General features: G+C 35.4%; 43 protein-coding genes (2 of these 43 running past the window's edge). 22 read left to right on the top strand and 21 right to left on the bottom strand.

Features of this window, described 5'->3' with window-relative positions; all coding sequences use genetic code 11:
- The 4 genes from ACFPH8_RS10455 to ACFPH8_RS10440 form a co-directional block, all read left to right on the top strand.
- On the top strand, positions 1 to 8358 hold the 3' portion of the coding sequence (locus ACFPH8_RS10455; RefSeq protein ID WP_376860740.1) for an HYR-like domain-containing protein. 1080 nt of this gene lie to the left of the window's left edge; only the last 8358 of its 9438 coding nucleotides appear in the window; the start codon falls outside the window, past its left edge; it ends in the stop codon at positions 8356 to 8358.
- A gap of 1217 nt (positions 8359 to 9575) precedes the next feature.
- Entirely contained in the window at positions 9576 to 10379 is an 804-nt protein-coding gene (locus tag ACFPH8_RS10450; RefSeq protein WP_376860738.1) for a hypothetical protein, read from the top strand.
- Positions 10380 to 10662: 283 nt separating this feature from the next.
- On the top strand, positions 10663 to 15447 hold the full coding sequence (locus ACFPH8_RS10445; protein ID WP_376860736.1) for a M14 family zinc carboxypeptidase: 4785 nt from the start codon (positions 10663 to 10665) through the stop codon (positions 15445 to 15447).
- 193 nt (positions 15448 to 15640) lie between these two features.
- A complete protein-coding gene (locus tag ACFPH8_RS10440; RefSeq protein ID WP_376860734.1) occupies positions 15641 to 20770 on the top strand; it encodes a DUF8202 domain-containing protein in 5130 nt (1709 codons plus the stop codon).
- Between the two features lie 88 nt (positions 20771 to 20858).
- On the opposite strand, the gene hisS is transcribed toward ACFPH8_RS10440, so the two are convergent.
- The 6 genes from hisS to rpsF form a co-directional block, all read right to left on the bottom strand.
- Positions 20859 to 22229 (bottom strand): histidine--tRNA ligase, encoded by a 1371-nt coding sequence (hisS, locus tag ACFPH8_RS10435; protein WP_376860732.1) that lies wholly within the window; start codon positions 22227 to 22229, stop codon positions 20859 to 20861.
- A gap of 216 nt (positions 22230 to 22445) precedes the next feature.
- Positions 22446 to 22913 carry a DUF6495 family protein gene (locus ACFPH8_RS10430; protein WP_376860730.1) on the bottom strand — a complete coding sequence of 156 codons (468 nt, stop codon included), beginning with the start codon at positions 22911 to 22913 and terminating at the stop codon, positions 22446 to 22448.
- Positions 22914 to 22936: 23 nt separating this feature from the next.
- Positions 22937 to 23878 (bottom strand): glycerophosphodiester phosphodiesterase family protein, encoded by a 942-nt coding sequence (locus ACFPH8_RS10425; RefSeq protein WP_376860728.1) that lies wholly within the window; start codon positions 23876 to 23878, stop codon positions 22937 to 22939.
- Between the two features lie 59 nt (positions 23879 to 23937).
- Positions 23938 to 24399: a 50S ribosomal protein L9 gene (gene rplI / locus ACFPH8_RS10420; protein WP_248400358.1), complete on the bottom strand. Its 462-nt coding sequence runs from the start codon at positions 24397 to 24399 to the stop codon at positions 23938 to 23940.
- A 13-nt stretch (positions 24400 to 24412) separates the two neighbouring features.
- Positions 24413 to 24712 (bottom strand): 30S ribosomal protein S18, encoded by a 300-nt coding sequence (rpsR, locus tag ACFPH8_RS10415; RefSeq protein WP_197072705.1) that lies wholly within the window; start codon positions 24710 to 24712, stop codon positions 24413 to 24415.
- Positions 24712 to 25050: a 30S ribosomal protein S6 gene (rpsF, locus tag ACFPH8_RS10410; protein ID WP_248400359.1), complete on the bottom strand. Its 339-nt coding sequence runs from the start codon at positions 25048 to 25050 to the stop codon at positions 24712 to 24714. The genes rpsR and rpsF overlap by 1 nt, the downstream gene beginning before the upstream one ends.
- A 211-nt stretch (positions 25051 to 25261) precedes the next feature.
- Here rpsF and ACFPH8_RS10405 point away from each other — a divergent pair, with 211 nt between their 5' ends.
- Entirely contained in the window at positions 25262 to 25957 is a 696-nt protein-coding gene (locus ACFPH8_RS10405; RefSeq protein WP_048331193.1) for a LytR/AlgR family response regulator transcription factor, read from the top strand.
- Positions 25958 to 26007: 50 nt separating this feature from the next.
- Here ACFPH8_RS10405 and priA read toward each other — a convergent pair whose 3' ends face one another.
- Genes priA through nadC form a run of 3 tightly spaced genes read right to left on the bottom strand, consistent with a single transcriptional unit; the run spans position 26008 to position 30290 of the window.
- Positions 26008 to 28464, bottom strand: coding sequence for a replication restart helicase PriA (gene priA, locus ACFPH8_RS10400; protein WP_376860725.1), 2457 nt, complete (start codon positions 28462 to 28464; stop codon positions 26008 to 26010).
- Between the two features lies 1 nt (position 28465).
- Complete coding sequence (locus ACFPH8_RS10395; RefSeq protein ID WP_376860723.1) at positions 28466 to 29395, bottom strand: YihY/virulence factor BrkB family protein; 930 nt, start codon at positions 29393 to 29395, stop codon at positions 28466 to 28468.
- Between the two features lie 37 nt (positions 29396 to 29432).
- Complete coding sequence (nadC, locus tag ACFPH8_RS10390; RefSeq protein WP_376860721.1) at positions 29433 to 30290, bottom strand: carboxylating nicotinate-nucleotide diphosphorylase; 858 nt, start codon at positions 30288 to 30290, stop codon at positions 29433 to 29435.
- A 54-nt stretch (positions 30291 to 30344) separates the two neighbouring features.
- On the opposite strand from nadC, the gene ACFPH8_RS10385 reads away from it, so the two are divergent.
- Positions 30345 to 31175 carry a hypothetical protein gene (locus ACFPH8_RS10385; protein WP_376860719.1) on the top strand — a complete coding sequence of 277 codons (831 nt, stop codon included), beginning with the start codon at positions 30345 to 30347 and terminating at the stop codon, positions 31173 to 31175.
- A 59-nt stretch (positions 31176 to 31234) separates the two neighbouring features.
- Entirely contained in the window at positions 31235 to 31708 is a 474-nt protein-coding gene (gene rlmH / locus ACFPH8_RS10380) for a 23S rRNA (pseudouridine(1915)-N(3))-methyltransferase RlmH (protein ID WP_376860717.1), read from the top strand.
- Positions 31709 to 31716: 8 nt separating this feature from the next.
- Here the strand turns inward: rlmH and hpf are convergent, their stop codons facing one another.
- Together hpf and ACFPH8_RS10370 are read right to left on the bottom strand one after the other, a co-directional pair.
- Positions 31717 to 32016: a ribosome hibernation-promoting factor, HPF/YfiA family gene (hpf, locus tag ACFPH8_RS10375; protein ID WP_248400365.1), complete on the bottom strand. Its 300-nt coding sequence runs from the start codon at positions 32014 to 32016 to the stop codon at positions 31717 to 31719.
- A gap of 152 nt (positions 32017 to 32168) precedes the next feature.
- A complete protein-coding gene (locus ACFPH8_RS10370; protein WP_248400366.1) occupies positions 32169 to 33164 on the bottom strand; it encodes a DUF4421 family protein in 996 nt (331 codons plus the stop codon).
- Positions 33165 to 33241: 77 nt separating this feature from the next.
- Here ACFPH8_RS10370 and ACFPH8_RS10365 point away from each other — a divergent pair, with 77 nt between their 5' ends.
- The 12 genes from ACFPH8_RS10365 (at position 33242) to ACFPH8_RS10310 (ending at position 44843) form a co-directional block, all read left to right on the top strand.
- Positions 33242 to 33817, top strand: a complete 576-nt coding sequence (locus ACFPH8_RS10365; protein WP_376860714.1) for a non-canonical purine NTP diphosphatase — start codon at positions 33242 to 33244, stop codon at positions 33815 to 33817.
- 331 nt (positions 33818 to 34148) lie between these two features.
- Positions 34149 to 35729 (top strand): phytoene desaturase family protein, encoded by a 1581-nt coding sequence (locus ACFPH8_RS10360; protein WP_376860712.1) that lies wholly within the window; start codon positions 34149 to 34151, stop codon positions 35727 to 35729.
- A 31-nt stretch (positions 35730 to 35760) separates the two neighbouring features.
- Positions 35761 to 36180, top strand: coding sequence for a hypothetical protein (locus tag ACFPH8_RS10355; protein WP_376860710.1), 420 nt, complete (start codon positions 35761 to 35763; stop codon positions 36178 to 36180).
- A gap of 113 nt (positions 36181 to 36293) precedes the next feature.
- Positions 36294 to 36962, top strand: a complete 669-nt coding sequence (locus ACFPH8_RS10350; protein ID WP_376860708.1) for a hypothetical protein — start codon at positions 36294 to 36296, stop codon at positions 36960 to 36962.
- Between the two features lie 53 nt (positions 36963 to 37015).
- Positions 37016 to 37558, top strand: a complete 543-nt coding sequence (locus ACFPH8_RS10345; RefSeq protein WP_376860706.1) for a DinB family protein — start codon at positions 37016 to 37018, stop codon at positions 37556 to 37558.
- Positions 37559 to 37737: 179 nt separating this feature from the next.
- Positions 37738 to 37884 carry a hypothetical protein gene (locus tag ACFPH8_RS10340; RefSeq protein ID WP_376860704.1) on the top strand — a complete coding sequence of 49 codons (147 nt, stop codon included), beginning with the start codon at positions 37738 to 37740 and terminating at the stop codon, positions 37882 to 37884.
- A gap of 9 nt (positions 37885 to 37893) precedes the next feature.
- Positions 37894 to 38661 carry a hypothetical protein gene (locus tag ACFPH8_RS10335; protein ID WP_376860702.1) on the top strand — a complete coding sequence of 256 codons (768 nt, stop codon included), beginning with the start codon at positions 37894 to 37896 and terminating at the stop codon, positions 38659 to 38661.
- Positions 38662 to 38729: 68 nt separating this feature from the next.
- A complete protein-coding gene (locus tag ACFPH8_RS10330) occupies positions 38730 to 39554 on the top strand; it encodes an urea transporter (RefSeq protein ID WP_376860700.1) in 825 nt (274 codons plus the stop codon).
- A gap of 131 nt (positions 39555 to 39685) precedes the next feature.
- Positions 39686 to 41401 carry a hypothetical protein gene (locus tag ACFPH8_RS10325; protein WP_376860698.1) on the top strand — a complete coding sequence of 572 codons (1716 nt, stop codon included), beginning with the start codon at positions 39686 to 39688 and terminating at the stop codon, positions 41399 to 41401.
- A gap of 22 nt (positions 41402 to 41423) precedes the next feature.
- Positions 41424 to 41774: an SdpI family protein gene (locus ACFPH8_RS10320; RefSeq protein ID WP_376860696.1), complete on the top strand. Its 351-nt coding sequence runs from the start codon at positions 41424 to 41426 to the stop codon at positions 41772 to 41774.
- A 360-nt stretch (positions 41775 to 42134) separates the two neighbouring features.
- Complete coding sequence (locus ACFPH8_RS10315; protein WP_248400383.1) at positions 42135 to 43982, top strand: DEAD/DEAH box helicase; 1848 nt, start codon at positions 42135 to 42137, stop codon at positions 43980 to 43982.
- 87 nt (positions 43983 to 44069) lie between these two features.
- Positions 44070 to 44843: a carboxypeptidase-like regulatory domain-containing protein gene (locus ACFPH8_RS10310; RefSeq protein ID WP_376860693.1), complete on the top strand. Its 774-nt coding sequence runs from the start codon at positions 44070 to 44072 to the stop codon at positions 44841 to 44843.
- A 293-nt stretch (positions 44844 to 45136) separates the two neighbouring features.
- Here ACFPH8_RS10310 and ACFPH8_RS10305 read toward each other — a convergent pair whose 3' ends face one another.
- The 3 genes from ACFPH8_RS10305 to ACFPH8_RS10295 form a co-directional block, all read right to left on the bottom strand.
- A complete protein-coding gene (locus tag ACFPH8_RS10305) occupies positions 45137 to 45802 on the bottom strand; it encodes a TrmH family RNA methyltransferase (protein ID WP_376860691.1) in 666 nt (221 codons plus the stop codon).
- A 66-nt stretch (positions 45803 to 45868) separates the two neighbouring features.
- Positions 45869 to 47071 (bottom strand): CHRD domain-containing protein, encoded by a 1203-nt coding sequence (locus ACFPH8_RS10300; RefSeq protein ID WP_376860689.1) that lies wholly within the window; start codon positions 47069 to 47071, stop codon positions 45869 to 45871.
- Positions 47072 to 47290: 219 nt separating this feature from the next.
- Positions 47291 to 48496, bottom strand: coding sequence for a CHRD domain-containing protein (locus ACFPH8_RS10295; RefSeq protein ID WP_376860687.1), 1206 nt, complete (start codon positions 48494 to 48496; stop codon positions 47291 to 47293).
- Positions 48497 to 48583: 87 nt separating this feature from the next.
- Here ACFPH8_RS10295 and ACFPH8_RS10290 point away from each other — a divergent pair, with 87 nt between their 5' ends.
- Positions 48584 to 49279 carry an SIR2 family NAD-dependent protein deacylase gene (locus ACFPH8_RS10290; protein ID WP_376860685.1) on the top strand — a complete coding sequence of 232 codons (696 nt, stop codon included), beginning with the start codon at positions 48584 to 48586 and terminating at the stop codon, positions 49277 to 49279.
- 29 nt (positions 49280 to 49308) lie between these two features.
- On the opposite strand, the gene ACFPH8_RS10285 is transcribed toward ACFPH8_RS10290, so the two are convergent.
- The 7 genes from ACFPH8_RS10285 to ACFPH8_RS10255 form a co-directional block, all read right to left on the bottom strand.
- Complete coding sequence (locus tag ACFPH8_RS10285) at positions 49309 to 49509, bottom strand: helix-turn-helix transcriptional regulator (protein WP_376860683.1); 201 nt, start codon at positions 49507 to 49509, stop codon at positions 49309 to 49311.
- On the bottom strand, positions 49509 to 49955 hold the full coding sequence (locus ACFPH8_RS10280) for a hypothetical protein (protein WP_376860681.1): 447 nt from the start codon (positions 49953 to 49955) through the stop codon (positions 49509 to 49511). The genes ACFPH8_RS10285 and ACFPH8_RS10280 overlap by 1 nt, the downstream gene beginning before the upstream one ends.
- 209 nt (positions 49956 to 50164) lie before the next feature.
- Positions 50165 to 50761, bottom strand: coding sequence for a DUF6090 family protein (locus tag ACFPH8_RS10275; RefSeq protein WP_376860679.1), 597 nt, complete (start codon positions 50759 to 50761; stop codon positions 50165 to 50167).
- Positions 50761 to 52326, bottom strand: a complete 1566-nt coding sequence (locus ACFPH8_RS10270; protein ID WP_376860677.1) for a serine hydrolase — start codon at positions 52324 to 52326, stop codon at positions 50761 to 50763. The genes ACFPH8_RS10275 and ACFPH8_RS10270 overlap by 1 nt, the downstream gene beginning before the upstream one ends.
- 121 nt (positions 52327 to 52447) lie before the next feature.
- Positions 52448 to 54085, bottom strand: a complete 1638-nt coding sequence (locus tag ACFPH8_RS10265) for an ABC-F family ATP-binding cassette domain-containing protein (protein WP_376860675.1) — start codon at positions 54083 to 54085, stop codon at positions 52448 to 52450.
- A gap of 66 nt (positions 54086 to 54151) precedes the next feature.
- Positions 54152 to 55384, bottom strand: a complete 1233-nt coding sequence (locus ACFPH8_RS10260; RefSeq protein ID WP_376860673.1) for a glycosyltransferase — start codon at positions 55382 to 55384, stop codon at positions 54152 to 54154.
- 15 nt (positions 55385 to 55399) lie between these two features.
- Positions 55400 to 55873 carry a heme-binding domain-containing protein gene (locus tag ACFPH8_RS10255; protein WP_376860671.1) on the bottom strand — a complete coding sequence of 158 codons (474 nt, stop codon included), beginning with the start codon at positions 55871 to 55873 and terminating at the stop codon, positions 55400 to 55402.
- Between the two features lie 37 nt (positions 55874 to 55910).
- Between ACFPH8_RS10255 and ACFPH8_RS10250 the strand changes: the two genes are divergently transcribed.
- Together ACFPH8_RS10250 and purB are read left to right on the top strand one after the other, a co-directional pair.
- Positions 55911 to 56474, top strand: a complete 564-nt coding sequence (locus ACFPH8_RS10250) for an adenylosuccinate lyase (RefSeq protein WP_376860669.1) — start codon at positions 55911 to 55913, stop codon at positions 56472 to 56474.
- Positions 56475 to 56594: 120 nt separating this feature from the next.
- Positions 56595 to 57671 carry the 5' portion of an adenylosuccinate lyase gene (purB, locus tag ACFPH8_RS10245; protein WP_376860667.1) on the top strand. It continues 267 nt past the right edge of the window, so only the first 1077 of its 1344 coding nucleotides appear in the window; the start codon lies at positions 56595 to 56597; its stop codon lies off the right edge, out of view.

Here is a 57671-nt window from a genome sequence, read left to right as displayed (position 1 = left end):
GTAACAGATGCGGCTGGTAATTCGATAAATGTTGAACAAACTATTACGATTAATGATACTCAAAACCCAACAGCTTCTAATCCAGCACCTATAAATGTACAATGTGCATCTGGCGTTCCTATTGCTGATATTTTAGTAGTGACCGATGAAGCTGATAATTGCTCAACACCTATTGTAGCTTTTGTTGGTGATGTTTCTGATGGTAATTCCAATCCGGAAGTTATTACCAGAACCTACTCCGTAACAGATGCGGCTGGTAACTCCATAAATGTTGAACAAACTATTACGATTAATGATTCTATTGATCCAACTCCGGATAACGCAACATTATCAGACATACCAGCGCAATGTGAAGTCACCACTTTAACAGCGCCAACAGCAACCGATAATTGTGGTGGAACTGTAACAGTAACAAACGATGCAACGCTGCCTATTTCAACACAAGGAACAACAGTCGTAACTTGGACATACGATGATGGTAACGGAAACACATCAACACAAACACAAAACGTAATTATTGATGATATAACGGCTCCAACTCCAGTTGTTGCAACTCTTGCTGATGTAACCGCACAATGTGAAGTCACCACTTTAACAGCTCCAACAGCAACCGATAATTGTGGTGGAACTGTAACTGTTACTAACGATGCAACGCTTCCTATTTCAACACAAGGAACAACCGTCGTAACTTGGACATACGATGATGGTAACGGAAACACATCAACACAAACACAAAATGTAGTGATTGCTGATATAACGGCTCCAACTCCAGATGTTGCAACGCTTGGTGATGTAACGGCTGAATGTGAAGTCACAACTTTAACTGCTCCAACAGCTACTGATAATTGTGGTGGAACGGTAACTGTTACTAACGATGCAACGCTTCCTATTTCAACACAAGGAACAATAGTCGTAACCTGGACATACGATGATGGTAACGGAAACACATCAACACAAACCCAAAACGTAATTATTGATGATATAACGGCTCCAACTCCAGATGTTACAACTCTTGCTAATGTAACAGCTGAATGTGAAGTCACCACTTTAACAGCTCCAACAGCTACTGATAATTGTGGTGGAACGGTAACTGTTACTAACGATGCAACGCTTCCTATTTCAACACAAGGCACAACCGTCGTAACCTGGACATACGATGATGGTAACGGAAACACATCAACACAAACACAAAACGTAATTATTGATGATATAACGGCTCCAACTCCAGATGTTACAACTCTTGCTAATGTAACAGCTGAATGTGAAGTCACCACTTTAGCAGATCCAACAGCTACCGATAATTGTGGTGGAACGGTAACTGTTACTAACGATGCTACACTGCCTATCTCAACACAAGGAACAACAGTCGTAACTTGGACATACGATGATGGTAACGGGAACACATCAACACAAACACAAAACGTAATTATTGATGATATAACGGCTCCAACTCCAGTTGTTGCAACTCTTGCTGATGTAACCGCACAATGTGAAGTCACCACTTTAACAGCTCCAACAGCAACCGATAATTGTGGTGGAACTGTAACTGTTACTAACGATGCAACGCTTCCTATTTCAACACAAGGAACAACCGTCGTAACTTGGACATACGATGATGGTAACGGAAACACATCAACACAAACCCAAAACGTAATTATTGATGATATAACGGCTCCAACTCCCGATGTTGCAACTCTTGCTAATGTAACAGCACAATGTGAAGTCACCACTTTAACAGCGCCAACAGCAACCGATAATTGTGGTGGAACCGTAACAGTAACTAATGATGCAACACTGCCTATTTCAACACAAGGCACAACGGTAGTAACCTGGACATACGATGATGGTAACGGAAACACATCAACACAAACACAAAACGTAGTGATTGATGATGTGACTGCGCCTATAGCTGACATAGCAACACTTGCTAATGTAACGGCTGAATGTGAAGTCGCAACTTTAACAGCTCCTACTGCTACTGATAACTGTGGTGGAACCGTAACAGTAACAAACGATGCATCGCTTCCTATTACAACACAAGACACAACGGTAGTAACCTGGACATACGATGATGGTAACGGAAACACATCAACACAAACACAAAACGTAATTATTGATGATATAACGGCTCCAACTCCAGATATTGCAACGCTTGCTAATGTAACAGCACAATGTGAAGTCACCACTTTAACAGCGCCAACAGCAACCGATAATTGTGGTGGAACTGTAACAGTAACAAACGATGCAACGCTGCCTATTTCAACCCAAGGAACAACCGTCGTAACCTGGACATACGATGATGGTAACGGAAATGCATCTACTCAAACACAAAATGTGGTTATTTTAGATACCACTGCTCCAAATGCAGTTTGTCAAAATTTTACAGTCACATTAGATGAGTTTGGTAATGCAACTATTTCAGAAACTGACATCGATAATGGTTCAACTGATAATTGTGGGGTTCAATCAATTTCTTTAAATAATACTATTTTCGATTGTTCTAATTTAGGCGCCAATACGGTGACTTTAACCGTTAGAGATTTATCAGGAAACGTATCCACGTGTACCGCAACGGTTACCGTTTTAGATCCTGCTGCCAATGCGGATGTTCATATTATAAATACGATAGCGAACAACGATTCTCCAATTGCTATCTGTGATGGTGAAAACATTACCTTTAATGCGGATACCACCACAGACAGTGGTGCATCACCTATATATAATTGGTTTATTGATGGAACCTCTTTTGGAACTAATAATCCGACCTTTACGCCTTTCACACCATTACCTGTTGGAACACATACCATATATGTGGAAATGCAATCCAGTTTATCTGCTTGTATAGCACCAGTACCAAGTAACACCATTACCGTTACTGTAAATGCAGCACCAGCTGTAACTTCTCCTGCTCAAATTTGTATAGGAGACACTGGAAATTTAACACCAAATTCAGGTGGTACTTGGACAAGTAGTAATACAAGTATAGCCACAGTAACAAATGCAGGGGTTATTACGCCTGCTGCACCAGGAAATGTAACCTTTACATTTACGAGTAGCGCAACAACTTGTTCTAGCACCACGAATAATTTGACTATTAATGCGTTGCCTATAATCAGTAATTTACCAAGTAATAGTGATATTTGCGTGAATGAAACGCATACCTTATACCCTACTTCAGGAGGAATTTGGACTAGTAGTAATAACGGTATCGCAACCATTTCTAATGCAGGTGTCATTACTGGTGTAAATCCAGGAAATGCAACGTTTACATATACCAATACCGCTACGGGTTGTAGTGCGACTTCAGCTTCTATTGAGGTATTGGATATTCCTGTGATTACTTCGGTTACGGCTTCAAACAATCCTGTTTGTGCTGGCGATGCAAGTATTTTAACGGCGAATGTTTTAGGTGCTGGTGGAAATAATGCAACGCTAGTGAACTATAATTTTAACTCTGGTAGTTCTTATTTAAATTCCTCTATAGTTGATGGGAATGAAGCAAGTGGAATTACGTCTAATATTAATGGAACTATAGACTTTAATAGACCAAATAATCAAGGTGAACCTACAACACCAACAGCATTTACACCAAACACAACTGCTGGAGGTGCTCTGCGTCAAATTGATGATTGGGAAGATGGTGGCGGATGGGGAGGTTCAGACGATGCTGGGAATTGGCGTTTCAACCTTGGTGGCACCAGTTTACCTACTTATCAAGATTTTAGAGTATATTTTCAAGCAAGTAGAGCCACAGGTTTGGGCGGATATAAAAATATTTTGATTGACTTTAGATCTCCTAATATTAATGGAGGTAATTGGGTAAATGGTCACCGCACATTACCGCTTCCAGAAGGAAATAGCAACTGGGTTGATATTAATTTCCCTTTACCGGCTGGGGTTAATAATCCAAATAATTTAGAAATACGTTTGAGGGTAAATGATGCTTCCACTTTTAATTATATATGTGGATGGGGAAGTTGTATCACTTGGGCTGAAAGAGAACCTCATGTGCTGATAGATAATTTTCAAGTTCAGGCAACTACTTCAGGCAGTAATTTTGAATATGCTTGGATTGCAAATACGGGTGCCAATGCAGGATTACCAGCTGGAGCGGGAACGGCGTCATCCACAAATAATGAAATTACGGTAAATCCGCAGGTAAATACAATTTATACAGTAATTGTAACTAATAGTGATGGTTGTCCAGCAACGCAAACCGTACCTGTTAATGTTTTTGCAGTACCTAGTTTAAGCGTGTTGGCGGATTATTGCCCAGCACCACCAAATAACAACTTCGTCCAACTAGTTGCAGATGGTTTAGGTTTTGTGAGTTATGAATGGAATACTGGGGAAACCACGCCATCCATATTTGTTGACATAGCAGGTACCTATCAAGTAATAGGTACTACAATTAACGGCTGTACCGTATCCGCAACAATAAATGTTGCTACTGAATTAGTCGTAAATGGAGACTTTCAACAAGGCAATATTGGTTTTACGTCTGATTATACATATCATGCAGATGTTGCAGGAAATAATGAATTAGTAGATGATACTGGAACTAATGGATATTCAATTACAACAAATGGTCAAAATGTGCATCCTAATTTTTGGGGATTTGATAATACCACAGGGGCTGGCAATTTTATGGCAGTAAATGGTCATGGCAGCGGATTAATAGTATGGCAACAAGCCAATGTAACTGTATTACCTAGCACTACTTATTACTTTTCCGCTTATGGAATGAGTCTAAACGATCAATGGAGATCATCAAGACGAGCAAGATTAACATTTAATGTGGGAGGAATTAATGTAGGGACAACACCTACCTTACCAAACCGTCCTGACAACAATAATCCTGGGTCAGATAATTGGACACGCTTTTATGGAACTTACACAACGGGACCGGCAGAGACGTCTGTGGATATAGAGATTAGAAATTTAAACAATTCCGCTAGTGGTAACGATTTTGGTATAGATGATATTTCATTTGCTACTTTATCAACATTTATTAGATTAACAACACCTGCAGGAACTGATAACCAAACCGTTTGTCAAGATTCACCGATAACAGAAATTACCTATGATATTGGAGGCGGATTAACCCCTCCAAACATTACAGGCTTACCTGCTGGTTTAACCACTACCTTTGATGGTTTAGAGTATACAATAGCTGGAACACCAACTGCATTCGGAACTTTTAATTATACCATAACCACAACGTCAAGTTGTGATGTGAAATCAGCAACAGGAACAATTACAGTTAACGAAGCACCAATTGCCACCATAAATACAACCCCAATAACCGTTTGTCAATCCAGCAGTTCTATTCTATTAGATGTCAGCTTAACAGGTGGTGCCACAGTCGGAGATTCAGGTTCAGGTTGGTCCACGTCTGGTACAGGAACGTTTGATGATAATTTCAGCTTAACACCAACCTATACCTTTGGAGCTGGTGAAACTGGAACCATAACCCTAACGTTTACGACCAATACGCCAGCAGGTCCGTGTGATGAAGCAACAACAAATATTGATATAGACATCACACCTTACATAATTGCTACTGCAGGTCCAGATCAATCAACGAGTAATTGTGCGAATGCAACGGTTACATTAGCAGCAAATAATTCCGCTGGTAATTGGACGGCTTCACCAAATACAGGTTTCTTTTCAGATCCTACAGCTTATAATTCAACATTTACAGGTGAAAGTGGTGAAACCTATATATTAACGTGGACTGCAACTAATGTGTCACCATGTGGTGATACAACCGATGCTGTGGAGATTACCATTCCAAATTGCGGTACTAATTTAGTCTTTGATGGAACGGATGATAATATTAGTTTTGCAACTAATTATGGTTTAAATTCGGGTTCTTTTAGCGTGGAAGCTTGGGTGAAACCAAATACAGTTACTGGAACGCAAACCATTGTTTCTAAACGAAATGGCAACAATTTAAATTCCGGTTACGACTTGAGTTTAATAAACAACAGACTTTATTTCCGTTGGAATAGCAGTCAAATATTTGCCACACAGACGATGAATAATACCAAATGGTATCATGTGGCCGTTACTTATGACGGAAACTATACCATGTATATTGATGGTTTTGAAGTGCGGTCTGCTACGGCAGGTGCTTCGCCAACTGGTAACACAAATAAAGCACTTATTGGTGCCATGGACAGAACAAATATGAGTCCAACCAACCATTTTGGTGGTGGTATTGATGAAGTACGCATTTGGAATACGGCTATTTCTCAAACACAAATTCGCGAAATGATGAATCAAGAAATTCAAGCCAATGGTGCTAATGTTTCTGGAGGGGTTGTTCCTATAAATATAAGTGGTGGTTTGCAATGGAATAACTTAATTGGTTATTACCAAATGAATACAGGCTCACAAACATCTGTTTTAAATGGTGCCATTGAAAATATTGCAACAAGTGCCATGGATGGTAACTTGAATGGTATGACGATGAATCAAAATGAAACTGCTCCTATTCCTTATATTTCGGGAACTAATAATAACTGGGATAACCAAAATACGTGGATTAATGGTGCTGTTCAACAAATTCCAAACTCAAATGTTAACAGTATTAATGGCCAACGCCAAACGTGGAATATTGTGAGAACAGCTTCTAATGTAACGTCTGGTAACAGACCTACAACGGTTCTGGGTTTATTAGTAGATTCAAATAGATATTCCATTACTAATGAACAATCCTTACGCGTTACAAACTACTTAAAGATTGATGGTGTGTTAGACCTTGAAGGCGAATCACAGCTATTACAAAACATGAATAGTATAGTGGACTACAATGGAACTGGTTATATGGAGCGCGACCAACAAGGAACATCTAACCGTTTTAATTATAATTATTGGGGAAGCCCAGTAAGTACGGATGGTGTTTTAGGAGCTAGAACTTATACTTTAAGTGGAATTATATCTAATGCCGGATGGACATCTGGAAATAATGGTTCTTTAAGTCCTTTAACCTTGAGCAGTAGATGGATTTATTCTTTTTCTGAAGGTCTGCAAGACACGTATTCTGAATGGGAATATAAAGGTAATGCTGGTGATTTTGAAGTTGGGTTAGGATTTACAATGAAAGGACCGGGACCCGCATCTCCTGTAGACACTCAAAACTATATCTTTAGAGGACAACCAAATAATGGAACTATAACGGCTAAAGTTTCATCAACTAGTGGAATTAATCAGACATTAGTTGGAAATCCTTATGCTTCTGCTATTGATGCGGATATGTTTATTAGGGATAATATTCCTGGAGGAAATGCAGGTACTTCTGGTAGTATTGATGGGTCTTTATACTTGTGGAAACAATCCACCACAAATAATTCACACATTACAGCTAACTATCAAGGTGGTTATGCTACTTACAATTTATCAGGAGGTAATCCAGCCGTTTCATCACCAGGTATTAATGGTGTTGGCGATGCTAATTTAGCTATTCCAAAACGATACATACCTGTAGCACAAGGTTTCTTTGTTACGGCCGCGGCCAGTAGTGATCAAGTGACCAATGATGTGGTATTTAAAAACAGCCAACGTATTTTTATTAAGGAGTCTTCTGGTAATTCAGAATTCTTTAGAGGAACTAATAATAGCGAAATAAACCGGGAAAACGAAGAAGTAACAAATGACATTCAACGCATTCGAGTACAGTTTACAACTCCGGAAAATGCTATTCGTCCTTTATTGTTAGCTTTTACACCTGAGAATTTAGCAAGTGAAGGTTTTGACTACGGTTACGATGCCCTAAACACAGACGACAATCCTAGCGACATGTCTTTCCAAATTGAAGATGGCAAATACATCATACAAGGTGTGGGTGAATTTAATGCTGAAAATATGTATCCTGTAACCATTGATATGGGTATGACAGGTAATGCAGAAATAGAATTGACCGATTTAGAGAATTTTGACGCAGATCCTGACGTATTTGTTTATGATGCGCTATTAGGAACTTATACACGTATCAATGTAACGCCATACCAAACAAATCTGGATGCTGGAACACATGAAGGGCGTTTCTATATTGTATTCCAAGAGGATAATGTATTAAGTACAGAGACAGATGAGTTTCCTCATGTTATTGTAAACTACTTGAATAGTACTAATCAAATTTACATTAAGGTTCCTTATAGTATGGACATCAAACAAGTGTACTTGGTTAATATGTTAGGACAAACAATTAAGTCTTGGAATAGTACTAATGCACCACTATCTCAAGAATGCAAAATACCTGTAAGACAGTTATCGGAAGGCAACTACATTATTAAGGTACAGACAACAGATAATCAAACCATCAATAAAAAGGTGATTGTCAAAATGCAGTAAAAAATAAATAACTTTTAATATTAACGACCTCTCAATGAATTTTGAGAGGTCGTTTTTATTGCATGCTATTTGTTAATTCTAAAGAAATTAATAATGCTAATCTAAAAATAGATGCCAAATACAATTCAAAAACAAGTATTGAATTGTTCAACGAGACATAATGATAAAGTTGAAAAATATTTAATAAAACTAACAAACGGCCTACTTTTTATGTACATCGTAAAATCAATGATAGAGTATCAACATTACAGACTTTATTGTAGACAATGAGTTTCTGCAAACGCTAATAATGTCAAACAACATCCCAGCCGTTTCAGAAATAGCAAGCTACAAAACAAAATAATCCATCAAATAACAAGGGATTTATGACCAAAATGCGATTGACATTCTGAAATAATGTTAAGAAAAAGGCTTGCGCTACGCAGTAATTTCCTTAAACGGTTTTGATTTTTTGGTTCTTTTGTATCAAGACAAAAGAATAGGAAAAAAAACAAACTGGCCTATTTTTCGTTTTTGTAGTAAAACCAATAAATGCCGAAGCGTATGGCAGTGAAGGATGGCCTAGCACAGCGATTGCCATCCGCAGGAATAAACTTTTATGCAGTTTTCAAGGAAACTAAAATCAGCCTAGATTTTTTTGGTTCGTTTTTTTATCAATGAAAAAAAATGAACATTGTGAAAGCCAAAATTATGTTAGCAACAATAAAGCTTAATTAAGCAAATATTACTAACGACCGCTCAATGAATTTTGAGAGGTCGTTTTTATTTTATAGAACGTCTCATCTTTTAATCAAATCAAAATTTCATCACCTACACCTACTAACCAATCAGTGTACAGTCACTTTAGAATTAAGAAATTTAATTGTATAATTATATCAGGATTAATTTAATAATCTGCATAGTTATTTTAGGACGGGTCAAGTCGAAGTAAATAAATAGCTACTGTATGGATGGTGTATGGATGGTGTATGGATAGTGTATGGAAAGACCATGTCAACAGAAAATAACAAATACAATGAAAATTGGGGATTCCAACGAAAAATAGTAAAAATCACGAAAACGCTACAAAACAACATAATTCCATGAAATTCAAACCTAGCACCAGGAACCAAAAATGCATTTCAACGAATTTATTAGCATTTCATAGATATTTTTAAAAAATAATGCTATATTAGCCATCCCAAATCATACTAACATTCATTTAAACCCCAACGCAAATGAATACATTAACCTACTTATACACATGGGTGTTTTGCGCGCTATTTTTAGGCCTAACACCAGCAGCTGCCCATACCACAGAATCCACCGTTGCCTTTAATCAACCCCAATTAATCCGCATAGATTTTACCATGCCTAATGGCTATGTTAGGCATTTATTATTAGGTTTTACACCAGATAATGCCGCATCAGACGGAGTTGACTATGGCTATGATGCGTTAAATATGGACAACTATCCAGACGATTTAAACTGGATGATTAACAATGAACGCTATGTAATACAAGGCGTGGGAGCTTTTGATGATTCAAAACAATATCCTCTGGGCATGTTTTTGTCTAATGCTGGTAATGTAGCAATAGCTTTGGATAGATTGGAAAATTTTAATAACCCTATAGATGTCTATTTGTATGATGCCGTAAACAATACCCACACCCTTTTAAATGAATCCGATTTTCAGGATACAATTTCGGAAGGAACATATTTAGATCGCTTTTTTATAACCTTCAAAGATAATTCCGGTTCTTTAGACGAATTTGGTAACGTTGTACTGTCCATTAATGATACTCCTGATGATGATAAGACTAGCATCACCTATGTACGGAACACCAAGGAATTACACGGGAAATCAAATCAAACTATTAGGCAAATAGAAATCTATAATATATTAGGAAAACGCATTGGAAATTTTCAAAATATAAATAGTAAACATATTAGACTACCGCTCCATATATCAAAAGAGCGTTATGGTATTATTAAAATCCATACCCAAAATGGACATACAAGCAAAAAAGTTATTTTTTAATTGAACTTTTTAATTTTAAGTGTAAAACCAGTGAATCCTACTCACTGGTTTTTTTTGTTTACGAGGGAAGTTGGTCAATAATTTGAAAATTAAGTAGTTAAAATCTTACTTATTAGATAAAAACATATCACATCAAATAAAAACTAACTTCTTGTTTTTTAAGTGTTTACAAAAGCCTATGTTAAAAACATATGCTGTTTGTCGATTTTATATGCATTTCATGGATATTTTTAAAAAAATAAAATATATATTAGCAGCATCAAAAAACTAATCCATATGTGCTATGAAATTAAATTACTCTAAATTAAAAATCCAAATCACCTTGTTCGTGTTGTTATTTGCTTCCAGTATAATGCAAGCACAAGTAAATGCGTCACGTCAGGCCGACCAGTATTTAAGCCAAAAAGGTGAAGTCACTTTTAGCTTTCAAATAAATGATGTTTCTGAATTGGAAACGATGACTTCAGAAATGTCTATTCTGAATTATGACCCAAATACGCGAACCGTATATGCTTGGGCAAATACGGAACAGTTTAGAAGATTTCAAGCTAGTAATAGAACCTTTCAAGTAAATTCAGAAGATAACGAAGCCACCGGTATTGTCATGTCTAATGAATTACCGGCTAGTCAAAATAGAGGTCCTTATCCCCTAACCTTTCCATTAACGGCCTATCCAACCTATGCGGATTATGCGACGCAAATGCAAGAGTTTGCCATCAATCACCCAGATATTTGCGAATTAGTAGATATCGGTGGCACAACCGAAGGCGTTGCCGGCGGAAACAAGCGTTTATTATTTTTAAAGCTTTCGGATAATATTGGAACGGAAGAAGCAGAACCTAAAGTGATGTACACATCTTCCATACATGGAGATGAAATCACGGGTTACCCTTTAATGCTTAACTTAATTAATTATTTTATTACCGCATATAAAAATACGGGGCATTCAGATCACTTACGAATCAAAAACTTAATTGATAATTCTGAAGTATGGATTAACCCAATGGCAAATCCAGATGGTACATACTACAATAATGCAACCAATACCTCTGTAGCAAATGCGAGACGCGCAAATGCCAATGGGTTGGATTTAAACAGAAACTATCCAGATAACGTTAATGGTCCGCATTCTAATGGCCATACAGCTTATGAGTTAGAAACCCAACACTTTATGAATTTAGCTGCTAATACCCATTTTGTATTATCTGCTAACTTCCATGGGGGCGTTGAAGTTGTAAATTATCCATGGGATAATACCTATGACAGACATGCTGATGATGATTGGTTTATGCAAATTTCAAGAGAATATGCGGACAATGCGCAGGCTAATAGCCCAAATGGTTATATGGACGATCTAGATAACGGAATCACGCATGGAGCGGATTGGTATCGCGTGTATGGTGGTCGTCAAGATTATATGAACTTTACACACCAGTGTAAAGAAACAACTATGGAGCTATCTAATACAAAATTAATTCCATCCAATCAATTAGTAAACCACTGGAACTATAACCGGGAAGCTTTAATTGAATACCTAATTCAAGGTACATACGGATTTCAGGGAAAAGTAAAAGATGCTATTTCTGGAGACCCTATTGAAGCAACAATTAAACTGGTTGGTCATGATGCAGTGGGATCACATACCGTTAGTAACTTACCTCATGGTGATTTTTACAGACCGGTTTTTGCGGGAACTTATAATATTTTAATTGAAGCGCCTTGTTACCAACCAGTAACGCTAACAAATCAATCCATTGCAAACTATCAAACCATTACACTTGCTGATGTTTTATTAACGCCTTTAACAGCAACGGCTCCCACAAACTTAAATACATCTGGAACAGATGCTACTTCTACTAGTGCGGCTTGGACCGCTACAACTGCTGATAGTTTTGATCTTCGCTATCGTGAAGTGGGATCACCTACATGGACTGATATATTAGGAAATACATCAAACCCTTATCAAATTACAGGCTTGTCACCAAATACCACCTATGAGTTTCAAGTAAAATCGTATTGTGGCTCTAACAGCACTGCCTATTCAGAATCAGAGCAATTTACAACAACCAATATTACTTACTGTAATGCGCAAGGAGATGATGTTTCTGAAGAATATATTGGAAATGTTAATATAAATGGTGTAGATAATAATACTGTTGGTTCTACAGCATCCGGATATTCAGATTTTACAACAAGTGCTATTTTTTCAAATTTAGATATTGTTACTAATGCCACAGGAAATACTATAAGCGTTACAAAACATTGGACAGGGTCTGCGTTTGATGAAGCCGTGACCGTTTGGATAGATTTTAACCAAAATGGCACCTTTGAAACTGCAGAACGCATTTTTAGAAGTAACTCAAGCACAATAACGCCTGTGTCCGGAACCTTTGATATTCCAAGTAATGCGGTTCTTGGTAATACACGGATGCGTGTATTAATGAAATATTACGGCGGTACAGGAAGTAATGCTAATGACCCATGTGAAACATTTAATTATGGTGAAGTTGAAGATTATACCATAAACATCGTAGATGAAACAACAAATTCAGAACCTCCTAATGCTGTATGTCAAAACATTACAGTGCAATTAGACAATACAGGAAATGCAACGATTGTTGCTACAGATGTGGATGGGGGTTCTACAGATGATGTAGCCATTACCAACTTTAGTATTGATATTAATTCATTTGATTGTAGCGATATTGGTACACCAATAAATGTAACACTCACGGTTACAGATGCCGATGGCCAAACAGATACATGTACTGCTACAGTGACTGTCGTAGATCAAATTGATCCAGAATTCCAGAATATTCCTGCAAACATATTATTAACTTGTGGCAGTAATCAGCCTACGTGGACTGACCCTACAGCAACTGATAATTGTGATAACACCTTAACAGTTATAAGAACGGACGGTACGGGTTTAAATAGTGGTGATTTATTCCCGAATGGCATAACCACTATCAGCTATTCTGTAACAGATGATTCCGGAAATATAAATACGGTTTCATTCAATGTAAATGTAACCCTTGATAATCAAAAGCCTGATGCTATTTGTCAAAACCTAACCCTTCAGCTAGATGCTAATGGTAATGCCTCAATAACAGCATCACAAATTAATAATGGCTCCTCAGATAACTGTGGAATCGCCTCTATTACGGCGTCTCAAACTGCATTTACATGTGCCGACATAGGTGCTAACAACGTGACTTTAACGGTTACAGACGCTAATGGCAATTCAGATACCTGTATCGCCGTAGTAACAATTACTTTACAAGATGAACCAACCGCAACCAACTGCTGGGATAATTATGTGTTTAATGTAGGAAACTGTTCTTGGGAAAACCAAGGAACGCAACCAACTGAACCAACGGCGACAAACTGTTGGGATAACTATGTATTCAACACTGGAAACTGTACTTGGGAAAACCAAGGGTCACAACCGACTGAACCAACGGCAACCAATTGCTGGGATAATTACGTATTTAATGTAGGAAACTGTACTTGGGAAAATCAAGGAACGCAACCGACTGAACCAACGGCAACCAATTGCTGGGATAATTACGTATTTAATGTAGGAAACTGTACTTGGGATAATCAAGGCTCTCAACCTGTTGAACCGACAGCAACAAACTGTTGGGATAATTATGTGTTTAATGTAGGAAACTGTACTTGGGAAAACCAAGGGTCTCAACCTGCGGAACCGACGGCGACAAATTGTTGGGATAACTATGTATTCAACACAGGCAACTGTACTTGGGAGAATCAAGGATCACAACCTGCTGAACCGACGGCTACGAACTGTTGGGATAATTACGTATTCAACACCGGGAACTGTACTTGGGAAAATCAAGGGTCGCAACCTGCGGAACCAACCGCAATAAACTGTTGGGATAATTATGTATTCAACACCGGAAATTGTACTTGGGAAAACCAAGGATCGCAACCTGCTGAACCAACAGCGACCAACTGTTGGGATAACTATGTGTTTAATGTAGGAAACTGTTCTTGGGAAAACCAAGGAACGCAACCTACGGAACCAACGGCTACAAACTGCTGGGATAACTATGTGTTCAACACCGATAACTGTTCTTGGGAGAACCAAGGGTCACAACCTACGGAACCAACCGCAACAAACTGTTGGGATAATTACGTATTCAATACCGGCAACTGTTCATGGGAGAATCAAGGATCACAACCTGCGCAACCAACGGCTACGAACTGCTGGGATAACTATGTATTCAACACCGGGAATTGTACTTGGGAAAACCAAGGAACACAACCTGCTGAACCAACCGCGACGAACTGTTGGGACAACTATGTATTTAATTTAGGAAACTGTTCTTGGGAGAACCAAGGGTCACAACCTTCTGAACCAACGGCAACCAACTGTTGGGATAATTATGTATTCAACACGGGAGATTGTACTTGGGAAAACCAAGGAACGCAACCGACTGAACCAACCGGTTTAGAATGTTGGGAAACAGCAACCTTTAATACGGCAACCTGTGTTTGGGATGTTACTAATGATGGGGATACTGTAGATCCTGTTTGTAATATTCAGAATATAACGGTTGAATTAGATGCATTTGGAAATTCAACCATTACAGCTGATCAAATTGATAATGGATCAACTGATGCTTGTGGAATAGATACCATTTCTGTTACCCCTAATACATTTGATTCGAATGACATTGGTGACAACAATGTGGTATTTACCGTAACAGATAACAGTGGAAACACGTCAAATTGTAACGCCATAGTTACGGTTATGGAATCCACATTAAGTAACCCAACATTTGATTATGAGAATGTAAGCATTCAGCCAAATCCGTTTAACAATTATATACAAATCAGTTTACCGACGTCTATTGCTAATGATCTATTTACAATTCAACTTTTCGACGTAAATGGCAGATTGGTGTATAACCAAATACAATCTGGTAAACAAGGAACCCTTACGGTTCAAGGATTAGACAAATTACAACAAGGTCCATACTTTATAAAATTAATTAATAAAAACAATGGTTATAGCGTGGTTAAAAAGTTGATAAGGTTCTAATAATCAATTAAGTGATAAAATGATGGCAGGTCTACAAAAACCTGCCATTTTTATTTAACTGAAAATCAACTTACTACAAACTATATTTGCATTTCGTCGATTATATTTGCATTTCATGGAATATTTCTCTTATATTTGTCCCCAAGCTATTAATAAAAATTAATTAGTCCCAAAACTAATAAATTGACTACTTATGAAAAATTCTACTATCCAAGTACGAAAGTACCTATTACTATTTAGTGTACTTTTATTTTCAAGTTACTCATTCTCTCAAACAACCCTTTATTCCGAAAACTTCCAAAGTAGTTTTGGGGGCTGGACTGTTTCTTCGTCGGGATCTGGAACTGGTGAATGGTTAAGAGGCACAAACGTATCTCATAACACGGGTAATACGGGAAACTATATTCATTCTAGTAAATACACATCTCAATATAACAACAATACATTTATAACAGCAACTAGTCCTACCATAAACTTAAGTGGTTATACCAATCTAAATTTAGAAATTGATATCTGGTACGATACGGAAGCAGCCTGGGACGGCATGAAAATAGAGTACTCGCTTAATAACGGTTCTACTTGGAGTGATTTAGGATCTGTTACTAATACCAATTGGTATAATGACACGGATGTGGATGCCTTCAATAATGGTGAAGATGGTTGGTCAGGAAGTAGTGCAGGTTGGATAACACGAAATCTTAATTTGTCAACGGAGAATATAAATTTTGAAACGAGTACACAAGTTAGGTTTAGAATTTTATTTGCTTCCGATGGAAATGTGATTAGGACAGGTGTCGCTTTTGATGAAATATTAATTGAAGGAAACATAGCGGTTCCTCAACCAGAAATAGACATCACAGGACTAACAATCTCCATACCTGATGGTGATACTACACCATCTACTGCCGATGACACAGAATTTGGAACGGTAGGATCAGGATCTACAGCAGATCATACATTTACCATTCAAAACACAGGAACCGCTACGCTAAACTTAACAGGAGGCACACCACTTGTTGATATTTCTGGAAATGCAGCTTTTACCATTCTAACACAACCTGGAGGAAGTACCATTGCAGCTGGAAACAGTCGCACATTTGTCGTTCGCTTTGCACCATCAGCCGCTGGCACTGTAACTGCTCATATTTCGATAGAAAATAACGATAGCAACGAAAACCCATACAATTTTAGAGTACAAGGAACAGGCGTTGCACCATTAACGGAAGGTCCTGGTGGAGTCACTAGCGATTTAGCCCTATGGTTAAAAGGAACCGATGGTTTAGCGTACACAGACGGGCAACCAGTTTCCTTGTGGGCTGACCAAGGCCGCGGTGCTAACGCAACTGCTCCAACGGGATTAGAACCAACCTACCGCGATGCCCCTTTATTTAATGTTAATTTTAATCCTGTTGTAGATTTTGACAATGATTATGACACGGCAGGAGAAGATTTTGGTTATTCGGACACCAATAGAAATACATTAGTAGGAACAGAAGGTTTTTATACGCAAGATATGTTTATCGTGGTTATTCCTGATGTGAATGTAACTTCATCTTTAGCAAGTATGGATGTTTTTTGTGGAGATATTGATCCTGTAACTGATGAACGAGATGGATCTGGTATTGGCTATGGTAGATATTCTGTACGATTTGACAATGAAATTATCTCATATTGTGTTAATACAACATCAACTTCATCTGTACCAGTAGCTGATAGAGGTTACGGAATTGCACATACTGGCTTAACAGACAACTATAACAATGTAGGTATTATAAACTCTAAAAACAATTCAAACTCCCCTACAAGTAGTGTGTTATTATATAATGCTAATGACATAGGAAATACAGAAGTCGGAGTGCCACAATTTGAAAATGTTTCCAACTCTAGATACTTTTTAGGAAGAAGTGAAGCATTTAAAGGTAGTTATGAGGGTAGAATTGCTGAAGTAATCACCTATTCGGCTAAAAAAGATGATGCCAATCTCACCCAAGAACGCAACCGCATCCAATCCTATTTAGCCATTAAATATGGCATTACATTGGGGGTTAATGGTACATCCCAAGATTACGTAGATAGTGATGGAACATTGATTTGGGACGCTAATACGGGTACACCAGCAGAAGATGTTTTCAACTATGACATTGCCGGAATAGGTCGTGATGATGCATCTGATTTATTACAAAAACAATCTCGTAGTGTTAATAACGCTGTAGATGGTGGTTTTAGAGCACAAGGTGTTTTAACCATAGGTATGGGAGCTATTTCTAACACCAATAATTTAAATACCAATTCAGAATTAGAAGATAAAGAGTTCTTGGTTTGGGGTAATAATGGTATTGATTTAGATACAGCCTCACCAGATATTACGGTAAATATGAGTTCGTCTATTTCACCAGCTTTAACAACAGATGTGTCATTTTCTGCAATAAGCAGAACATGGAAGGTTGTCGAGAATGTTGGTTCTGGAGGTGATATTCCTTCTGTAGAAGTCGCAATTTTAAGAAGCGCTGTAAGAACTGCAACACCGCCTAACGGTCGTTATTTAATGTTTATTTCAGATACACCAAACTTTGATCCAACGGCCGATTACCGCGTTATGACAGAAGGCACAAACGAATTAGGTGAAGCTATTTTAAAAACGAATTATGATTTTGATGACACCAAATATATCACATTTGGTTGGGCACCAGAGCGTACCTTTGAGCGCTCCGTATATTTCAATGGAACATCAAACTATATGGACATGGAAAATGCTTTGGATGTTAACCCAACGGCCTTTACTATTTCATCATGGATTAGACGTGATGTAAACTCTTTGAACAAGTCTATCGTTTCAAAACGTGATGCCGCATTTACTGAAGGTTACGACTTAAAAATAAACGCTGTTGGTCAGTTTGAAGCGTCTTGGAAAACAGCTTCTGGAGCCATACAAACCACAACTTCTAATACCATTATCCCTGAAAATGAATGGCATCAAGTCGCTGTTATTTATCAAGGCGGAACTGCTTATATATATATTGATGGCATATTAGATAAACAAGCGGCCAAATCAGCTCCTAATAATACAGACCAATCGTTTTATATTGGCGCGGCATCTAAATTGACGCCTCAAGCATTTTTTAATGGAAATATAGACGAGGTACGTGTTTGGAATACAGCTTTAACGGTCAAACAATTGCGTTATATCATGAATCAGGAAATTGCAAACAACTCTGGATTTGTTGGAGGGGCTTATTTCTTGAGTAAAGGCGTAACACCTACAAAAGATGAAGTTGCTGCTATTCCTTGGTCTAGCTTGGCTGGTTATTACCCAATGTCTACTTACACGTATACCAACACGAAAGATGAATCTGGTAATGGCCACCAAGGTGCTTTACGTAGCTTAAGAACGGTAGATAGGCAAACTGCCCCATTACCTTATAAAACCATCGGTACGGGAACGAGTGATTGGAGCCTGCATACGACTTGGTTAAATGGAAATTTACAAACCATACCTGGCGCCAACTCAATAGTGGATAACACAATTACTGTAGACTGGAACATTGTTGAAGTTGCTGACAACGTAACTATGAGCAATAGCAGTTTAACAGCAGGAAATTTAGGAAACCGAAACCTATTAGCCTTATTTGTAGAGTCGAGTGAATTAACTTTAGACGGTGATAACACGACCGAAACAGGAAATGGTATTACAGTAACACACTACTTAAATTTATTAGGAAAAATAGATTTAGAAGGCGAATCGCAATTAATACAAACCATTGACAGTGATTTAAATGTTGGTATTTCGGGTTCTCTTGAAAAAGATCAGCAAGGTACACTTGATGTTTTCACATATAATTATTGGAGTGCGCCTGTAGGAAATACAGCAACGGCAAATCCAAATAATTTTAGTTATTCGTTGAATAATAACATTATGAAAGATGGTACATCATCAGGAGCACCTGCGAACATAACTTATGTAGGTGGATATAATGGTTCTAATAGTGATGCCGATCTTAAAATTGCTCATTATTGGATATGGAAATACAATAACCGTATTGCAGATAATTACGCGTCTTGGCAGCACGTTAGAAATACAGGAACATTATTAGCTGGAGAAGGCTTTACTATGAAAGGTGTTACCAATACTGCTGGTGTTGTTTCTTTAGAGCAAAACTATGTGTTTGACGGAAAACCAAATAACGGAAATGTTGGCTTAACCATTAATGCTGGAAATGAATATTTAGTAGGTAACCCCTATGCTTCTGCCATTGATGCGGAACAATTTATAACAGATAACGGCCCTACCATTTCAGGATCTGGAGCAAATCCAGCTATTAGTGGTACGCTATATTTCTGGGAACATTGGGGCGGCGGCTCACATGTTACCGCTGAATATCAAGGTGGTTACGGTACTTATAATTTCTCTGGTGGTACACCTGCCGCATCTATGGGTACTAATCATCCGGATGGTGGAACTGGTGGCACAGCTACTAAAATACCAGGACGTTATATTCCGGTTGGACAAGGTTTCTTTGTTGCCGGTGAGTCTAATGGTAGTGTGGTATTTAATAACGGACAACGGAGATTTCAAAAAGAAGGTGGTACAGGCTCTGTGTTTATGAGATCTACAGAAGATAATATTGATGTGGTTGATTCACGAATGAAAATCCGATTAGGTTTTAACTCCGTGAATACCATTCACAGACAATTATTAGTAACTGCTGATGATCGTGCTTCTATAGATTACGATTGGGGATTTGATGGCTTACTAAATGAAGTCCAAATAGACGAAATGGCCTGGGTAATTCATGCAGATAAGTACACAATTCAAGGCATTAATTCCTTTACGGAAGATACTGTGCTACCATTAAACATCGTAACTAGAGATGACGGGTTAAATAACATAACTATTGATAATTTAGAAAATATTCCAAGTGATTCAGAGATATATGTACATGATATTGCATTGGATATATACCATAACTTACGCACGGATGGTGACTATGAATTTTATTTAGATGCTGGCGAATATGCTGATCGTTTCGAAATTACATTTAGAGACGGCAACTCGTTAGGCACGGAAGATGTTACGGCGCAAGAAAACTTACAAGTTTACTTCGCGAACGCCAAAGGAAGCATCATTATTCACAACCCGAAAATGGTACGTTTAGATGCTGCTGAAATGTTCAATATTATAGGACAGTCTATAATTCGAGTTGATACTTTAGAAGATACAAACTATCAAGAAATTAAAGTGAATGGTTTAAGCACAGGTACCTATATCATTAATCTAGAAAAAACGGATGGTAGCATCCTGTCTAAAAAGGTAATAGTGAAATAGCCATAATACATGTCAAATAAAAAAGCCCTGAAAAGAAATTTTCAGGGCTTTTTTTTACAGCTAATTTTTGCTTCTAATTACAATAGCTTTAAGTTAATTTTTGAGTCAAAGCATCTAATGACAATTTAAATTGCTCACCTGAAATCATATTTTTTAATGTGTATGTGCCTTGCTCCATCTCGTTATCACCTACTAAAACCACAAAAGGAATGTGTCGCTTATTTGCGTGATTCATTTGCTTTTTCATTTTAGCATCATCAGGATATAATTCGGCATTAACACCTTGCAGGCGCAAATGCTTAATAGCTTTTAAACTAAACAGCGCTTCCGCTTCACCAAAATTGATAAACAACACATCAATATTTTTAGTCACCGTTTCTGGAAATAAATTCAGTTCTTCTAATACTAAATAAATGCGGTCTAACCCAAAACTAATTCCAACACCGCTTACGTCTTTAAGACCGAAAATTCCCGTTAAATCGTCATAACGACCACCACCACCAATGGATCCCATATTGACACCTTCTGGTGCAGAGACTTCATAAATAGCGCCTGTATAATAATTTAAACCACGTGCTAAAGTAACGTCCAATTGTAATTTGGCAGATTGTAGACCGAGTTCTGAAATGGCTTTATCAATAAATGCCAATTCTTCAATACCTTTTCTACCATCTTCTGAACTGTTTAAAATAGTTTTAAGTTGCTCTATTTGCGAATTGAAGTCGCCAGACAATGTAAACAACGGCTGTAATGTATTAATACCGTCTTGCGAAATGCCTTTTTCCAGCATTTCAGCTTTTACCTTCTCCTCGCCTATTTTGTCCAATTTATCTAAAGCAACCGTAAAGTCGATGAGTTTATCACTGGCACCAATAACTTCGGCAATACCCGATAATATTTTACGGTTGTTAATTTTTATGGTAACACCTTCCAGTTTTAATGCCGAAAAAACGCTGTCATATAATTGTACGAGTTCCACTTCTTGCCATAGGGAGGTAGATCCAACCACATCGGCATCACACTGGAAGAACTCTCTAAAACGTCCTTTTTGTGGTCTATCCGCGCGCCAGACTGGTTGCATTTGGTAGCGCTTAAATGGAAACTCAATCTCATTTTGGTGTTGTACCACGTAACGTGCAAAGGGAACGGTAAGATCGTAACGAAGCGCTTTTTCAGAAATGCTAGCTGTTATTTTATTAGAGTCCTTTTCAGAATACAACCCATCATCAACCTTATTCAAATAATCTCCAGAATTCAAAATCTTAAAAATCAACCGATCCCCTTCTTCGCCATATTTTCCCATAAGGGTATCCGAATTTTCAAAACTAGGGGTTTCTATAGGTTGAAATCCAAAAGTTTCAAATTGCTTTTGAATGGTTTGAAATATATAATTACGCTTGGCTACTTGCTCTGGATTAAAATCGCGTGTGCCTTTTGGAATGCTTGGTTTTTGTGCCATAATCTTTTACCACGAAAGTGGAAATCTCTTTTTAATCCCGACAAACATCAGGACTTATTCATACTAACTTCTTAACAAAAATAATTAATAATCAGCTGTCATTACGCTCTTTTTACTTTAAATAAGCGTAATTATCTTTTTAATAATTATTGGGAATCAATTCAACAAATTGCCACTTCTCTCCTATCGCAATTTTTCGCAAAGACAATGCTACTATTAATTAATCAGTCTATCTAAATACTGAAACAAGTCGCCTTTAGTAATTACACCGCCTTGTTGAATGAGTCGAAATTTATCGACATTTTTATCTTCTGAATACTCTTTTTTGGCTTGAAGAAACTCTACATCATCATCCATTAAGTTCTCACGCAACCAATTAAACCCGTCTGTTGTGGTTAAATCGATTGGGTTTTTAAGCTTCACAGCTATCAAGTGCATTATATCGTCTTTTAAATGAAATAAGTGCATTTGTTGTGGCGAAATATGCTCAATATATACGACTTTGTTTAAAACACCCTCCCAAACCAAATCACTAAACACGTCTAGTTCCTGTTCAGCCACTTCAGGTTTATTAATTTTAATATCGTTCCACTCATCGGCTGTGATGGTCTGTGTCGCTAGAAAATTTATAAACTCTTGATGTAATTCTTCAAATTGTTCTTTGGTTAATCTTGCGTATTTCATGGTACTAATTATTTATTATGCTATTATTTTAAAATATTCAAGGCGTTGGCAGCTTCAAATGGTCTATCGGTTGCAAAGACATCAATACCTAACTTTTGCCATTTCAAATAAAGAGAGTCGCCTTTGGTTTCCGCTTGCTTATCCAAGTTACCCAACGTTCCTAACATGGTTTTAATTCCTTTTTTATGCAACTTATTGTATAAGGTGGTATCAGATAATATGGTTCCCGTAAAAGCAATCATATTATGTGTAGGAATTTCAGATTCTAATAACCAATTTAATTCTTGTTGATTCCTAGCAGAAACAGACAATAATAAATCGGGTGCTAGTTGATATGCTTTATTAGCTTGTTCCATATCATACGTGATAATTATAGAAATATCTTCAGCGTTATTTTCGCGAATGGCTTGAATAACCTCCGCCACATCGACACTTTTCTTAATATCAATGGTTAATATGGCATTATTAGCTTTGGACCATTTAAGAACTTCTGTAAATTTTGGGATTCTAAAATTGGTGCGAGTTCCAAAGTCATCAATTAAATAAAAGGCTTGAAGCTCATTAAACGTATAGTTTGTTAATTTATCAGTTCCTGTGGTTGTACGATCCAATGTATGGTCATGCATTAAAACCAAGATGCCATCTTTAGTTTTAGCCACATCAATTTCAAAAACGGCTGCTATACTATCATTTACATATTTAATAGTTTCTAAACAGTTTTCGGGATAATTAGCCAATCCAACGCCACCTCTATGCACACTTATTAAAGGTGATGCTTGGGGTTGGTATTGAAAGGCTTTTATTAAAGCAGAAGGACTTAAAGTAGAACCAACCGCTTCTTTAGTTGGAAGGGATTGATTTGGTTCCTTTGTTTTATCCTTACATGAAAAAAGGACGAAAAAAACGAGTATGATTGATAATCTCATGGTAACAGGTTTCGGGTAATAATCTTTAAAAATGGCCATTAAAAAAACCGTTTAGAGCCATTCTAAACGGTTTTTATTATACTATGCAAAGTGTTAAATTACGCTTGTGCAATAACCTCGAATGGCAATTCTACAGTTACTTCTCTATGTAAACGAATAACCGCATCATATTGACCTAAACGCTTAATACTACCACCAGTGATAGTAATAAATTTCTTATCAATAGTGTGTCCTTCTTTTTCAAAAGCTTCAACTAAATCTGCTTTGGTAATTGAACCAAATAATTTATCACCAGCTGATGCACCTTCTGTAGCTTTAGCCGTAATCTTAATCTCTAAAGATTTGATAGCTTCAGCAATTTTAGTAGCGTCATCAATAATTTTCTTGTCTTTAAATGCACGTTGCTTTAAATTTTCAGCTAATACTTTCTTTGCAGAAGCAGTTGCTAAAATAGCTTGACCATGAGGAATTAAATAATTTCTCCCATAACCATTCTTTACAGTTACAACATCGTCTTTAAATCCTAGATTTTCAACGTCTTGTTTTAATATAAGTTCCATTGTTATGAGTGTTTTATTTTAATAAATCGGCCACGTATGGCATTAATGCTAAATGACGTGCTCTTTTTACAGCCACAGATACTTTTCTTTGGTATTTTAAAGAAGTTCCTGTTAAACGTCTTGGTAAAATTTTACCTTGTTCATTTACAAATCCTAATAACCAGTCTGGATTTTTATAATCCACATACTTGATACCAGATTTCTTAAAACGACAGTATTTTTTCGCTTTGTTGGTGTCTATATTTAACGGTGTTAAATATCTAATTTCACCGTCTTTTTTTCCTTTTGCTTGTTGCTCTATAGATGACATAATTACGCTTTTTCTTTAAGTTTAACTCTTCTTCTTTCTGCCCAAGCTACAGCATGCTTATCTAAAGCTACCGTTAAGTAACGCATAAAACGCTCATCACGTCTAAACTCTACTTCTAATGGATTGATAACTTCGCCATCAACTTGATATTCGAATAAGTGATAAAAACCACTTTTTTTGTTTTGAATTGGGTAGGCTAATTTTTTTAAGCCCCAATCCTCTTTGGATATCATCTTCGCTCCTTTAGAAACAAGAAAATCTTCGTATTTCTGTACTGTTTCCTTTATCTGAACTTCAGATAAAACGGGATTTAAGATGAAAACAGTTTCATAATGATTCATAAAAATCTAAATTTTATAGTTAAAAATGGGTGCAAAAGTAATTATTTATTTCATATATTACAACATAATTTCAAAGTATATTCATATTTTAATTATTTAAACGAATTCCTGTTAATGAAATGTTAAATTAAACGTTTTATCGGTGTTATTTGGTTTTTAACCGAATTTTTTGTACTATTGTCGATATCTTAACCGAAATAAACATAATGTTATGACATTAAACTGTGTAGTAGTTGACGACTCCGCGATACAACGTCTCTCGATTGTTAAATTAATTGAAAATCACCCATCTCTTAATTTAATTGCCGAATACAATAGTGCGTTGGAAACCAAAAACGGATTAAATACCCATAAAGTAGACTTAATTTTCTTGGATATTGAAATGCCTGTATTAAATGGTTTTGAATTGTTGGATGTATTAAACAACAAACCCCAAATTATTTTTGTAACTGGTAAAACGGAATACGCCTTTAAAGCATTTAATTACGATGCAACGGATTATTTACACAAACCTATTACACGAGAGCGCTTTAACACAGCTGTTGATAAAGCCGTTGAACAGCATAAACTTAAATTAGATTTTAACGAAACGGAAGGTGAACACATTTTTGTGAAAAGTAACCTAAAAAAACGTAAAGTTTATATTAAAGACATTAAATGGATTGAAGCACTTGGCGATTATGTAAAATTAGTTACCGAAGAAACCAGCCTTGTTGTCCTTTCTACGATGAAAGCTTTTGAACACGAACTTCCTGAAGGGAAATTTTTACGTATTCATAAATCGTATATCGTGAATTTAGATAAAGTGGACCGTTTTAATAGTAAAAACGTGGAAGTTGGCGCTTATGAAATTCCTTTAAGTCGAAATAAAAAGACCCAATTGGTCGATGCACTAAACAATATTTAATAAAATTCCTGATGTAAACATCAGGATTTTTTTTGCTTTGTAATGCTCTGCTAATAATTATCTACATTCAGAATGACGCGAATTGGCCTAAAATCCTTTACGCTTGAAAAACTCGTGTTAATTTTTAAAATAGCCGCTTTTGTTTTGGCTAATGATTGCTTATTCGGAATTTTAACCAATATATTTTTATGATATTGATTTCTAATTCTAGAAACTGGCGGAAATTCTGGCCCTAAAACATACTGCTTAAAAACCTGTCGTAAGGATTTAGCATACCAATCGGCACCAACATTCACCTTATTATAATCACGGTGTTTTAGGGTGATTTTTATCAAACGATAAACCGGTGGATATTTAAAATTATAGCGGTCGTCCATCTGCTCTTTAAACATTTTCAAATAGTTATTAGTAGAAACCTGTTGCAAAATATTATGATGCGGATTATAGGTTTGGATTAATACCTTCCCACGCTTATCTGTACGTCCTGCACGTCCTGAAACCTGCAATAGTAACTGAAAACTACGTTCATGGGCTCTGAAGTCTGGAAAATTAAGCATGTTATCAGCATTCATAACACCAACTAATTTTACGTTTCTAAAGTCTAATCCTTTGGTAAGCATTTGTGTTCCCACTAAAATATCCACTTCTTGATTTTCAAAGGTGGTAATAATTTTTTCATAGCCATACTTACCTCGTGTGGTGTCTAAATCCATACGCGCTACTTTATGATTTGGAAACAGGATGCTTACCTCCTTCTCTACCTGTTCGGTTCCGAAACCTTTATTATCTAATTCCACGCTACCACAAGCTCCGCATTTTTTAATCATGACACTGTGATACCCGCAATAGTGACAACGCAACTGATCGCGATATTGATGATAGGTTAAACTCACGTCACAACTTGGACATTGCGGCGAATGCCCACAGGTTTCACATTCAATAATTGGCGAATACCCTCTCCGGTTTTGAAATAAGATAATTTGATGACCATCCTCTAAAGTTTCTGTCATTTCTTCTATTAACCGATCACTGAAATGGCCTTTCATCCGTTTGCGCTTCTGCTTGTCCTTTATATCTACCAATTCAATATCAGGCATCAAGACATCATTAAAACGGGTGGTTAATTCTACCAATCCATATTTTTGCTGTTGCGCATTAAAATAGCTTTCCAAGCTTGGTGTTGCTGAACCTAATAATGTTTTGGTTTTGAAAACACTTGCTAAAACAATTGCGGTATCCCGGGCATGATATCGTGGTGCAGGATCAAATTGTTTGTAGGACTGTTCGTGCTCTTCATCCACAATTATTAAACCTAAATCGTGAAAAGGTAACAACACAGACGATCGCGCACCCAAAATAACTTGGGCTTTTGGGGAGTTACTTAAAACCTGATTCCAAACCTCAACACGTTCGTTGCTGGAATATTTAGAATGGTAAACAGCCACTTGCTCGCCAAAATAATTCTGTAATCTAGATACTAATTGCGTGGTAAGCGCAATTTCCGGCAATAAATACAAAACCTGTTTTCCTTGCTGTAATGCATTTTCAATAAGCTTGACATAAATTTCTGTTTTCCCAGATGATGTTACGCCATGTAGCAAAACAATATTCTGACTTTGGAAGGATTCTAAAATATCTTTCATAGCCACGTCTTGTGCCTCGTTTAAATTCTTGGAACCTTCCGTTTCCTGATCGTCATATTGCACACGGTCTCTTTGTACAAAATACTCCTCCAGAATCTCCTTATCTATCAACGACTTTACAATGGCTGATGAGCTGTTGCTAGCGGTGGTTAAATCGGAAACTGGAATGGGTTTTTTCGATTTAGCGGTTAATGAAAACAGGGTCATTACTACATCGCGTTGTTTGGGCGCGCGACTTAATTCTTCTAATAACTCCTGTAAAGCAGTTTGGGAATGAAACGTATTTTTAAGTTTCACATAACGGACCAATTTAGGTTTATATTTATCGAAAATTTCTTCATGAACTGAAATCGCTTCTTTTTCTAACAAGCGTTTCACTAATGGAAGCACATTTTTTTTATCGACAATATTACTAATGTCTTGTATTTTTAGTGAGGTTTGATGCTGTAATGCTTCGTAGATCAGGAATTCGTCATCCTTTAAATCGGCCTCATTAATTTCCAAAGTCATATTTTTGGAAATAATGGTTTCACTATCTAAAATAAAAGCACCCGGAAGGGCAGCTCGCATCACATCGCCCACTGTGCACATATAATAGTGGGACATCCATTCCCATAAACGGAATTGCGCTTGAGTAACAATTGGTGTTTCGTCTAAAATTTGATGAATATCTTTCGCTTCATAAATTAATGGTTCGTTGGTATGGATAGCTTGAACAATTCCGGTGTAAATTTTACTTTTTCCAAAAGGAACAGACACACGCATACCAGGCTTAATAAATTCTGATTCGGCAATTGTTATACGATACGTAAAGCTCTTTTCAAGCGGAATAGGCAATATAACGTCTATAAAAAAATCCTTCATATTAAAACCCTTTTCTTAAACGATTCAAGGAGGCATTTAATTCATAGCCCATGAGTAGAATATTACTATTTAGCCACAGGTAAAAAAGCAATATTAAAAGTGCACCAATGGAGCCGTAAAGCTTATTATATTGTGAGAAATTAGTGATATATAACCCGAAAAAATAAGAGGTTACAATTATCAATAAAGTTGTAAATAAAGCACCAATGGAAAAGAACCTAGACTCCTTCCCTTCCCTGGTCCCAAAATAATACAAGGTGGCCACTGCTAAATAAATCATGATTACAAAAAACACATATTTAACAATAGGCACCCAAATAACAGTACTTTCTGCATCCACATAACCATAAGCTTGTAAATTACCTATTATATAAATTTGAAAATACCCAAAAAATGCGACGGTAAGAATGGAAAGAAACGCAAGAATTAACGCGACTCCCAAGGCATACATATATTGTTTAAAAATATTTCGGCTTAATTGTTCATGATAGGAGCTTTCAAAACCAGCAAAAACGGCATTAATTCCATTGGCCATTAAAGCAATAGACACTAAAAAAACGGATGATAAAAACCCACCACGTTCTGTACTATCAATGTTTTCAAAAATATTAGCAAAGAAAAAATCGGATGTACTTGGTGGTAAAAACGAATTTAGAAACCGTTGAAATTCTATTTTAAAATCGTCTATAGGTATGTAAGGAATAACAATCAATACAAATAATAGAAACGGAAAAATAGCCGTAAAAAAGTTGAAAGCAATGGCACTGGCTCGTGTGGTTAGGGCACCTTTAACAATACCAATTGTGTAGAGTTCCATTAAATCATACAAGGACAAACCTTCCAACCCTGGCAGCTTGAATTTCTTTAAAAATTTAACCAACAGATTGACAATAGGTATATTGGCCAATTTATCTTCTACAGGTTTTGACATTTAGGGTTCAATTTTATTTAGAGCGTTTTACAGTAAATTAAACAGCCTTTAAGCTTAAATCCATATTATAAACGGAATGCGTTAAGGCACCTGATGAAATATAATTAACGCCACATTCGGCATAGTTTCTAATGGTCTGCTCATTAATACCACCAGAACTTTCTGTTAAACATGTGTTGCCAATTAGCGCCACAGCCTTTTTGGTATCTTGATAATTAAAGTTGTCTATTAAAATACGATACACACCTTCAGTTTTTAAAATTTCTCGTATTTCATCCAAATTTCTAGCTTCCACAATAATTTTTAAATCGCGATTGGTATCTTTTAAATATTGCTTGGTTTTTTCAATGGCTTTAGTAATACCTCCTGCAAAATCTATGTGATTATCTTTAAGCATAATCATATCATACAAGGCAAACCGATGATTTTCACCACCTCCAATTTTTACAGCCCATTTTTCTAGTGCGCGAATACCAGGTGTTGTTTTTCGGGTATCTAAAACTTTGGTGCCAGTGCCTTCTAGCAAATCTACAAATTGCTTGGTTTTTGTTGCAATAGCACTCATGCGTTGCATGGCATTTAAAACTAATCGTTCGGCTTTTAATATAGACTGTGAAGATCCTTCCACATAAAAAACAATGTCGCCATAATTAACGGGGCTACCATCTTTAATGTGTGTTTCTACCTTTAGGTCTTTATCAATATAGGCAAATACTTGTTTTGCAAATTCTACACCAGCAATAATACCCTTATCTTTTACTAGTAACTTGGCTTTTCCCGTTGCTTCTGCAGGAATGCAGGCTAATGAGCTATGATCACCATCACCAACGTCTTCACGGATGGCATTGGTTATTATTAAGTCTATTTCTGTATTAAATTGGTCTTGGGTTATCATTTTTTGTTATTTTAGACACTACGAAAATATAGCATTTTTAATTAAACCCTACTTATGAACATAAAAAAATTAGCTTTTACACTGTTTACTATTTTTATTGGTCTTCATGTATATTCACAAAAAGAAATATACATGGATGAGAATATGAAAGAGATAGACGTCTTAACATACTCAAAAAAATGTAGTTTGCAAGCTTTCAAATGTATTCAATATGATTTAGATACTTTAAAAATCAATAAAGTGCTTCCTAAATTCCACTTCGGAAAAATAGACCCAACGGCCTACACACAAATAAGAAAGTTATTAATGCGTGATTCTAAAAAAATTATAAAGCCTAATAAAACGCTTATTGTTAAGTTCTATGATTCAATATTGCCTTTTGAAAAAGCATTGGCTAATTATAATAGACACATGCGAATAGTCCATGATCTTAACCTAGACTCTACCAAATCAATAAACTCTAGACATTCTAAGCTGACAGAAAAATCGTATATTAAAGATCGGAAGGATTTTATTAAGAGAAGTAAAAAATGTAAAAAGAAATTTGAAAAACGTTTTAATTCTGAAATCTTTTATTTAGTAGATGAAAGCAATGGATTAGCCAATACGTACACCAATTTTAATTGGATTGCAGATAACGGCTTTTTTAAAAACAACTTCTTCAAAATTAGGAGTCACTATAGTACTGTTTTTATAAAACCTGATGGCGAATATTTCTTGATTGGCACACATTTTCCGGACAGATCCGCTAATAAACTATTAGAAACAGATAATTGGTCCAAATATAAAAAGGATTGGCAAAAGACTTTAACCACAGAACGATTTAAGGGGTCTGGAATTTTTCAACATGAACTCTATTACAGTCATAAAGCCCATTGCTTTTAAGTCATTCACCAGCACGAAATTAAATTATTTAATCACCGAAAATATTCTTTAAATCGCACATGACTATAAAACTTCTTGCCATAGGCAAAACCGACAATAAACAACTACAAATCTTGATAGATGATTACCAAAAGCGACTATCTCATTATATCAAGTTTGAATTTGAAATAATTCCAGATTTAAAAAAGGTAAAGAATTTAAGTGAAGCCCAACAAAAAGACAAGGAAGGCCAACTGATTCTCTCCAAACTCAACCCTACAGACACACTTATTTTATTAGATGAAAATGGGAAGCAAATGCATTCCGTTGCCTTTTCAGAATACGTGCAGAAGTATATGAATTCTGGAATAAAGCAATTGGTTTTTGTTATTGGTGGCCCTTATGGATTTTCGGAAGCAGTATATGCAAAGGCTCAAGGTAAGTTGTCATTATCCAAAATGACATTTTCTCACCAGATGATACGGTTGTTTATGGTAGAGCAGTTATATCGTGCATTTACCATATTAAAAAACGAACCGTATCACCATAGGTAAGATGTTTGTTATTTAACAGAAAAGGTGTGTTTCCGTTTTTTAAGTTGTTTCTCTAAATCGCTGATGGTTTCTTTTACAGATGCTTCAAAATTCTTTTCATTTGAAATAGCATAAATTCGAGGTCCTGGCAAACTTAATTCCATACTACAAATATAGCCTTCTTCTTTGGTGCTGTTTTCTTTTTTAAATTGAACATCGCAATTAATTAACCAATCGTATTTTTTTATAAGCGATTGTAATTTTTCTTTAGTAAAGGCAGTCAAAGCTTCACTTGTATCTAGGTTAACGTATTGAAAGTTTATTGTCATAATTATAAGTTTTTTGGATTGTTTATATTCAAATGTACTATCTATAAGTGTATATAAATATGATATGTATCATATATTTAAATATGAAGCACACCATTTATATAAAAATACCAATTATTTAGTATTTCCACTTCATTTTATAAAAGGATTAACTATTTATTCTTCTTTTTGGCCCATAACTTATAGCCAAAAGCCAATTTAGCTTTACTTAAACTAAAGAGTTGTTTATTGTCAAAATCCAAGCTTGTAGAATAGGCACTGCCATTATAAATAAGACTCACATAGTAGCGTTCCGCATTATAGGCTAATGCCGCCGTGTAATCAATTTTATATAGCATTGGGTTAGATGGTCTGTAGGTGTCGTCTGGAATGGTTACGCGTTTATTCATAACGGCAATACCTGGCATGACATTAAATGAAGCTATCAGGTTTTTTGGCAACATAAAAGCTGAAATAAATCCGGCTAATACTCCTATTCCATGAGAACTATATCGTTTTATATTAGCTTGCTCATTGTAAAACAAGGCGCCTTCATCGGACAAAATTGTTTCATCTCCTGAAAAGTAATCGAAAACAGCAAAGGTTCCTAAACCACCCGTTATATGGACATTTTTATTGCGTTTTGAAACACCCGCTTTTAGCATGGCATACGAAAATTCAATTTCAGACAATGTAAAGAGGTAGTTAAAACCTACGGTTGCCGACTTGATATCGCCTCTAAAAATGGTAGGTTCATTATAGTTATTTTTTACATTATACCCTTTGTATGTTTGCACATAGAAATTAACAAAATGATTCTTACCAATAATGGTTGTGCCTTGCATATCAAACTTATTAGTAATCCTATCCTTATTATTTTTCAGGTTAAAGGCAATATCAACTACTATTTTTCTACTAGCAAAACCAACACCAATACCAAATGGGTTACTTGGAATAAACCGTGTTTTTGAATCGTCATCGCGAAGTGTAAAACGTTTAACTTTGTAATTTGAAAACAGCCGCACCGAATAATTTTCTAAATCCCGATCAATAAATAAGCTATCCACTACCTTATAAACCTTGGTGGAATCGACGTCTTTCAATATTTGCGATTGCATGGAAAAAGAGCCAAAAAATAATATTGTAAAAAGAAAAAATATGAAGCGCATAAAGAGGTTTAAGTTTATCTGATATCAGATTTTAAAGTACATTTGCTATTAGCTAAATATACTTTAAATAATAGAATATGCAACTCGTTTTCGCTACAAACAACTTAAATAAATTAAAAGAAGTTCAACAATTAATTCCCCAGCATATTACGCTATTGAGTTTGAAAGACATAGGTTGCGATGTGGATATTCCAGAAACCCAAAACACCATTGAAGGTAATGCCATCCAGAAAGCGAATTATATAAAAACCCACTATGGTTATAACTGTTTTGCTGATGATACGGGTTTGGAAGTTGAAGCTTTGCATGGCGAACCTGGTGTTTATTCTGCACGTTACGCAGGTGAACAACGCGATGCCCATGATAATATGAACAAACTCCTAACTAACTTAAAAAACGAAGCCAACCGGAATGCCCAATTTAAAACCGTTGTTGCTTTACACTTAAATGGAACGATAGAAACCTTTACAGGTATTTGTAAAGGTAGTATAACTGAAACCAAATCTGGAACTGACGGTTTTGGTTACGATCCTATTTTTAAAGCGGAAGGCTACAACCAAACCTTTGCTGAAATAGCTTTAGATGAAAAAAACCGCATTGGTCATCGTGGAAAAGCAGTCAGGCAATTGGTGGCCTTTTTGAATGGGTTGTGAAAAAATACCTAGAACTACGTTTTGGCAAACTTATTTAAAATGAATAGATTTGGTATATATATAATTAGTATCTAGCATTTTAGCTATATTCAAATGTTATACTTAATTATAACCAACCGCTAAACAATGATTAAATTCTTCAGAAAAATTCACCAAAACTTGTTTATGGAAAACAAAACTGAAAGACCTGTTTTGCCGGCAGGTAGGCCACTTCTGAAGTACCACTTCTGAAAACATAAAATATCCAACCTGTTATATTCGTTTCAATTAATACGGAACATATTTCTTTAAAACTGCTTTAATTATAGTATTTTGGTTGAAAATATATTAGATGGTCCAATCCTATAAGCAAAAACCTCAATTACAAAAAACTTACGATACGATTATAATTGGATCTGGTATGGGCGGATTAGCAACAGCTGCTATTTTAGCCAAAGAAGGACATAAGGTTTTGGTTTTAGAACGTCATTACACAGCTGGTGGTTTTACACATATTTTTAAACGTAAAGGCTTTGAGTGGGATGTGGGAATTCATTATATAGGAAACGTGCAAAGCGAAAAAAGTATCCTACGCAAAATTTTTAATTATGTCAGTGATAGTCAATTGGAATGGGCAGATATGGGCCCCGTCTATGACCGTATTATTATTGGTGATAAGCCTTACCACTTTGTAAAAGGTGTTTCTAATTTTAAAGAAAGTATGATAGCGGCGTTTCCTGATGAAGAACATGCCATAAACACCTATGTTGATACCGTTTTTAAAGCTGCTAAAACAAGTAGAAATTTCTACCTAACCAAAGCCATTCCGCCGTTTTTAAACAGGTTAATTGGCTGGTATTTAAAACGTCCATTTCATAAATTTTCAGATCAAACAACCTATGAAGTACTGCGCTCTATCACCGATAATGAAGCTTTAATAAAAGTATTAACAGGTCAGTATGGCGATTATGGATTACCGCCAAAACAAAGTAGTTTTTCCATGCATGCTTCCGTTGCCTGTCACTATTTTGACGGTGGTAGTTTCCCTATTGGTGGTTCTTCTCAAATTGTAAAAACTATCGACCCTGTAATTGCGGCTTCTGGTGGTACTATTTTAGTAAGTGCTGAAGTTAAGGAAGTTATCATTAAAAACAACAAGGCCATTGGTGTGCAAATGAAAGATGGTCATGTTTTCAAGGCCAAAAACATTGTAAGTAGTGCTGGAATTGTAACCACCTACACCACATTATTACCCGAAGCTACGGTTATAAAACACAAACTAAATAAACAGTTACAACAAGTAAAACCATCAGTAGCGCATGTAAGCTTATATTTAGGATTAGAAGGTACGCCTGAAGCGCTGCAAATTCCGAAAACAAATCAATGGATATATCCAGCGGAAGGCGATCATGATACTTGCGTTGAAAATTATTTAAACGATTTATCACAACCTTTCCCTGTGGTTTATATTTCATTTCCTTGTGCTAAAGATCCGGATTGGTCTAATAGATATCCTGGAAAAAGCAGCATTGATATAATTACACTTATTCCCTATGAAACTTTTGAAAAATGGTCGGATACCTCCTGGAAAAAAAGAGGTGATGATTACGAAGCCATTAAGGAAAATATTACCAATAGACTCTTAACAGAATTATATAAACAATTACCGCAAGTGGAAGGCAAAATTGTTCATCAAGAATTATCCACACCATTAACAACCAAACATTTTGTTAATTATCAAACAGGCGAAATTTACGGATTGGACCACACGCCTTCCCGTTTCAGACAACCTTTTTTAAAACCAAGAACACCTATAAAAAACTTTTACCTAACGGGTCAAGACATTGTCACAGCAGGTGTTGCAGGCGCATTGTTTTCAGGTGTACTTACTAGTATTGCCATTACTGGAAAAAATATTTTAAGCAAGGTGTAGATTACAAACACTTCAGCATAAAACATAAAATATGGGATTGAAAAACAAAATAATTACAAAAGGATTTGTTGTAGCTGGTTTAATGAACCTATCGGTTTTAATCTTTTCAAGATTCTTCACGAATTCCACCATTCCTGAAACAGACCCCGTTGTTATGTCTAATTTCGGTTTATTAATGATTGCTGTTTGGGGTCTTGCTTATATATCGGTTGCAAAGCATTATAATTCAGTAACATGGCTTGTCGCCGTTTTTGCCTTGGTAAAATTAATATATGGATGTATTTGGACACAGTGGATTTTAAATAATGACATCGCAGACGTTTATAAAAAAGATACCATGGCAGGTATGTTTTATTCCGTTTATGGGATAAATGATTGGCTGTTTTTCGTATTCTTCCTAGTCGTTTTCATAACATTACTTACAACAAAGAAAAAAGCAATTGGTGTCTAGATTTTGAATTGGCTGGTATTTTAATAAATTTATTTAGCTATTTCAAAAATTCTATTAAAGTTTAAAAATGAGGGGATAAGCTTTAAATCCCAAGCTAAACAAACATAAAATAAATGAAAAGAATAGTTATAATTTCACTTCTAGTATTAGTGAGCTGTAAATCTTCGCAAGATAATTTTAAGGAAGAGTTGAAAACACCTATAAGTAGTTTTGAAGGAAAAATTATATTTTCAACAGACATCACAACATCAGAATTTGCTTCTGATAGTTTACAAAAAAAAATAACAGACAAATATGGTGATAGTTTAATCATGTATTATTCTAAAACCGGCGATTTCAGAAGAGTTCACTTAAATAGTTCAGAATTTGGATCAGACTCACAGTTATACCTTGCTAAAAAAGGGAAACTTTATTTTACCAAAAAAAACACGTTAGAAATTGATTCTCTAGACGCACAAAGAAATTCAATTAAAAAAATGCATAGCGGAAAAATCGAAAGTACAAAAATAATGGGCCTGGACTGTGAATGTTACGAATACATAGCTATTCGTAAATTCAATAACCGAGAAATAATCCTTAATTATTGCTTCAGTTTAAAAAGTCCAAAATTAAATTCTGACTTATTTTCCAAACACAACGATTTTTATTTGAATGAATACTATGAGATAGCTAAAAGACCCTATTTAAAATTTTCACTTCAGACTGATAAGTTCAAATTAACATACACGGCAATTGAATTGATTGAAATGAGCATTGAAAACGACATGTTTAAACTTAAATAATCCTGTTTAATTGCTTAATTAATATGCTCTAAAAAAACAGAAAACTTACCATTATGAAACAACTACTCACGCTAACAAGTTTTATACTATTTAGTTCAGTTGCAACACCGCTTTTTGCGCAACAAGATCGTTTTATTGACGACTATTTGGAACGATTAGAGAACTCTCGTAAATACTTACTTCTTATTGCAGAAACAATGCCAGCGGATAAATATGGTTTTAGGGCAACACCAGAATCTTTAACCTTTGCCGAAAACTTAATGCATATAGGTTATGCTATGGATTGGCATAGTCAATCCCTATTGGGTAATCGAGAAGCCAGAGAATGGAAAACAGATACAGTTTTTAAGGTGAGCCATAAATCTAAAAAAGAAATGATTACCTTAATTGATAACACATTTAACAAAACTATAAAACTCATTAAACAATTTAATACAACGCAACTAGATGACGAGTTAGACTATTTCGGGTTGAATAGGTCCAAAAGACAAATTTTCCTTTTACTTACAGACCACATCACCCACCATAGAGGACAAATGTTAGTTTATATGAGGCTAAACGGCCTTATTCCGCCTAGATACGTTTTGTTTCAATAAGATAAACAAATAAAACAAGCTAGATAAAACCTTTATTTACAAGGCTTGTAACCTGCAAGTTACTGGTTATAGAAAAATTTGCATCCTTATGAAGCCTTTCAAACCAATTTGACGAATCCAGCAGTTGAAAACCACAACCAAATATGGTATCTTCATATCTCTATTTTAAGATGTAAGACATGAACATTAAATTAGTCCTTTCCACATTACTCTTCCCTTGTTTTTTATTCGGACAAGGTGAACAACTTGAAATTGGTAATATGACTTTAGCAGTAACAGGCAATGGTTTAAAAACAGCTAAAATAGACATCCAGTCTAAAAAATAAAAATGACTTATGACAACTTATAAATTTCTAATTCTTCTGATGGTTACAAGTTCTATTTATTCCCAAAGCAATTATAAATCAGCTGAAGGGTTTTATGAGCTTTCAAGTTTTGAGATGGCTGCTGGCATGTATTTGTTGGAAGATCAAACATTTTTCTACTTTGCCTCTTTCGGGAATGTGGATTTAAAAATATATGGCACCTATACCCTATCAAATTCAAATCAAATTACACTTTTTCCCAATCCTGAATTAACTAAAAAATTCCATTTTTACGGGTTACATAACCCTGAAAATAAAAATTATATTACGTTTTACTACAAGCAACCTTATGAGCAAAATGCAGAACAACTACTAATTGAAATTGACGGAAAGTATCAAGAATTCCCAAAATTCACTTCGGCTATTTCAGAAGTTTCTATGCGTATTGAATTTCCACAATCGGAAATTATTAAAATAGGCTATAAAAATCCTGACGCACAGAATGCATTTCAATATGAATTATTAGAAACCGCCAAACTCCATGATGGCATCAACGAAATTAAAATTTTTCATAATTATTATGCGGAAATGATTGTTGCTGTATCACAATTAGCATTCAAACTAGAAAATGGCATATTAACCGATTTAAATGAATTCAACCAAAAAACGATTCCAAAGAAAGAAATCAACCCCGATATTAAAAATCAAGTTCTAGCTTTTATTGCAGATAAGGAAAGTAAAACAACTATAAATCGTGATGGGAAAATCTATGAAAAAATAGATTTAACCTCCAAATAAGATTTCAGTTACCAGTATATTGTTTACACGGATAGAACCTATATAATTAATTTTAATTTCAAATTTTAATGACCTTTATACAAACCATTTTGCGGGGAATAGGACAAGTCATGTTTCAAAACAATATATATTCTGGTCTATTATTTTTAATAGGAATTTTCTACAACTCCTGGCTATTAGGATTAGCAGCTCTATTCGGCACAATAATAAGCACCGTTTCGGCTCATGTTTTTAAGTATCCAAAAGAGGCCATTAAAAACGACCTATATGGTTTTAATGGAACATTAACAGGTATAGCCGTGTTTTGTTTTTTTGAGGTTTCTGTCGTAACCGTTTTCGCACTCTTTTTAGGTGCCATTTTATCAACGGTAATCATGGCATATTTACAAAAAATTATCCTGCCTTTTACCGCTCCTTTTGTCATGGCTACATGGCTAACCATATATTTCCTGATAGTTATTTTTAATTTTCCACTATTGGCGCCATTAGAGCAAATTGAAAGTAGTCTTAATTTTCTAATATCCTCTGGTAATAGTTTCGGTCAAGTCATGTTTCAAGAAAATAGTATAACAGGATTATTTTTCTTTATCGGAATTTTACTGAATAATAAATTAATGGCCGTATATGCGGCCTACGCAGCAGTTTTAGGGCCCATTGTTGGATGGCTTGTTTCAGAATCTACATCTACAATTAATGCTGGACTCATGGGTTACAACGCCATACTATGCGCTATAGCACTTGTAGGAACCGGATGGAAGGATTTTTTATGGATTACCAGTGCTATTATTCTATCCACATTACTAAATATAGGTATGGCCATGACAGGCTTAATTACCCTTACTGCTCCTTTTGTATTAGCAACTTGGGGGATTTTAATGGTGAAAAAAGTTTAAAAATTTTAAGTAACTTGACATACACTTAGAATCCTATTAAAATCAGCAATGAAAACTCTATTTTGTCCTCTGATAAACATGCTAAAATAAATAAAGTTTCAAATAGGAAATAGCAATAAACAAACGGGCCATTGAAGAACAAACAATCAGCAGAAAACTATAATTATTATTCATTTTTCATTAAATACTCTTTGATGGAAAACTATGGGTTTACAGCTGGTTTTGTAAGCAGAATATTTGAAAAATTTATCCCGAGTGTTCCAGATGTTAACACATTCGAATTTTATTTAAAAAAAGAATTAGAGCGAGGAAATATTTCAAATATGCGTTTTAATTTAACGAAATTACTGTCAAAACCATCAACCACAGCCTGTATTAAAAATGATTTAAACCATGCCATATCTGCTTTAACATCCAAAATAGTCACTTTTGGTTTTGATCATAAATTTCATACTAAATTTAAAAAATTAAATATTGATTCTAATTGTTACAAAATATTATTATATCAATCTTGCTTACTTTCAGAGGAAGGAAAAGTCACTAATAAGGAATTTGAAACGAATTTAAATGAAGTATGCCTTACCATTTACAAATTACGTGAGAACAAAAATATTATAGGTACATCTTTACATTTAACCATTGTAATGAAGAATTTGCTTCATTATGTAGAACGCATAAAGTTGTTACTAGATTTAAGATCAGATATCAATTCTGAAAAAAAATGGGCATATCTAATTGCAGATTATTTTGAGCATGAAAAAAGCAAAAATAGTTTGAGTAAATTTTTCGTTTCGCACACAGATCTTTTAGCCCTTGAAATTGTTGAACATACTGCTCAAAAGGGAGAAAAATACGTAGCCAATGATCACAAAGAATATATTTTATTTTTTAAAAAAGGCTTATTAGGAGGTTTTATAATAGCCATTTTTGCTTTTTTTAAAATTCTGCTAGACACAGAAATTTCATCGGCCATTCCTAGAGCACTTCTTTACAGTATTAATTATTCCATATGTTTCATAGTTGTTTTTCTACTTGGTGGAATAATAGCTACCAAGCAACCCGCCATGACAGCCTCTACAATTGCTAAACATATTGATAAAGATGATGATTTGCAAGTAGACACCTTACAAGCCATCATTCTTTTAGTGCGAAAAATTGCACGCAGCCAATTTATATCTTTGATAGGCAATTTTATAATGGCTCTATTGGTATCTTGTATTTTGGCTTTTTTGCTAACATTATTAAACGATATCAATCCTATTAGCACAATGAAATCCAAAAAGCTTATTTATCAGGTTTTCCCTTTTTCCGGCGGTGCGTTTTTTTATGCGGCAATTGCAGGTATATTTTTATCCCTTTCCGGATTTATTTCAGGCTATTTTGATAATAAGGTTAAGGCTATAAATTTGGCATACCGTATAACCCATAACAAAACAATGTCACGCAATTTTTCAGAACTAAATCGAAAAAAAATAGCCTATATAGTGGACAAAAATTTGGGTGTCTATGCTGGAAACGTAAGCCTAGGATTCTTTTTGGGTTCGGCATTTTTAATATCTTACATCCTACCAATAAATATAGATATTCGACATATTGCTTTTAGCTCTGCAAACATAGGCTTTGCAATACTTAATGAAAATTTCGCAATTTCTACTATTATATTAGCTTTGTTAGGTGTTTTATTGATTGGATTTATTAATTTTATTGTAAGCTTCTCTTTAACATTATATTTGGTTCTTAAATCTAGAGGTGTAAAAATTAGAAAGCTTGGTCAACTATTAAGATTAAGTGTAAAAGATATTTTAAGTAATCCTTTAGACTACTTTGTACATAAGAAATACAAATAGTTTCGAAATGAAAAAATAAATTATGCAACTTCCACTAGATAACCCAATATTTATAATACCTGTATCTACAGGATTAATTTTTTTAATTGTTGGATTCATCATGATGAAGTTTCCGCCAAAAAAAATCAATAGCCTATATGGCTATCGAACGGCAAGCTCCATGAAAAATCAAGAACGATGGGATTTTGCACAACACTATTCCGCTATAGAAATGATGAAACTAGGAGTTGTTCTAGCATTAACCGGGTTGTTGGGTTTTATTGTGCAACCCAATGAAAAAGCAGCCACATTAATTGGCATCAGCTTCATGATTGTACTGGTTGTTGTACTTTTTATTAGAGTAGAATCTGCTATAAAGAAAAAATTTAATTAATCAGTAAAAAATACTAGAATGAACAACCATTGGGCGTGGTATCATGTTATGGAACTTCAAGCGAATCATATGGGACAAATTCGATTAATTATAAAAAGAGTTCCTAAAAACTAAAAACATCAATAAAGCGAAGAAGTAGCGTTACCTTAACGCCATTGTAACTTTAATTTTTAACATTTCTACATTCCTAATAATTAAATTAAAAATAAAGTGTACCTTTGCACGAAATTTGGCGGAACCTGACGTTCTATCAAATTAATTCCTCAGGGTGAGGGTGTGTTACTGGAAGTTTAGGTTAAGTATGTCGATTCTCTTCTTTTGTAACACTACAAAACATAATCGATTACTTATTAAACACGAATGAATACATTCCAAGATTTAGGTCTTAATGACGACCTATTACAAGCTATTACTGACATGGGTTTTGAAACCCCTAGTGATGTTCAATCCCAAGCAATTCCCATTTTATTAGAAAAAGACACCGATTTAGTTGCCTTAGCGCAAACTGGAACGGGAAAAACGGCCGCATTTGGTTTTCCAATGTTGCAGAAAATCCAGATGGATAGTCGCACAACACAAGGTTTAATCCTTTCGCCAACACGTGAATTGTGTTTGCAAATTGCCAACGAAATGAAAGCTTACGGTAAACACTGTAAAGGTTTAAACGTTGTAGCAATTTACGGTGGGTCCAGTATTACAGATCAAGCACGCGAGGTAAAAAGAGGTGCACAAATTATTGTTGCTACACCTGGTCGTATGAAGGATATGATTAAGCGTAGATTAGTAGATATTTCTAAAATTGAATACGCCGTTTTAGATGAAGCTGATGAAATGCTAAACATGGGTTTTAAAGAGGATATTACTGATATCTTATCGCATACACCTGAAGACAAAAACACCTGGTTATTCTCGGCTACCATGCCTAAAGAGGTTTCCAATATTGCCAAGAAATTTATGGCAAACCCTATTGAGATTACAGTAGGAAATAAAAATGAAAGTACGAGTCAAGTAACGCATGAGTATTATTTAGTTAATGCACGTGATCGTTATGCAGCTTTAAAACGTTTATCTGATGCAAATCCAGATATCTTTTCTGTTATTTTCTGTAGAACAAAACGCGATACACAAAAAGTAGCTGAACAATTAATTGAAGACGGCTACAGTGCTGGCGCATTACATGGCGATTTAAGTCAGAATCAACGTGATTTGGTAATGAAATCTTTCAGAAACCAGCAAATTCAAATGCTAGTGGCAACAGATGTTGCTGCTCGTGGGATTGATGTAGACGATATTACACACGTAATAAACTACCAGTTACCGGATGAACCGGAAGTATATACACACCGATCTGGTAGAACTGGTCGTGCTGGAAAAACAGGAATCTCTATGGTTATTGTTTCAAAAAGCGAGGTTCGTAAAATTAAAAGTATTGAACGCATCATTAAGAAAGACTTCATTAAAAAAGAAATTCCTGATGGCATAGAAATTTGTGAAGTTCAATTAATGTCGCTTGCCAATAAAATTCACAATACAGAAATAAACCCTGAAATTAATAAGTATTTAGAAAGTATCAACGAACTATTTGCTGACACATCTAAAGATGAATTAATTAAGAAATTTTTCTCTGTAGAATTTACGCGTTTCTTTAATTACTATTCAAAATCACGTATTCAAAACGTAACAGAATCTCGTGGAAGTGATCGTTCTGATGATGGTGGTGGACGTGGTTATACCAGTAATGCCAATGATACACGTTACTTTATAAACGTTGGTCGTAAAGATGGTTACGATTGGATGAAGCTAAAAGACTTCCTAAAAGAAGTTTTAGAATTAGGTCGTGATGACGTTTTTAAAGTGGATGTTAAAGAAAGTTTCTCATTTTTTACAACCGAAAAAGGTTTACAAGAAAAAGTATTGGCATTCTTTACGGATTTCAAACATGAAGGTCGTTTTGTAAATGTAGAAGTAAGCGAAGATAAAGGTCGTGGTACTAGCCGAAACAAACGCAGAAGTGGCGGAAGTGGTTTTGGAGGAAAACGACGTGATGATAAGCCAAGAGGTGAACGTCGTTCAAGTGGTGGACGTAGTGATCGTGGTGGCGATTCTGGAAACAGACGTAGCCGCAGAAGTGATAGCGACTCTAAACCAAGACGTACAGAAACTAGTAACGATTCCGGTTCTGAAAGACCAAGACGCTCTAGACGCTAAACACCACTGTTAATAATAAGTCAAATAAAGTACTAAATGAGAAATCTATTTTTTTGTTTAGTACTTTTATTGTTTAATTTAGCCAGCATGAAGCACTACCTATTCCTACTTATTGCATTGTTTACCTTTTCTATTGGTTTCTCACAGGACCAAACCTATGTAAAGGGCGTTATTATAAACGCATCACAAGGGGAACCTTTGGAAAGTGTTAATATTGTAAATTTAACACAGGTAATTGGTACTACAACCAATGCCGAAGGAGAATTTACCTTACGTGCCCAAGCAAATGATACGCTGCACCTCTCCTATTTAGGTTTTAAATCTATAAAAGTTCGTGTTACTAATGACTGGATTAAGTTTGGAACATCTACTATTCAATTAAACGAATTGGCATTGGCTTTAGAAGAGGTCGTTATAAATGATTTCCGTCTAACAGGAATTTTAGAAGTGGATATTCAGAATGTGCCCATCAATAATAATTACCGATACAGTATTTCTGGTTTACCATCCACAGGCTATGAAGCTGGAAATCGTAGCAATGCCATAACCAAAGCATTGGGTGCTATTTTTAATCCTGCCGATTTCCTCTATAAAATGTTTGGGAAAAATCCGAATGAGATGAAAAAACTCAAACAGATGAAGCAAGATGATGAAATTAGAAACCTCCTAGCCTCGCGTTTTGATCGGGAAATGTTAACGGTTTTACTACAAGTAGACCGTGTAGATTTAGATGAAATAGTGCGTCAATGTAACTATTCGGCCGATTTTATAAATAGCGCTAACGATCTTCAAATACTGGATGCTATTAGTGAATGCTATGAGGAATATAAGGTGTTGAGTCGGAGTCGGAAAAAGCGATAGTTTATTATTAGGTATAGAATCACATTTAGAAATACTTTCATAAATATAAGAACCAAGATAATAGCATGAAAGCACACAATTTTCATGAATTTTGGACTATTTTTTTCCCCTACTCCTACCTGCCATGTTTCCGATTAGGTATTTTATGAAATTTTATTCAGAATTCACCCAAACCAACCTTTTGCACTTGCCTTACTTTTGTAAATAGGATTTCTATTTTATTTTAATTATTAATTTTATAAAAAAGCTGAATTCAGCGAAAAGAATAATACAAAAAACACTTATTTAAACTCTTAACTTAAACCACTCTCCTCATAATACCGCTCCACGATTTCATCATAACTTTTAATCGTTTTCTTGATCCAATCTAGACGTTTTTCTAACTTTTCATTTTCGGTAAGCTGCCAAGGAATATCCGTTTGTTTTAATTTGGTGGTAACATGTTGCAAAATAATTGCTGCCGATACAGAAATATTCAAACTCTCTGTAAATCCCGCCATCGGTATTTTTAAATAACCATCTGCAGCATCTAAAACCTCCTGCGATAAGCCTTCTGTTTCCCTTCCGAAGAAGAAACAGGATTTTTTAGCCACATCAAACTCTTGCAACAAACAATCGTTGGTATGTGGTGTGGTTGCTATAATTTGATAACCTTCTTGTTTTAAGGCTTTAATGGCATCTTTTACATGGTGATGGCGTTTTAAATCCACCCATTTTTGCGCGCCCATGGCAATTTCCCTATCTATGCGCTTGCTATTTACTTCTTCTACAATATGAACTTCTTGTATACCAAACACATCACAACTTCTAATTACGGCACTTGTGTTATGCAATTGGTACACATCTTCTGTAGCAACCGTAAAGTGTTTGGTACGTTGTGATAATACACGATTAAATTTCTCGCGTCTGCTTTCGGTTAAAAAGCCTTCTAAATGGTTTAGTAATTGTAAATCAATCATGCTCGGTATAAAAAAAAAGAAAAACCCGACGTTATATCAGGTTTTTATAGTTTAAAATGGTACTAATTAATTATCCACATTCACACCAATATTGCCTTGCGCAATAATGGTTCCTAAATTAACTGTACTTTCATGTACGTTAATATAGCCATTAATTTGAAGTACATCGTCATATCCAAAAGGCGTGGCATCATCTAACTGAATAATATTAGTTTCACTTCTACCTGTAGCACCATCCACTGGATTAAAAGTCAATACAACAGCACCCGTAGTATTTATATCATTCGCATGAATATGTGCTGGATGTACATCGCCAGCTATGGTGTTTTCAATTTCTAAAACCGCTAATGCTTCGCCACTTTCACGTTTGTAAAAGGTGGCTGTTCCTTGAACTTCTGGTACATCTACTTCGTTTAAAGCATACACTACGGATTCACCTGTTAAACCGTTTATGCCAATATCTCCTTGGGCAATAACTGTATCATCGCTTGCACTTAAATGTGCATTCACATACCCATCAAACGCGATTAAGTCTTCATATAAAAATGGTGTTCCATCATCCAAAGCAGACACATTGGTTCTACTTAAACCTGTATCACCATTAATGTTATTAAATGTAAAAGCAATAGCGCCTCCTTCAAGCGCAGTATTCAAATGAATATGTGCAGGATGCTCTGTTCCTGGAATGGCATTGGTTAATTCAATACGTGCTAGCGCTTCCCCATTTTTTCGTTCAGAAAACTTGGCATTCCCGCTAATTTCAGGAATATCACGTGTACCTAATGTATAGGTTTTTGATACACCTGTTAGTTCATTCTGTCCAATATCACCTTGGGCTAAAACAATGGCTGGTGAATTATTGTTTAATAGAACATCAATAAACCCATCAAACTCTAATAAATCTTCGTAGGTAATTTCTGTTCCATCATCCAAAGCTGTAAACCTGGTTGTACTTCTTCCTGTTGTACCGTTCAAACTTTCTAAGCTTATAGCTACTGTTCCGCCTTCGGCTGCCGTATTAACCCGTAAGTTTGTTGGGTATGTTTCTCCTGGCAATGTACCAGACAGTTTAATTTCTATGGTTATAGAAGCGTCCTCGTTTTTTATCATCCGGGCATCGCCAATTACGGCTGGATCTGAAACGGGATTTAACGTGTATGTGGTTGAGATTAGTTTAGATTCTAATTCGGTAATATTATCATCACTTGCACAATTGGTAAATGTGAGTGTTGAACATATGCTAATGATAGCTACTAAAATATTTTTCATTTTTACTTTTTCTTTAGACTGCCTAAATTTACAATTTAAACTGTAAATCCCAATTTGTTGATGACTATTATCTTGTAATGTTAATTATTTCAAAAAAAGACGTATTGTTTTCATCAGTGTAAAGCCTCTTGTGTACAGATTGAATTATATGTTTATTTAACAAAATAAAAAAACCTAGCGTTTCCGCTAGGCTTTCAAAAAATGTATAATACTATATTATTAATTGTTGCTTCCAATATTTCCTTGAGCAACTAAAACATCAAGTTGTGCTGCGCTTAAATGCACATTAACATAACCATCAAAATCTAAAACATCAGAATAACCAAATGCTGAATCATCGTCTAACGCGGAAACATTTGTCATACTCATACCTGTGTCGCCATCAACTGGTGTAAATGTAAACATGATGTCGCCTGGAGCGGTTGCCACACTACCCATGTGAATATGCGCTGGATGCATACCTCCTGAAGGTGTATTGATTAAAGAAATAACTGCTAAAGCTTCACCGTTGGCTCGTTCAGTAAACATTACTGTACCACTAATACCTGGTGCGTCAACTTCGGCTAAATCATATGTTATTGAATTGTCAGTCAGTTCATTTTGACCAATATCGCCTTGAGCAACTAAAGTTCCTAAATTGGAAGCACTTTCGTGAATGTTAATATACCCGTCCACATTTAGAATATCTTCATAACCAAACGAAGTATTATCATCAAGATTTGCAACATTTGTCATACTCATTCCTGTATCGCCATTAACAGTATTGAAAGTAAATATAATATCACCACCTTCAGCAGCCGTATTCATATGAATATGACCTGGGTGCATACCGCCTGACGGTGTATTATCCAATTGAATTATAGCTAGAGCTTCACCGTTGACGCGCTCCAAAAATGTAGCCATTCCACTAATTCCATTAACGTCAACCTCACCTAAATCGTAAGTTTTAGCTTCTCCAGTTAACTCATTTTGACCAATATCACCTTGAGCCACCAATGTACCTAATTCGGTGGCACTTAAATGCACATTAATATATCCATCAAAATCTAGCAACTCATCATAAGTCACAGCTGTTCCGTTTTCTAAAGAAGAAAATGTAACTGTACTAAACCCAGTATCACCATCAACTGTACCTAGAGTAATGGCTATATCGCCACTTTCAGCAGCTGTATTAAAATGAATATGTGCCGGGTGCATGCCTCCAGCAGGTGTTCCTGTAAGTTGTAACTCTACAGTAGTTGAGTTATCAGTATTTTTAATAAATTTTGCTGTTCCAGATATGGAAGGGTCAGCTACAGAACCCAATTGGTATGTAGTTGACGTTTCAGCTGGTGGAATGAATACGCCAGCATCATCATCACTACTACAGTTAGTCATAATTAACATTGGTAATATTAATACCATTGACATAAATAATTTTTTCATAATATTTTTTATTTTATATTTATAATTGTTTAAACCAAAATAACAACAGAAGGCTTACATAAGTTTGCTCAATCCATTCAAATCTTAATGCTATCTAAAAAAACGAAACATATTGTTGTCCTTACAGGCGCAGGCATTAGTGCCGAAAGTGGGATTAAAACATTTCGTGATGCCGACGGTTTATGGGAAGGTCATGATGTTATGGAAGTGGCTTCACCACAAGGTTTTCGAGTAAATCCGGAATTGGTTTTAGATTTTTATAACAAACGGCGGAAACAACTTTTGGAAGTCAAGCCGAATCAAGCACATGTGGATTTAGCGGATTTAGAAACCGATTATAAGGTCACCATTATAACACAAAATGTGGATGATTTACACGAACGAGCTGGCAGTAGCAATGTCATTCACCTTCATGGCGAACTATTAAAAGCTAGAAGCACCTTTAATGACGATTCCATTGTAGACTGGAAAACCGACATCCATTTTGGTGATATGTGCCAAAATGGCTACCAAATGCGACCACATATTGTATGGTTCGGTGAAGCGGTTCCTATGATAGAAAAAGCTTTGGACGTTTGCGAAACAGCAGATATATTACTAATTATAGGCACGAGTATGCAAGTATATCCTGCTGCTAGTTTAATGCATCATGTTCCAGAGAATACGCCCACTTATTTTATAGACCCGAAGCCATCTGTGGTGAATCAAAAAGACATTACACTAATTCAAGAAACAGCTACTGTTGGTATGCGAGTATTTAAAAAATTACTAGCATCAAACTAATATTTAATACAGAGATTAACATACAAAACTTAATCATTGGATGATAGTTTAAAAAATGCATTCACTGGTTTCTTAAAAATGCCAGATAATTTTAATGCCAAAACTGTAGACGGCACATATCTATTAGCTTCAATGGAATTAATTGTTTGACGTGAAACACCTATTTTTTGTGCTAAATCTTCTTGGGTTAGATTTAAAATGGCACGCTCTACTTTTATCGTGTTTTCCATTATCGGTTGCGTTTTAAAACTTCAAAAAAACCAACTTGAATCAGCAACATAAATAACAGTACTTGAATATGACTAGTAGTGCTTACAACAAGTTGTTCTTCTAAAAAGAAATCAACAATAAAATTGGCCAAAGGCTGTAACATGGTATAACCTACGCCAATAATAAAAGCTAAAGAATAGGATTTTGATCTTAAGGTTTCAATCAGCTCATCTTCAATTTTTTCTTTAGATAAGGACATTATAAGTAAACCCAAAAGCATGGCATGTTTTAGAATTTGAATCGACCAGGTGGGTAGGTCATCTATAAATTTAAATCCTGTAACCCCAATAAAACTCAAAATGAGTATAATAAAGCCTAACTTTTTAAATGAATGAGGTAGTCTTACTTTATTTAAGAATAGCTCCAGTTTGGTGCGTTCACATGTTTCAATTTCTTTTAATTTCATGACAAGTATGTTTAGTGTTTAGACAAATAAATTTTCCTTTATGACAAATATACTTTACATTTTTGAAATTTAAAAATATGTTTGCTATTTATTTCTGAATCAATTATAACTATAAGTTCTTCAGTTAAATCTAAAAGAACCTCACTTACTAACTTAATGCTTTTTGACGCGCCATTTCTATACCGTAATTGCATATCCAGTAAATAGCGTTATTCGTTGGTGAAATTAATAGTATCAACCAATTTACCAGATTTGCCTATTTGAAAACCCATAGCATTATTTGATGCAAACTTTCCAAAATTAGAGTTTACCATGTACAAATTATTATTGTTCACAACGGATTCCACATAATCCAAACGTTGAAAATAACGGACAATCGTATTTTGTAAACTCGCATTGGAAATTAAATTAACACTGCCACTCGCTATCATATTATTAAATGTAGCGCGATTGGCTTTAAATGTGCGACGCGCTGTTAATTCATGAAGTTTTCTCGGCAAAGTTGCCTTGTCGTAATTAGGATTCATAAATTGAAGTGCGGAATCTATTTTAGCCATTATACCTATCTCATAATCTATCTGCTCGTTAATCAATTCTTTCTGAATGATGAAATCTGATTTAAAATCTTCTAATAGCGCCTTTTCTAATTTAAGATTATGATTTTCTTTACTCCAAGTGTTGATTTGTAAGGCTAACAATATGCCAATAACCACCAGAAATATTTCGCCTATGGCATAAAAAATATAGCGTTTAAAGCGGTTTTGTTCAAGCAGTCGCTTTCTTATTTTTCGTATAGCTGAAACCATTAATCAAGCCGTTTTAAATATAAATCTTGAAAATCGAAACTAAAATCGATATTAGGCGAAATCCCTTTCATAGTAAATCCATTTGCTACTCCGTTTTCGTCTAGCGTGAACATGGCAAAAGCATCGGCATTCATATCTTGGTATTCCCATTTAATGGCGAAGGTTTCATCTTTATAAAATTGTAATGGCCCATTTAATAATGGCGAACGATGGCTTTTAAGCCATAATTGATTATCCTTCACAAACACTTCCATTTTTCCAAACCAAACATCTTCATACATACCAATATAATTCTTGATTTTTATTTTAGATTGGTCATTTTTAGCAACAGAATCCCACACTTTTTCAACAACCGCATCTGCGCCACTTTGATTGGATTTCATATAAGCTGCATATTTGTCAATCCACTGAAAATCATCCATGTCCAAGTACATATCTATAATGGTTTGGGTAATGGCTGAAAATAAGCCACCACCATCATTACTCGTATTAGTCAGCACAACAATTCCTAAATCCAAATCAGGAATCATTACTACTTTAGACAACATACCAGGCAAACCACCTGTATGCTCTACCTGCATATTCCCTTTTACGTCAGTAAGAAACCAACCTAAACCGTATCCGGCAAAATGACTGTTGTATCGCGGATTGTTATTTGCATCCATAACGGTATGGATTTTCCACATTTCGTAATGATTGTCTTTGGAAAACAATTGCTTTTTCAATCCATCGCCATACGTTCCCTCATGTAATTGTAAGAGCATCCAAGCTGACATATCATTGACATTTGAGAAAATACCGCCTGCTGCACCATTTATCATCTCTTCAAAAGTTGGGATAATGCGCATGGTTCCCGTTTCCGTGGAATGTGAAGCGGATAAATTACTTGTATCTGAAATCTCGGATAAAGAAGCATAGGAATTCTCCATGGCTAATGGTTTAAAAATCCGTGAATCTATAAAGGCTTCCCAAGTCATACCACTTTTCCTAGCTATCAACTCACCAGCAACGATATACAATAAATTATCATAATCCCATTTGGTGCGGAATGCCGATTCTGGTTTAAAATGCTGAAAACTGGCTAATAAATCATCAATAGTGAAATTAGAACCTTGCGGAAAAAACATTAAATCGCCTGCACCTAAACCCAAGCCACTTCGGTGTGTTACTAGATCGATAATGTTAAAATTTTCCTCCACGTATTGATTATACATGGTGAATTCTGGAATATGGGTTTTTACTTTATCGTCCCAGTTCAGTTTCCCATCTTCCACCAACATGGCTAAAGCTGCTGTAGTAAAGGCTTTACTGTTAGAGGCAATGGCAAAGTTAGTATTTGGATTAACGGGTTCTCTAGTATCTATAGATTTGACACCGTAACCGCTTTCATGAATTATTTTTCCATCTTTTACCACAGCCACGGCACAACCAGCAACGTTGAATTGAGACATGGCATAATTAACAACAGAGTCAATTTGTTTGGATGTAACTTGAGAATGAACGGGAATGGTGCATACAGCTAAAACGAGCAGTAAAACCATTTTTTTGAAGCATGGGTTTTTCATGAACTGGATTACATAGGATTAATAACTGATTGAAAGGTAATTAATTAGCTTTCAAATTCCTATTTGAAGTGATGATAAACGAAAAATTTATCCAATTTTTTCCAGTATGAATACGAACAAATTATTTCTTTAAATCGATTTGTTTTAAGTTTTCCATACGATTACGGATTAAGAAATCATCAATCGTTTCAAAATGTTCAATGACGCGTTGGTTTTTAAACTCGAAGACTTTTTGTGATAAACCTTGAAGGAAATCACGATCGTGAGACACCAAAATAAGGGTACCATCAAAATCTAAAAGCGCCTCCTTTAAAACGTCTTTACTTTTTAAATCCAGGTGATTTGTTGGCTCATCTAAAATGAGCAAGTTAACTGGTTCTAAAAGTAATTTCACCATAGCTAAACGTGTTTTTTCACCTCCAGATAGCACACTCACTTTTTTATCAATGTCATCACCTTTAAACATGAAACCGCCCAAAATGTTTTTTATTTGGGTACGAACATCGCCTTGCGCCACTTCATCAACGGTTTGAAAAATAGTTAAATTCTCATCTAACAGGGATGCTTGGTTTTGAGCAAAATATCCCACTTTTACATTATGACCTAATTGGCAGATGCCATCTACAGGAATTTCACCCATAATGGCTTTTATCATGGTTGATTTTCCTTCACCATTTCTACCAACAAAGGACACTTTTTCGCCTCTAGAAATAGACATATTGGCATTTTTAAATACCACATGATTTCCATAAGATTTAGATAAATCCTTGACTGTTACAGGGTAATCGCCAGATCGTTGTGCTGGCGGAAATCGTAATTTTAAAGCGGAGGTATCAATATCATCTACTTCAATAATCTCCAGTTTCTCTAACATACGCTCACGAGAATTTACCTGATTTGTTTTAGAGAACGTGCCTTTAAATCTTTCAATAAATGCCATGTTATCGGCAATAAACCGCTGTTGTTCTTTATATGCTTTTATTTGATGTAAACGACGATCTTCTCGCAGTTGTAAATAATGTGTATAGTTGGCTTTATAATCGTAAATACGACCCATAGTCACCTCAATCGTACGATTGGTAATATTATCAATAAATGCCTTATCATGGGAAATAACCATGACCGCATTGGCTTTATTTAGCAAGAAATCTTCTAACCAAATAACGGATTCAATATCAATATGGTTGGTTGGCTCATCTAATAGAATTAAGTCCGGCTTTTGAAGTAGCATTTTGGCTAATTCAATTCGCATACGATAACCACCACTAAATTCACTGGTTTGCCTGGTAAAATCTGAACGTTTAAAACCTAAACCTGTCAAAGCTTTTTCCACTTCCGCATCATAATTAACATCTTCTAAAGCGTAGTATTTTTCCCCTAAATCGGACACCTGGGTAATGATATTCATATAATCATCGGACTCATAATCCGTTCGGGTTTCCAAGGCTTTATTCAAAGCGTCCATTTCGTCTCGCATTTGGAAAACATGAGCGAAGGCTTTGGAGGCTTCCTCAAAAACGGTACAATTATCTTCAGTCAATAAATGCTGTGGTAAGTAAGCAATAACAGCATCTTTAGGAAACCGCACATTACCACGAGTTCCTTTTTGAACACCTGCCACAATTTTCATCATGGTCGATTTTCCAGCACCATTTTTACCCATAAGGGCAATTTTATCATGTTCATTTATGGTAAAGGACACATCGCTAAATAAGGTGTGACCACTAAACTCTACTGCTAAATTATCTACTGAAATCATGGCTTTAAATTTAAAGGCGCAAAGCTATGAAAAAGCGCGTCAATTTTAGTGAATATTCTGAAGTGCTTATTTATTTTTTAATTCAATCCACTTACTCATGAATTTAGTGCTTTGAAGTGACTGATGTTGCAGCATCTGACCTGTAAAATTATGTTCTCTGTGATTTGGCAAATTGGCTGTCAAGTCATTAATAACGTTTATGAAATGTGTTTCGAATTGCACTTTATCAAATCGGTTATTTATAATTTGAAACCCATTCTGTTGTTTGGTTTTCCAGGTCGTTTCCGTGGTATAAAGTGCCACGGCTTTGTTGATAAATTCGATTGGATTATCAGCAATAAATCCATTGGAATCTAAAGTCCCGAACATACCTTCTGCAGCAATCGAACTCATAATTGCTGGCGTTCCGTTTTTCATGGCATCAATTAATTTACCTTTCAATCCGGCACCAAACTGCAATGGCGCCAAACAAACTCGTGACGCTTGCATGACTTCAGAAACCTGATTAGCAAAACCTTTAACTAAAAAACCATCTTGTTTTTTGTGTAATTGCGTGATCTTTTGACTTGCATATGCGCCAAAAATATGCAGTTCCGCTTGTGGTAATTGCTTACGGATTCCTGGCCAAATCACTTCTTTTAAATATAAAACCGATTGGTAATTGGGTTTATGAAAGAAGTTTCCAATGGTTATGAAACTAGCTCTGGCATTAAAATCGGGCAACATTTCAGAGGCTTCTTTAGAGATAGTCTCTAATAAAAACGGTAAATAATGAAGTAAATTTGTATCTACCTTGAAGTATTTCTCAAGTAATTCCATTTCCGCTTCGGAAATAATAAGGCTTAAATCGCATCTATAAATACTGGCTATTTCACGTATAGATGTGTCATTTGCTAAATATTTTTTAGCGTTGGTTTCATTTTCTTTTAAAGCTAATTCACGTGCTTTTCGTAAGCCGTGTAAGTCTTCAGTGTCCAGTAATCGTAATGCATTTGGGCAATTTTCAGCTACACGCCATCCAAACTGTTCTTCAGTTAAAAACCGATCGAACAATACCACATCGGGATTTTCCGATTTTATAAAATTATCAAAACTCGAATCGTTTAATTGAATAGCGACTTCCGGAATGCCTAGTGTGGATAAAGCGAAAGCATTATCTGTTTTAGATGTGGTTGTTGCAAAGGTAATTTTATAGTTTTCGGATTGAAAAAGCGATATAAGTTGCATCATCCGGGTTCCAGCAGCTGAACTTTTTGGTTCCGGCCAAACACAACCAATTATAAGTAGTTTTTTAGTCATATAACAAATAAAAAACTATTCGGGTCTTGGCACTAAACTATAAATGACACGCATATTTTTAGCCCAATTAATAACACTTTCTATTTGCGCATCCGTTAAATTGGCTTCCTGATGAGTCCACAAATAAGAGTCCAATGGCATTTCCTTTTCTTCCACCATTTCTATTAACTCCTCTAACTTATGATCTTTCTTTTTTGCCGAATAATCATTCCAAACCGACACATTAAAATGTTTTTTTCCATCGTTTACATGTTCGGCCAACCAGTAATTTATAGGTGTTATAGTATTATACCAAGGATATCGTGTGTGGTTACTATGGCAGTCAAAACAGGTTTCTTTTAAAATGGCAGTTACATCTTCTGGCGGATTGGTTTCCGTTAAAAATGGTTGAACCGTTGCTATATCACCGGTGTTTTTTTCTGGTCCAAAAAATTGTGCAATAGCAAAAACAACTAACAAAACAATCAGAATTTTCTTTACTATTTTCATTTTTTGTAATTTTATCTATCAAAAATAGGAAAAACTAGTGACTACAGACCAACTATACGCTGATTTAAATTATGTGAACCATTCGAGAGAAAAGCGCTTACATTATGCCAATTTGGTAATTAACAACCCAAAATTAATTTCGAAGTTACTAGCAGTACTATTTCGTGTTGATGACAAAATTTCTTGCAGAGCCGCCTGGGTTTTAGAGTTTATGTGTCATGAAAATTTAGAATACTTGATTCCTCATTTAGACACGTTTACAGCAAACATACACAAAGTTCATTTAGACCCAGCAGTAAGACCCATTGCTAAAATTTGCGAGTATTTAGCCAAAGCATATTACGCTAAAACACCAAATAAGATCCAATTACATTTAAATCCCATTTACCAAGAACGGATAATTGCCGTTTGTTTTGATTATATGATTCATGATGAGAAAATTGCGCCTAAAGCGTATTCCATGAACACCTTATACCTGTTTGGAGCAGATTATGATTGGATTCACCCGGAACTCGTAATAATATTAGAACGGGATTTCCAAATGCAGAGCTCGGGTTTTAAGGCACGAGCAAAACACATTTTAAAGAAGCTTAAAAAGTAGCTGGTTTTATAATTCATTCATTACCTTGGGAAAGAAGATCATCTTAAAAAACACATATCATAATCCGTCTATTCTTTTGGATTTCCGTATCTTTGCAGCTTTTAAAACACAACAACAATCATGTCTATATCTTCCTTAAATGCCATTTCTCCTATTGATGGTCGTTACCGTAATAAAGTTGAAAAATTAGCTCCTTATTTTTCTGAAGAAGCGTTAATAAAATACCGCGTACAAGTAGAAATTGAATATTTTATTGCATTGTGCGAAGTGCCGCTGCCACAATTAGCCGATTTTAACACGGCATTATTTAAAGATTTACGCGCTATTTATAAAAATTTCACCGCTATTGATGCATCTGCCATTAAGGATATTGAAAAAGTAACCAATCACGATGTGAAAGCGGTTGAATACTTTATTAAAGAAAAATTTGACAGCTTACAAATTTCAGAATATAAAGAGTTTATTCATTTCGGATTAACGTCTCAAGATATTAATAATACATCTATTCCTTTGAGTATTAAAGATGCTATGAATGATGTATATGTTCCTGAATATTTTGAAGTTTTAAACAAATTAAAAACATTGGCGGAAGATTGGAAATCCGTTCCTATGTTGGCTAGAACTCATGGACAACCTGCTTCTCCTACACGTTTAGGAAAGGAAATTCACGTATTTGTTACACGTTTGGAAGCTCAATTTGATTTATTAAACGATATTCCTAGTGCGGCAAAATTTGGTGGTGCCACTGGAAACTTTAATGCACATCATGTTGCCTATCCAGAAATAGATTGGAAAGCTTTTGGCAGTCAATTTGTACAGGAAAAATTAGGGTTACACCACTCGTTTCCTACCACACAAATTGAACATTACGATCATATGGCAGCTTTATTTGATACTTTAAAACGTATTAATACCATATTAATTGATTTAGATCGAGATATCTGGACCTATGTGTCCATGGATTATTTTAAACAGCGCATTAAAGCTGGTGAAGTAGGAAGTTCTGCCATGCCACATAAAGTAAATCCTATTGATTTTGAAAATAGCGAAGGGAATTTAGGAATAGCCAATGCTATTTTTGAGCATTTATCAGCCAAATTACCAATTTCCAGATTACAACGCGATTTAACAGATAGTACGGTTTTACGTAATGTAGGTGTTCCTTTTGGACATACTATTATTGGGTTTAAGTCTATT

The organism is Bizionia hallyeonensis (genome assembly GCF_042657385.1).
GTDB lineage: Bacteria > Bacteroidota > Bacteroidia > Flavobacteriales > Flavobacteriaceae > Algorimicrobium > Algorimicrobium hallyeonense.
The sequence above is the reverse complement of the archived record's forward strand: the minus strand, read 5'-3'. Positions and strand labels throughout refer to the sequence as shown.

What these genes read in the sequence shown, in the direction of transcription:
- ACFPH8_RS10450 (WP_376860738.1), top strand. Translation starts at nt 9,576, where the DNA reads ATGAATACATTAACCTACTTATACACATGGGTGTTTTGCGCGCTATTT.
- ACFPH8_RS10445 (WP_376860736.1), top strand. Translation starts at nt 10,663, where the DNA reads ATGAAATTAAATTACTCTAAATTAAAAATCCAAATCACCTTGTTCGTG.
- ACFPH8_RS10440 (WP_376860734.1), top strand. Translation starts at nt 15,641, where the DNA reads ATGAAAAATTCTACTATCCAAGTACGAAAGTACCTATTACTATTTAGT.
- hisS (WP_376860732.1), bottom strand. Translation starts at nt 22,229, where the DNA reads ATGGCACAAAAACCAAGCATTCCAAAAGGCACACGCGATTTTAATCCA.
- ACFPH8_RS10430 (WP_376860730.1), bottom strand. Translation starts at nt 22,913, where the DNA reads ATGAAATACGCAAGATTAACCAAAGAACAATTTGAAGAATTACATCAA.
- ACFPH8_RS10425 (WP_376860728.1), bottom strand. Translation starts at nt 23,878, where the DNA reads ATGGCCATTTTTAAAGATTATTACCCGAAACCTGTTACCATGAGATTA.
- rplI (WP_248400358.1), bottom strand. Translation starts at nt 24,399, where the DNA reads ATGGAACTTATATTAAAACAAGACGTTGAAAATCTAGGATTTAAAGAC.
- rpsF (WP_248400359.1), bottom strand. Translation starts at nt 25,050, where the DNA reads ATGAATCATTATGAAACTGTTTTCATCTTAAATCCCGTTTTATCTGAA.
- ACFPH8_RS10405 (WP_048331193.1), top strand. Translation starts at nt 25,262, where the DNA reads ATGACATTAAACTGTGTAGTAGTTGACGACTCCGCGATACAACGTCTC.
- priA (WP_376860725.1), bottom strand. Translation starts at nt 28,464, where the DNA reads ATGAAGGATTTTTTTATAGACGTTATATTGCCTATTCCGCTTGAAAAG.
- ACFPH8_RS10395 (WP_376860723.1), bottom strand. Translation starts at nt 29,395, where the DNA reads ATGTCAAAACCTGTAGAAGATAAATTGGCCAATATACCTATTGTCAAT.
- nadC (WP_376860721.1), bottom strand. Translation starts at nt 30,290, where the DNA reads ATGATAACCCAAGACCAATTTAATACAGAAATAGACTTAATAATAACC.
- ACFPH8_RS10385 (WP_376860719.1), top strand. Translation starts at nt 30,345, where the DNA reads ATGAACATAAAAAAATTAGCTTTTACACTGTTTACTATTTTTATTGGT.
- rlmH (WP_376860717.1), top strand. Translation starts at nt 31,235, where the DNA reads ATGACTATAAAACTTCTTGCCATAGGCAAAACCGACAATAAACAACTA.
- hpf (WP_248400365.1), bottom strand. Translation starts at nt 32,016, where the DNA reads ATGACAATAAACTTTCAATACGTTAACCTAGATACAAGTGAAGCTTTG.
- ACFPH8_RS10370 (WP_248400366.1), bottom strand. Translation starts at nt 33,164, where the DNA reads ATGCGCTTCATATTTTTTCTTTTTACAATATTATTTTTTGGCTCTTTT.
- ACFPH8_RS10365 (WP_376860714.1), top strand. Translation starts at nt 33,242, where the DNA reads ATGCAACTCGTTTTCGCTACAAACAACTTAAATAAATTAAAAGAAGTT.
- ACFPH8_RS10360 (WP_376860712.1), top strand. Translation starts at nt 34,149, where the DNA reads ATGGTCCAATCCTATAAGCAAAAACCTCAATTACAAAAAACTTACGAT.
- ACFPH8_RS10355 (WP_376860710.1), top strand. Translation starts at nt 35,761, where the DNA reads ATGGGATTGAAAAACAAAATAATTACAAAAGGATTTGTTGTAGCTGGT.
- ACFPH8_RS10350 (WP_376860708.1), top strand. Translation starts at nt 36,294, where the DNA reads ATGAAAAGAATAGTTATAATTTCACTTCTAGTATTAGTGAGCTGTAAA.
- ACFPH8_RS10345 (WP_376860706.1), top strand. Translation starts at nt 37,016, where the DNA reads ATGAAACAACTACTCACGCTAACAAGTTTTATACTATTTAGTTCAGTT.
- ACFPH8_RS10340 (WP_376860704.1), top strand. Translation starts at nt 37,738, where the DNA reads ATGAACATTAAATTAGTCCTTTCCACATTACTCTTCCCTTGTTTTTTA.
- ACFPH8_RS10335 (WP_376860702.1), top strand. Translation starts at nt 37,894, where the DNA reads ATGACAACTTATAAATTTCTAATTCTTCTGATGGTTACAAGTTCTATT.
- ACFPH8_RS10330 (WP_376860700.1), top strand. Translation starts at nt 38,730, where the DNA reads ATGACCTTTATACAAACCATTTTGCGGGGAATAGGACAAGTCATGTTT.
- ACFPH8_RS10320 (WP_376860696.1), top strand. Translation starts at nt 41,424, where the DNA reads ATGCAACTTCCACTAGATAACCCAATATTTATAATACCTGTATCTACA.
- ACFPH8_RS10315 (WP_248400383.1), top strand. Translation starts at nt 42,135, where the DNA reads ATGAATACATTCCAAGATTTAGGTCTTAATGACGACCTATTACAAGCT.
- ACFPH8_RS10310 (WP_376860693.1), top strand. Translation starts at nt 44,070, where the DNA reads ATGAAGCACTACCTATTCCTACTTATTGCATTGTTTACCTTTTCTATT.
- ACFPH8_RS10305 (WP_376860691.1), bottom strand. Translation starts at nt 45,802, where the DNA reads ATGATTGATTTACAATTACTAAACCATTTAGAAGGCTTTTTAACCGAA.
- ACFPH8_RS10300 (WP_376860689.1), bottom strand. Translation starts at nt 47,071, where the DNA reads ATGAAAAATATTTTAGTAGCTATCATTAGCATATGTTCAACACTCACA.
- ACFPH8_RS10295 (WP_376860687.1), bottom strand. Translation starts at nt 48,496, where the DNA reads ATGAAAAAATTATTTATGTCAATGGTATTAATATTACCAATGTTAATT.
- ACFPH8_RS10290 (WP_376860685.1), top strand. Translation starts at nt 48,584, where the DNA reads ATGCTATCTAAAAAAACGAAACATATTGTTGTCCTTACAGGCGCAGGC.
- ACFPH8_RS10285 (WP_376860683.1), bottom strand. Translation starts at nt 49,509, where the DNA reads ATGGAAAACACGATAAAAGTAGAGCGTGCCATTTTAAATCTAACCCAA.
- ACFPH8_RS10280 (WP_376860681.1), bottom strand. Translation starts at nt 49,955, where the DNA reads ATGAAATTAAAAGAAATTGAAACATGTGAACGCACCAAACTGGAGCTA.
- ACFPH8_RS10275 (WP_376860679.1), bottom strand. Translation starts at nt 50,761, where the DNA reads ATGGTTTCAGCTATACGAAAAATAAGAAAGCGACTGCTTGAACAAAAC.
- ACFPH8_RS10270 (WP_376860677.1), bottom strand. Translation starts at nt 52,326, where the DNA reads ATGAAAAACCCATGCTTCAAAAAAATGGTTTTACTGCTCGTTTTAGCT.
- ACFPH8_RS10265 (WP_376860675.1), bottom strand. Translation starts at nt 54,085, where the DNA reads ATGATTTCAGTAGATAATTTAGCAGTAGAGTTTAGTGGTCACACCTTA.
- ACFPH8_RS10260 (WP_376860673.1), bottom strand. Translation starts at nt 55,384, where the DNA reads ATGACTAAAAAACTACTTATAATTGGTTGTGTTTGGCCGGAACCAAAA.
- ACFPH8_RS10255 (WP_376860671.1), bottom strand. Translation starts at nt 55,873, where the DNA reads ATGAAAATAGTAAAGAAAATTCTGATTGTTTTGTTAGTTGTTTTTGCT.